The 57,671-nt window shown below is 41.9% G+C and carries 41 protein-coding genes and 1 pseudogene (2 of these 42 running past the window's edge); 17 read left to right on the top strand and 25 right to left on the bottom strand.

The features are described 5' to 3' along the window. From AAHJ11_RS03140 to AAHJ11_RS03170, 7 genes are all read left to right on the top strand, one after another. A protein-coding gene (locus AAHJ11_RS03140; protein ID WP_413579057.1) for an alpha-2-macroglobulin family protein crosses the window boundary here: on the top strand, positions 1 to 3 show its final stretch. The gene continues 5,628 nt to the left of window position 1, outside the view; 3 of the gene's 5,631 nt are visible here — the last part of the coding sequence; the start codon falls outside the window, past its left edge; its stop codon occupies positions 1 to 3. 135 nt (positions 4 to 138) lie between these two features. Next, on the top strand, positions 139 to 2,607 hold the full coding sequence (pbpC, locus tag AAHJ11_RS03145; protein WP_413579058.1) for a penicillin-binding protein 1C: 2,469 nt from the start codon (positions 139 to 141) through the stop codon (positions 2,605 to 2,607). Between the two features lie 26 nt (positions 2,608 to 2,633). Next, positions 2,634 to 3,809: an MFS transporter gene (locus tag AAHJ11_RS03150; protein ID WP_195649017.1), complete on the top strand. Its 1,176-nt coding sequence runs from the start codon at positions 2,634 to 2,636 to the stop codon at positions 3,807 to 3,809. A gap of 47 nt (positions 3,810 to 3,856) precedes the next feature. Further along, positions 3,857 to 4,291 carry a hypothetical protein gene (locus tag AAHJ11_RS03155; protein ID WP_148366087.1) on the top strand — a complete coding sequence of 145 codons (435 nt, stop codon included), beginning with the start codon at positions 3,857 to 3,859 and terminating at the stop codon, positions 4,289 to 4,291. A 156-nt stretch (positions 4,292 to 4,447) separates the two neighbouring features. Beyond that, entirely contained in the window at positions 4,448 to 5,875 is a 1,428-nt protein-coding gene (nhaC, locus tag AAHJ11_RS03160; protein ID WP_148366085.1) for a Na+/H+ antiporter NhaC, read from the top strand. Positions 5,876 to 5,942: 67 nt separating this feature from the next. Then, complete coding sequence (locus AAHJ11_RS03165) at positions 5,943 to 6,533, top strand: DUF4251 domain-containing protein (protein ID WP_148366083.1); 591 nt, start codon at positions 5,943 to 5,945, stop codon at positions 6,531 to 6,533. 89 nt (positions 6,534 to 6,622) lie between these two features. Continuing rightward, a complete protein-coding gene (locus tag AAHJ11_RS03170) occupies positions 6,623 to 7,282 on the top strand; it encodes a LuxR C-terminal-related transcriptional regulator (RefSeq protein WP_148366081.1) in 660 nt (219 codons plus the stop codon). Positions 7,283 to 7,291: 9 nt separating this feature from the next. On the opposite strand, the gene AAHJ11_RS03175 is transcribed toward AAHJ11_RS03170, so the two are convergent. The 3 genes from AAHJ11_RS03175 to mnmA form a co-directional block, all read right to left on the bottom strand. After that, positions 7,292 to 7,633, bottom strand: coding sequence for a type II toxin-antitoxin system RelE/ParE family toxin (locus tag AAHJ11_RS03175; protein WP_099146391.1), 342 nt, complete (start codon positions 7,631 to 7,633; stop codon positions 7,292 to 7,294). After that, positions 7,623 to 7,877 (bottom strand): hypothetical protein, encoded by a 255-nt coding sequence (locus tag AAHJ11_RS03180; protein ID WP_148366079.1) that lies wholly within the window; start codon positions 7,875 to 7,877, stop codon positions 7,623 to 7,625. The genes AAHJ11_RS03175 and AAHJ11_RS03180 overlap by 11 nt, the downstream gene beginning before the upstream one ends. A gap of 89 nt (positions 7,878 to 7,966) precedes the next feature. Then, entirely contained in the window at positions 7,967 to 9,034 is a 1,068-nt protein-coding gene (gene mnmA / locus AAHJ11_RS03185) for a tRNA 2-thiouridine(34) synthase MnmA (protein ID WP_217721500.1), read from the bottom strand. A gap of 180 nt (positions 9,035 to 9,214) precedes the next feature. Here mnmA and AAHJ11_RS03190 point away from each other — a divergent pair, with 180 nt between their 5' ends. Beyond that, positions 9,215 to 10,663, top strand: a complete 1,449-nt coding sequence (locus AAHJ11_RS03190) for a S41 family peptidase (protein ID WP_413579060.1) — start codon at positions 9,215 to 9,217, stop codon at positions 10,661 to 10,663. 403 nt (positions 10,664 to 11,066) lie between these two features. Here AAHJ11_RS03190 and AAHJ11_RS03195 read toward each other — a convergent pair whose 3' ends face one another. Both AAHJ11_RS03195 and AAHJ11_RS03200 read right to left on the bottom strand, forming a co-directional pair. After that, a complete protein-coding gene (locus AAHJ11_RS03195; RefSeq protein ID WP_148366073.1) occupies positions 11,067 to 11,885 on the bottom strand; it encodes an alpha/beta hydrolase in 819 nt (272 codons plus the stop codon). Positions 11,886 to 11,910: 25 nt separating this feature from the next. Beyond that, entirely contained in the window at positions 11,911 to 12,345 is a 435-nt protein-coding gene (locus AAHJ11_RS03200; protein WP_148366071.1) for a DUF2007 domain-containing protein, read from the bottom strand. Between the two features lie 179 nt (positions 12,346 to 12,524). Between AAHJ11_RS03200 and AAHJ11_RS03205 the strand changes: the two genes are divergently transcribed. From AAHJ11_RS03205 to AAHJ11_RS03220, 4 genes are all read left to right on the top strand, one after another. Continuing rightward, positions 12,525 to 14,903 (top strand): TonB-dependent receptor, encoded by a 2,379-nt coding sequence (locus AAHJ11_RS03205; RefSeq protein WP_195649016.1) that lies wholly within the window; start codon positions 12,525 to 12,527, stop codon positions 14,901 to 14,903. 31 nt (positions 14,904 to 14,934) lie between these two features. Next, positions 14,935 to 15,717, top strand: coding sequence for a M48 family metallopeptidase (locus AAHJ11_RS03210; RefSeq protein WP_148366067.1), 783 nt, complete (start codon positions 14,935 to 14,937; stop codon positions 15,715 to 15,717). A gap of 192 nt (positions 15,718 to 15,909) precedes the next feature. Further along, the gene (locus AAHJ11_RS03215) at positions 15,910 to 17,202 is read left to right on the top strand and encodes a hemolysin family protein (RefSeq protein ID WP_148366065.1); all 1,293 of its coding nucleotides are present in this window, start codon (positions 15,910 to 15,912) and stop codon (positions 17,200 to 17,202) included. Between the two features lie 54 nt (positions 17,203 to 17,256). Next, positions 17,257 to 17,733, top strand: coding sequence for a copper resistance protein NlpE N-terminal domain-containing protein (locus AAHJ11_RS03220; RefSeq protein WP_167511813.1), 477 nt, complete (start codon positions 17,257 to 17,259; stop codon positions 17,731 to 17,733). An 88-nt stretch (positions 17,734 to 17,821) separates the two neighbouring features. Here the strand turns inward: AAHJ11_RS03220 and AAHJ11_RS03225 are convergent, their stop codons facing one another. From AAHJ11_RS03225 to AAHJ11_RS03275, 11 genes and pseudogenes are all read right to left on the bottom strand, one after another. Beyond that, complete coding sequence (locus tag AAHJ11_RS03225; protein WP_148366064.1) at positions 17,822 to 18,379, bottom strand: TlpA family protein disulfide reductase; 558 nt, start codon at positions 18,377 to 18,379, stop codon at positions 17,822 to 17,824. 64 nt (positions 18,380 to 18,443) lie between these two features. Continuing rightward, on the bottom strand, positions 18,444 to 19,664 hold the full coding sequence (locus AAHJ11_RS03230; RefSeq protein WP_148366062.1) for a glycoside hydrolase family 88 protein: 1,221 nt from the start codon (positions 19,662 to 19,664) through the stop codon (positions 18,444 to 18,446). Between the two features lie 89 nt (positions 19,665 to 19,753). After that, positions 19,754 to 21,403, bottom strand: a complete 1,650-nt coding sequence (locus AAHJ11_RS03235) for a glycoside hydrolase 43 family protein (protein WP_320974285.1) — start codon at positions 21,401 to 21,403, stop codon at positions 19,754 to 19,756. Positions 21,404 to 21,622: 219 nt separating this feature from the next. Beyond that, positions 21,623 to 23,017, bottom strand: coding sequence for an alginate lyase family protein (locus AAHJ11_RS03240; RefSeq protein ID WP_298045587.1), 1,395 nt, complete (start codon positions 23,015 to 23,017; stop codon positions 21,623 to 21,625). Positions 23,018 to 23,051: 34 nt separating this feature from the next. Then, entirely contained in the window at positions 23,052 to 24,605 is a 1,554-nt protein-coding gene (locus AAHJ11_RS03245; protein WP_320974286.1) for an Ig-like domain-containing protein, read from the bottom strand. A gap of 37 nt (positions 24,606 to 24,642) precedes the next feature. Further along, positions 24,643 to 26,367, bottom strand: a complete 1,725-nt coding sequence (locus AAHJ11_RS03250; protein ID WP_148366054.1) for a RagB/SusD family nutrient uptake outer membrane protein — start codon at positions 26,365 to 26,367, stop codon at positions 24,643 to 24,645. A gap of 12 nt (positions 26,368 to 26,379) precedes the next feature. Next, positions 26,380 to 29,667: a SusC/RagA family TonB-linked outer membrane protein gene (locus AAHJ11_RS03255; protein WP_148366052.1), complete on the bottom strand. Its 3,288-nt coding sequence runs from the start codon at positions 29,665 to 29,667 to the stop codon at positions 26,380 to 26,382. Positions 29,668 to 29,736: 69 nt separating this feature from the next. Next, on the bottom strand, positions 29,737 to 30,252 hold the full coding sequence (locus tag AAHJ11_RS03260; RefSeq protein WP_148366051.1) for an RNA polymerase sigma-70 factor: 516 nt from the start codon (positions 30,250 to 30,252) through the stop codon (positions 29,737 to 29,739). Between the two features lie 700 nt (positions 30,253 to 30,952). Next, positions 30,953 to 33,685, bottom strand: coding sequence for a two-component regulator propeller domain-containing protein (locus AAHJ11_RS03265; RefSeq protein WP_298045584.1), 2,733 nt, complete (start codon positions 33,683 to 33,685; stop codon positions 30,953 to 30,955). A 139-nt stretch (positions 33,686 to 33,824) separates the two neighbouring features. Beyond that, positions 33,825 to 34,715, bottom strand: a pseudogene (locus AAHJ11_RS03270) (alpha/beta fold hydrolase); the annotation flags it as partial. A gap of 139 nt (positions 34,716 to 34,854) precedes the next feature. Further along, entirely contained in the window at positions 34,855 to 36,786 is a 1,932-nt protein-coding gene (locus tag AAHJ11_RS03275) for a glycoside hydrolase family 127 protein (RefSeq protein WP_413579062.1), read from the bottom strand. A 164-nt stretch (positions 36,787 to 36,950) separates the two neighbouring features. Here AAHJ11_RS03275 and AAHJ11_RS03280 point away from each other — a divergent pair, with 164 nt between their 5' ends. Then, positions 36,951 to 37,733: a HipA family kinase gene (locus AAHJ11_RS03280; RefSeq protein WP_195358738.1), complete on the top strand. Its 783-nt coding sequence runs from the start codon at positions 36,951 to 36,953 to the stop codon at positions 37,731 to 37,733. Then, entirely contained in the window at positions 37,711 to 38,094 is a 384-nt protein-coding gene (locus AAHJ11_RS03285) for a DUF3037 domain-containing protein (RefSeq protein WP_195649006.1), read from the top strand. Before AAHJ11_RS03280 ends, AAHJ11_RS03285 begins: the two co-directional genes overlap by 23 nt. A gap of 25 nt (positions 38,095 to 38,119) precedes the next feature. Here the strand turns inward: AAHJ11_RS03285 and AAHJ11_RS03290 are convergent, their stop codons facing one another. After that, positions 38,120 to 39,736 carry a hypothetical protein gene (locus tag AAHJ11_RS03290; RefSeq protein ID WP_320979032.1) on the bottom strand — a complete coding sequence of 539 codons (1,617 nt, stop codon included), beginning with the start codon at positions 39,734 to 39,736 and terminating at the stop codon, positions 38,120 to 38,122. Between the two features lie 232 nt (positions 39,737 to 39,968). Between AAHJ11_RS03290 and AAHJ11_RS03295 the strand changes: the two genes are divergently transcribed. Then, the gene (locus tag AAHJ11_RS03295; protein WP_148366040.1) at positions 39,969 to 40,811 is read left to right on the top strand and encodes an aldo/keto reductase; all 843 of its coding nucleotides are present in this window, start codon (positions 39,969 to 39,971) and stop codon (positions 40,809 to 40,811) included. 323 nt (positions 40,812 to 41,134) lie between these two features. On the opposite strand, the gene AAHJ11_RS03300 is transcribed toward AAHJ11_RS03295, so the two are convergent. Both AAHJ11_RS03300 and AAHJ11_RS03305 read right to left on the bottom strand, forming a co-directional pair. Beyond that, complete coding sequence (locus tag AAHJ11_RS03300) at positions 41,135 to 43,090, bottom strand: glycoside hydrolase family 97 protein (protein WP_148366038.1); 1,956 nt, start codon at positions 43,088 to 43,090, stop codon at positions 41,135 to 41,137. A 71-nt stretch (positions 43,091 to 43,161) separates the two neighbouring features. Continuing rightward, the gene (locus tag AAHJ11_RS03305) at positions 43,162 to 44,043 is read right to left on the bottom strand and encodes an AraC family transcriptional regulator (RefSeq protein ID WP_148366036.1); all 882 of its coding nucleotides are present in this window, start codon (positions 44,041 to 44,043) and stop codon (positions 43,162 to 43,164) included. Positions 44,044 to 44,163: 120 nt separating this feature from the next. Here AAHJ11_RS03305 and AAHJ11_RS03310 point away from each other — a divergent pair, with 120 nt between their 5' ends. Continuing rightward, positions 44,164 to 44,979, top strand: a complete 816-nt coding sequence (locus AAHJ11_RS03310; protein WP_148366034.1) for an SDR family oxidoreductase — start codon at positions 44,164 to 44,166, stop codon at positions 44,977 to 44,979. Positions 44,980 to 45,009: 30 nt separating this feature from the next. Further along, positions 45,010 to 46,197, top strand: a complete 1,188-nt coding sequence (uxuA, locus tag AAHJ11_RS03315) for a mannonate dehydratase (RefSeq protein WP_148366032.1) — start codon at positions 45,010 to 45,012, stop codon at positions 46,195 to 46,197. A gap of 386 nt (positions 46,198 to 46,583) precedes the next feature. Here the strand turns inward: uxuA and AAHJ11_RS03320 are convergent, their stop codons facing one another. The 6 genes in view from AAHJ11_RS03320 to AAHJ11_RS03345 are tightly spaced (at most 58 nt apart) and all read right to left on the bottom strand, a layout consistent with a single transcriptional unit that may run on beyond the window. Further along, positions 46,584 to 47,990 (bottom strand): glycosyl hydrolase family 28 protein, encoded by a 1,407-nt coding sequence (locus AAHJ11_RS03320; RefSeq protein ID WP_195649000.1) that lies wholly within the window; start codon positions 47,988 to 47,990, stop codon positions 46,584 to 46,586. 14 nt (positions 47,991 to 48,004) lie between these two features. After that, positions 48,005 to 49,303 carry an alginate lyase family protein gene (locus AAHJ11_RS03325; protein ID WP_320974290.1) on the bottom strand — a complete coding sequence of 433 codons (1,299 nt, stop codon included), beginning with the start codon at positions 49,301 to 49,303 and terminating at the stop codon, positions 48,005 to 48,007. Between the two features lie 58 nt (positions 49,304 to 49,361). Next, a complete protein-coding gene (locus AAHJ11_RS03330) occupies positions 49,362 to 51,401 on the bottom strand; it encodes an IPT/TIG domain-containing protein (protein WP_413579064.1) in 2,040 nt (679 codons plus the stop codon). 49 nt (positions 51,402 to 51,450) lie between these two features. Then, entirely contained in the window at positions 51,451 to 52,644 is a 1,194-nt protein-coding gene (locus AAHJ11_RS03335) for a DUF5013 domain-containing protein (protein ID WP_413579065.1), read from the bottom strand. Positions 52,645 to 52,680: 36 nt separating this feature from the next. Further along, the gene (locus AAHJ11_RS03340; RefSeq protein WP_258980040.1) at positions 52,681 to 54,477 is read right to left on the bottom strand and encodes a RagB/SusD family nutrient uptake outer membrane protein; all 1,797 of its coding nucleotides are present in this window, start codon (positions 54,475 to 54,477) and stop codon (positions 52,681 to 52,683) included. A 33-nt stretch (positions 54,478 to 54,510) separates the two neighbouring features. Beyond that, a protein-coding gene (locus AAHJ11_RS03345; RefSeq protein ID WP_148366020.1) for a SusC/RagA family TonB-linked outer membrane protein crosses the window boundary here: on the bottom strand, positions 54,511 to 57,671 show its 3' portion. Its footprint extends 88 nt past the window's final position; only the last 3,161 of its 3,249 coding nucleotides appear in the window; the start codon falls outside the window, past its right edge — the gene reads right to left on this strand; it ends in the stop codon at positions 54,511 to 54,513.

Raw genomic sequence — 57,671 nt, forward strand, 5'->3', positions numbered from 1 at the left:
TAAATTTTAGGCACGGATTACACGGATTACGCGGTTTTGGTTAACGAGTAGAACCGTGAAATCCGTGTAATCCGTGCCTAATTATTTCTTCCCTAATCATGTTTCAAAAAGATATGTCTCTTAGCTTTTAACATTTAAATGAACCCGATATATAAATTCTTCAAACGATTATCTGTCACTAAGAAAGTAATGACAATAAGCATTACCCTTTTGACGATAGGATACATCTTTTGCCTTCCCCGGCAACTATTTCATGTACCCTACTCCACCGTTGTGACTGATCGAAACGAAGAATTACTGGGAGCACGTATCGCTTCGGATGGTCAATGGCGGTTTCCTCCCCGAAAGACAACACCTGATAAAATCAAGCAATGCCTTATTACCTTTGAAGATAAACACTTTTACCACCATTGGGGAGTTAATCCGTTATCTACCGGAAGGGCACTCTATCAGAATTTAAAGAATAAACGTGTTGTAAGCGGAGGTAGTACCCTTACCATGCAAACCATCCGTCTCGCCCGAAACAAACCCAGAACTATCGGAGAGAAAGTCATTGAAATGATCTGGGCTACCCGTTTGGAGTTCCGGACTTCCAAAGAGGAAATCTTATCCATGTATGTCTCTCATGCACCATTCGGAGGAAATGTGGTAGGACTGGATGCTGCTGCCTGGCGTTACTTCGGTCATTCTGCCGAAGATTTATCATGGGCGGAATCAGCCATGCTGGCTGTCCTGCCCAATGCCCCCGCCATGATTCATCTATCCAAAGGACGAAAAACACTTCTTTCCAAACGCAACCGTCTATTGAAACAACTTTTTGAAGAAGAGATTATTGATGCGTCCACCTATGAACTGGCTATTAGCGAACCGTTACCCGACGAACCACATCCTCTTCCTCAAACAGCCCCACATCTGGTTACCCGCTTCTATCAGGAAAGAAACGGATTATATACCCGCTCAACCATTGATAAAGGAATACAAACCCATATAGAGAGTTTGGCGGAACGGTGGAGCAATGAATTTAATCGAAGTGATATCCGTAACCTGGCTATCCTAATTATAGACATTCCCGCCAATCAAGTGGTAGCATACTGCGGAAATGTACATTTCGACCGCAAACAAGGGGGGAATCAAGTAGACGTGATTCAAGCTCCCAGAAGTACAGGTAGTATTTTAAAACCCTTTCTCTATAGTGCCATGCTACAGGAAGGAAGTCTATTACCGCAAATGCTGTTACCGGACGTACCCGTCAACATCAACGGCTTTACTCCACAAAACTTCAGCATGCAGTTTGAAGGAGCCGTCCCCGCTTCCGAAGCTCTTGCCCGCTCATTGAATATCCCGGCTGTCACCATGTTACAAAGGTATGGAGTACCCAAATTTCATCACATGCTGCAACAAATGGGGTTCAAGACTATCAACCGTTCAGCCTCCCATTATGGATTATCACTCATTTTAGGAGGTGCTGAAGCTACTTTATGGGATGTAACGAATGCCTATGCACAAATGGGACGAAGCCTCTCCAACAATCATTCCAACAATCTTCCCCAAGAAAAGGAAGTACAGATACTACTGGGAACAGAAGAAAAGACTGTTTCGGAAAGAGATGGTTCAAGAAAAGTTACTTCAGGAAAGACGATTTCAAGAAAGACAACTTCGGAAAAGGCTATATCAGAAAGAACAATAGCAGAAGGAGCTATTTCTGAAGAGGTTATTCCAGAAGGAGTTATTTCAGAAGAAGTTATTTCGGCAGGAGCAGCCTGGCTCACCCTTTCCGCCTTAACAGAAGTCAACCGGCCTGAAGAGATTGACTGGAAATCAATTCCTTCCATGCAGACTATCGCATGGAAGACCGGAACCAGTTACGGATTCCGTGACGCCTGGGCCGTTGGCGTGACTCCCCGCTATGCAGTAGGCGTATGGGTAGGAAATGCAACCGGAGAGGGAAAACCCGGATTGGTCGGTGCACAAACGGCCGGTCCCGTATTATTCGATATATTCAATTATCTCCCATCTTCACCCTGGTTCGAACGTCCCACAGGAGTTTTCGTTGATGCAGAAATATGCCGTCAATCCGGTCATCTGAAAGGACGTTTCTGTGAAGAAACCGACACCGTACTGATCCTTCCCGTCGGATTACGGACAGAGGCTTGTCCTTACCATCATCTCGTCACACTATCCGCCGACGAAAGCCACCGCATCTATGAAAACTGTGCAAATACGGAACCTACCATTCAGCAATCATGGTTTGCCCTGCCACCCGTATGGGAATGGTACTATAAACAGCATCATCCGGAATATAAACCGCTGCCACCTTTCAAAGCCGGCTGTGGAGAAGATTCTTTCCAACCCATGCAGTTCATCTACCCTCCGATGAACGCCCACATCAAGCTGCCCAAGCAACTGGACGGCAGCAAAGGCTTTATCACAGTGGAACTGGCACACAGCAATCCCAATGCCACTATCTTCTGGCATCTCGACGACACCTATCAGACACAGACACAGGATTTCCACAAAATTTCACTGCGACCTGCTCCCGGCAAACATTCCCTGACGGCAGTAGACGGAGAAGGTAACACAGTTTCCACCACTTTCTTCATCGAATAAACATCTTATTTTATTATCTTTGCCGCATGAAACAGCCATTAAAAGAAAACGGTGGACTACCGGCATCTATCCTCTGGACACTTGCTATTGTGGCCGGTGTCTCGGTAGCCAACATCTATTATATCCAACCCCTATTAAATATGATACGCCATGAACTTGGCATATCAGAGTTCAGAACTAACCTGATTGCCATGGTCACGCAAATAGGCTATGCGGCAGGATTATTGTTCATCACCCCTCTGGGAGATTTATATCAACGTAAGAAAATCATCCTGGTCAACTTCACCGTTCTGATATTCTCCCTATTGACCATCGCCCTGACGCACAATTTCCATTTGATACTTATTGCTTCATTCCTCACGGGAGTTTGTTCGATGATTCCACAAATATTCATTCCGATAGCCGCCCAGTTCTCCCGTCCGGAAAATAAAGGCAGGAATGTAGGAATTGTCTTATCTGGATTACTGACCGGTATTCTGGCTTCACGGGTTATCAGCGGATTTATCGGTGAACTGATTGGCTGGCGGGAAATGTATCACATCGCTGCAGGCATGATGCTTATCTGTGCCATTGTTGTGCTAAAAGTCCTTCCCGACATTCAGACCAACTTTCAGGGAAAATATAGCGGCCTGATGAAATCCCTGTTAGCCTTAGTGAAAGAATATCCGCAACTACGGATTTATTCCATCCGGGCGGCATTGAACTTCGGCTCCCTCCTCGCCATGTGGTCTTGTCTGGCTTTTAAAATGGGACAAGCTCCGTTCTTTGCCAACAGCGACGTCATTGGTATGCTGGGACTTTGCGGAGTGGCGGGGGCATTGACTGCCTCTTTTGTTGGAAAATATGTAAAACAAGTCGGTGTACGCCGCTTCAACTTTATCGGCTGCGGATTGATTCTCTTTGCCTGGTTACTGTTCTTCATCGGTGAAAACACCTTTATTGGTATCATTGCCGGAATCATCATCATTGACATAGGGATGCAATGTATCCAACTTAGCAACCAGACAAGTATCTTCGAACTGGACCCGCGCGCTTCGAACCGCATCAATACAGTTTTCATGACTACTTACTTTATTGGCGGTTCGATGGGAACATTTCTGGCGGGCAGCTTCTGGCAACTGTATGGTTGGCACGGAGTGATCGGTACCGGAGTCGTTTTAACAGGGATTTCTTTATTAATTACGACTTTCTACAAGAAGTAAATCAACAAAACAGACGGTCAAACCGTTTATTACAATAAAATAAGCCAATGAAATACGGAGTTAACAGACAAATCTTACTTATCACAGCCGGTGTCGTCTGGATTATAGCCGGTGCCAATATTCTGCGAATAGGAATTGTAACATGGTTAAACACCTCCCAAGATTGGATGTTCAAAATAGGAGAAGCTACCGTCGTTTTCTTGTTATTCTTCGTTCTGGTGTTCAGAAGACTTTATTATAAACATACCCAGCGAATCGAACAAAAGAAAGAACACAGAAATTGCCCGTTTTCATTTTTCGATGTGAAAAGCTGGATTACAATGATCTTCATGATTTCTCTGGGAATTACCATACGTAGCTTCCACCTTCTGCCCGAAACGTTCATTTCCGTTTTCTATACCGGATTATCCATTGCCCTCATCCTGACGGGAGGGCTTTTCATCCGCTACTGGTGGATAAGACGTAAGACTTTCGCCAATTGAGCCGGGCTTATACATATTCCGATCAAATACAAACTTATAATAATTTTTATTGCCTGACGTTTTGAAGCAAAAGATTTCATCCTTTTTTGTTGTATCTTTGCGCGGCTATAAACAAAACAGTAGCCGGAAAATAAATAAAAGGTTATAAGAATCAACATGAAGAAAGCTCCCTCGCCCCTCGTATCATTGATACCGATCATTGTACTGGTGTTATTATTGTTTGCCACTATCCGCACATTTGGCAGCGATGCCCTAAGCGGCGGAAGCCAAGTGTCACTGCTCACCACTACAGCTATTTGTATCCTTATCGGCATGGTGTTTTATAAAATTCCCTGGAAAGATTACGAGCTTGCCATAACCAACAATATTGCCGGAGTGGCGACAGCTATTATTATTCTATTAATCATCGGTGCGTTGAGTGGGATCTGGATGATTAGTGGAGTAGTGCCGACGCTAATCTACTACGGGATGCAAATTATCCATCCCAGTTTCTTCCTGGCATCTACCTGCATCATCTGCGCATTGATTTCCGTTATGACCGGGAGCTCATGGACTACCATTGCTACCATCGGTATCGCTCTGATGGGTATCGGAAAGGCGCAAGGTTTTGAAGACGGCTGGATTGCCGGAGCCATTATTTCGGGGGCATACTTCGGAGATAAAATATCTCCTTTATCCGAAACCACCATTCTGGCTTCTTCCATCACAGACACTCCCCTGTTCCGTCACATCCGTTACATGATGATTACTACGGTTCCATCTCTTGTCATTACACTGATTATTTTCACCGTAGCGGGATTCTCTCATGATGCCAACAATACACAGCACATCGCAGAAGTGGCAGCAGCTCTGAATGAAAAGTTTCATATCACTCCGTGGCTGTTGATAGTTCCCGTAGTAACCGGCATATTGATAGCGCGGAAAGTGCCGTCTATCGTTACGCTGTTCCTGTCCACCCTGTTGGCAGCTGTTTTTGCTTTGATCTTTCAGCCTGATTTAGTGGAGGAAATTTCAGGAGTCGCCGCTTCCGGATTCAATTCATTGTTCAAAGGACTAATGATGACTATCTACGGAGAGACAAATTTGCACACGGATAATGCCGTTCTGACAGATTTAATTGCCACACGTGGCATGTCAGGAATGCTGAATACGATTTGGCTGATACTATGTGCCATGTGTTTCGGCGGAGCAATGACAGCAAGCGGCATGGTGGGAAGTATCACTTCTATCTTTGTGCGCTTTATGAAGAAAACAGTCAGCGTGGTCAGTGCGACGGTCTGTTCCGGGCTGTTTCTTAATCTGACCACTGCCGATCAATATATCAGTATTATTCTGACGGGAAATATGTTTCGCGATATTTATGCCAAGAAAGGATATGAAAGTTGTTTACTAAGCCGCACGACGGAAGATGCAGTAACCGTTACATCCGTATTGATCCCGTGGAACAGCTGTGGAATGACCCAAGCCACTATCTTGAGTGTACCCACACTTGTGTATCTCCCTTATTGTTTTTTCAACATTATCAGCCCCTTAATGAGTATCACTGTGGCAGCCATCGGATATAAAATTGCACGACGCTCGTGAACAATCTGGCATACACATTGTTTTTGCAATAAACGAACAACGTATTAAACCTAAACAAAAAAAAGTTATGAAAAAGTTTATTGCATTATTAGCATTAGTATTAGTGAGTGCAAGCACAATGATGTATGCACAAGAAAGTAACGCAGCAGCACGCCGCGCAGAAAGAAAAGCAGAAAGAGATGCAGAGAGAGCAAAACTCCGTGCCGAAGAAGAGGTGCAGGACATGGCAGCCTATCAACAAGCTGTGCAGGCTTTGAAGAACAAGCAATTTGTACTGGAAGCCAATCAGGTTATTTTCCGTAACGGTATGAGTGCATTCGTTACTTCAAACACCAACTTCGTCTTGATGAACGGCAACAGAGCTACCGTACAGACTGCCTTCAATACTCCTTACCCGGGTCCTAACGGAATCGGTGGTGTGACAGTGGATGGTAATTCTTCGGATATGAAGATGAATATCGACAAAAAAGGAAATGTGAACTGCTCATTCAGTGTTCAGGGTATCGGCATCTCCGCTCAAGTATTTATTAATATGAGCAGCGGAAACAATACTGCTTCGGTTAGTATCAGCCCGAACTTCAACAACAATAACCTGACGTTGAACGGAAATATCGTTCCGCTTGACCAGTCAAATATCTTCAAAGGACGTTCCTGGTAATCCGGATCTTAAGAATCTTATCATAACTCCGCTGCAAATCGCGCAAAATGCGTACATTTGTAGCGGAGTTTTTTTATTCAGCATGGCTTATGAGAGAATTTATCATTGCAGACAATCAGGATATCAGTAAGGCGGGAATGATGTTCCTGTTGAGTAAACAAAAGGAGGTGTCCCTCCTTTTAGAAGCTGACAACAAGGCTGAACTGATTCAGCAGCTACGATTGTATCCGCAAGCAGTGATTATACTGGACTATACCTTGTTCAATTTTGCCGGGGCAGATGAATTGATTGTCTTGCAGGAAAGATTCAAGGAAGCCGACTGGATTCTATTCTCCGATGAACTGAGTCTGAACTTTCTCCGTCAGGTATTATTCAGCAGCATGGCTTTCGGGGTAGTGATGAAAGATAACTCAAAAGAAGAAATCATGACCGCCATTCAATGCGCCACCCGCAAACAACGGTATATTTGCAATCATGTCAGCAATCTGCTGCTTTCGGGAGCTTCTTCCCCGCTGGTAGCGTCAAACATGGACGACCATCTGCTGACGCAAACAGAAAAGAATATCCTAAAAGAAATCGCATTAGGAAAAACGACGAAAGAGATTGCTGCAGAGAAAAATCTTAGTTTCCATACGATCAACAGCCATCGTAAGAATATCTTTCGTAAATTGGGAGTGAATAATGTGCACGAGGCTACTAAATATGCGATGAGGGCAGGGATTGTGGATTTAGCCGAATACTATATCTGATTATACGCTTTACTTCAAGCCATTTTGTTTCAAAAGTTGTTCTATTTCCTTGTCTGATATAGAAGCCCTGTCTGCTTTATCATAAATATAGAGAAGATTCAAAATTGCATCTTGCTGGGAAACAACCAAAGTGAAAGTGATAACTCTTGCACCTCCGCTTTTTCCTTTCCCTTTCGCAGTAATTTTCATGCGGACTTTGCGCAAGCCATGACCTAAATCGGTACCTAATTGCGGATTCTGTTCCAACTCATCAATCAATGAAGCAAAATCTTCTTTAAAAGATGAATAATGTTTTGCCAATCGTTTAGCTTCCCGCTGAAACGTTGGCTTAACTATTATTTCATAGTTCATTCAAAAACTCCCTTGCACTCTTTAATTCCAACTTGCCATCCATAGAAAGTTTTACCTCTTTCAGTCCTGCATCAATCCCTGCAAGAATCTCCTCTTTTGTGATTTCTTCCATTTCTTTTTCTGCTTCCATTTTCTTAAGTCGTTTCAAATAGTTCTTCACCCGATTGAGCATCTCTTTGTCATTCAAACTCAGGAGTTCCTCCACCAAGTCCATTTTCAGACTTTTCAATTCCATCGTTGTCATAAGCAATCCTCCTTTATTTATTATTCTACGAAACAAAAGTAGTGAAAATTATCCTGATTATCGAATCCTCACCTTTCAAAATAAACTATTTAACAGATGATTTCTCCGCTTCCCACGCAAACTTTCGCCTCTTCATCATAAATCACCCCAAACTGTCCCGGAGCAATGCCTTGCAGCTTTTCAGAGGACAAAATGTGGAATTGCGTCTCCCCTTCCTGTATCAGTTTTCCTTTGGTAAAGTCGGGAGTGTGACGAATCTTGAAAGTGATGTCTATCTCCTTCTCCTGTCCTTTCCAGGGATTATCAGTAATGAAATGGAAATCATGCATCCGGAATTCATTGCCATACTGTGTTTCCACACCATAACCGCGGGACACATAGATTGTATTTTCTTCCATATCCTTCTTGACTACAAACCAGGGACCACCACTCAATCCAAGCCCTTTGCGCTGGCCGATTGTGTGAAACCAATAGCCGCGATGTGTACCCAATTTCTTTCCGGTTTCCCATTCAATAATCGCCCCTTCCTTTTCTCCTAAAAACCGACGGACAAAATCATTGTAGTTTATCTTCCCGAGAAAACAGATGCCCTGACTATCTTTCCTTCTGGCACTCGGCAATCCGGCTTTATTGGCAATCTCACGCACTTCCTGTTTCATCAACCCTCCAATGGGAAACATGAGTTTGGAAACTTGCAGGTAATCAATCTGTGCGAGAAAGTCCGTCTGGTCTTTCACAGGGTCTTTCGCTGTGCCCAGCCAAGTTTTACCGTTACGTTGCAAGGTGGTGGCATAATGACCGGTTGCCGTAAAGTCGAAGTCTTTCCCGACACGCTGTTCAAAGCAGCCGAATTTGATAAGCTTATTACACATCACATCCGGATTCGGTGTCAGTCCCTGCCGGATTTTATCAATGGCATAGGCCGCTACATTCTCCCAATACTCCTGATGCAAATCCACTACCTCCAAAGACAGACCGTACTTACGTGCCGTAGCAGTAGATAATTCAATATCTTCCTCTGCCGAACAGTCCATATATTCCGCTCCGTCCATGCCTATCTTAATATAAAAAAGAGTGGGCTTATATCCTTGCTCACAAAGGAGATGCACAACAACTGAACTGTCGACACCTCCTGATAATAATGCAGCTATATCCATGAATAATGATTCGTCTATTAATAACGTTCTATATGTAAGCTAATACCTATTAAAAATTTCTATGCTACAAAGATAAGGCAAGAATCTCTAACAGCCAATCACATATTGAAGGCATTTTTATACCATAAATGTGGTAGATAAGCAAAGTATTTCCTACATTTGCACAGTAAAAAGCTTTTTATGATGACGAAATTAAGAAAGATAATCCTCATACCTGCCCTGAGCATCGTATTTATCAGTGGCTTTTTCTCCTGTGGTGTCGACCGCTGGCCGGAGTATGCCCACCAGACCGCACTGGATACATGGATGTACGACATCATGCAGCAGAACTATCTGTGGTATCAAGATCTACCTTCCTACAATGATGTGAATCTGTTTCTGGATCCTGCCTCATTCTTGTCTAAAGTGAAATCGAAAAGCGACAGTTATTCGTTTGTGGATTCTGTGATGGAAACTCCCCTGCCTACCTATGGATTTGATTATTCACTGGTTCGAAGTGCGGATATTGATACAGCTTATAATGCATTAATTACTTACGTCATTCCCGGTTCACCGGCAGAAGCGGCCGGATTGGTGCGCGGTGACTGGATTATGAAAGTCGATACTTCTTACATCAGCAAAAAATACGAGACTCAATTACTGCAAGGAACCAAAGCCCGGGATTTAGTGATGGGAGTATGGAAAGAAGTTCCTGTTGAGCCTGAAGAAGGGGAAGTAGACGAAGAAGAAACAACTGTATATAAGGTCGTTCCGAATGATAAAATACTAAAACTACCTGCTGCAAGAGTCGTTGAAGACAATCCGGTACATAAAACAGAAATACTTACGGTAAAAGAAAACAATAGCGACCTCAAGGTCGGCTATCTCATGTACAACAGCTTCACCGCCGGGACAAAAGCTGATCCGGAAAAATACAATGACGAACTGCGTCAAATCTCGCAAGAATTCAAGACAGCAGGCGTGAAGTATGTCATACTTGACTTGCGCTACAATGCCGGAGGTTCATTAGATTGTGTGCAGTTATTAGGCACAATCTTAACATCAAATGCACGGTTAAACGAGCCAATGGCCTATCTGGAATACAACGACAAGAACAGAGATAAAGATGCTACCATCAACTTTGATCCTACCATATTAGGAAGCGGTACTAATTTAAACCTGCCCGGTCTGTTTGTTATCACCAGTGGAACTACAGCCGGAGCACCGGAAATGTTAATAGGGAGTCTCTTCTTGAAAGACAGCTATCCCGTTGTAAGCATAGGTAGTGCCACTAAAGGGCAAAATGTAGCAACAGAGCAGTTTGTCAACGAGGAATTCCTGTGGTCGGTGAATCCAGTGGTTTGTACAGTTTATAATTCTAAGCATGATGAAAACGGTTCCTTCGTACCTAACGCAGATCTTAAAATCAGTGAGACAACCATTGATGGAATTACCAATTACAGTGAATTCCTGCCATTCGGTGATCCCAATGAAAGACTTCTGAAAGTAGCCATCGGAGTTATAGAAGGCACTTATCCCCCGAAAAAAGAAGAAGATACAACTACAAAAGCACAATTCAAGATAGAGAAAAGTGTTATTAGTCCCGCAAGTAGGCGGTTTATCGGAGGCGGCGGTCTAAAGATTAAATAGAAGCAAAACAAGAATCAAATAGACTGAAGAGAGTGTATCAAAACGCAGATTTACGCATCATTAACAAAAGAGTCCCATTATTCCACCTTTTTCCGAACAGGCTGTCTGATTCTACTGAATAAAGCATCGGTTTACATCTAACAAAGCATCGGTTTATACTTAACAGAACGTATGATTTACCCTGATAAAACAGCTGATTTCCTGTCCCCCGGCAGCTAAAACCTCTTCATACACCGACTTACAACCGCTACAAGCCGGGGTGAGATTCTCCGTCACCGCAGCATACAACAAAAAAGGAGAAAGCTTTCGCCTCCTCCTTCTATCGTAGTTTAACCTCAATCTATTTTATGATTCTGTATCCAAAGATACGACATTGAAAAGCCAAAGTCAAGCATTCCCGGATTTATTTCTTGAAAAACTTATCGAAGAACAGAATCTGGTAATCAATGGAATTATTCCAGTACTTTCCCGTATGCCCACCCGGACGAGTGACAAAGTCGTGATTAATCTTTCGTGCCAACAGACGGTTGTGCAAATCCTTGTTCACGTTCAGGAAGAAGTCCGCTTCACCACAGTCGATGATAATTGCCAAATCCCCGTTTTCTATTTTATCAATCTGATTGATGACCGTATATTCATCCCATACCTTCTTGTTAGCGGCAAATTCTCCCAACTGCTTCGCCATCTCCCAGTTCTGCGGAAACGGGCGAATATCCATCCCGCCACTGGTAGTTCCGGCAGCACCAAATACATCTTTATGACGGATCGCATTCCACATCGCTCCATGTCCACCCATACTTAATCCGGTGATGGCACGCCCTTTCCTGTCGGCAATCGTCTTGTAATGTCCGTCGATATACTTCACCAATTCCGATGAAATAAAAGTTTCATAACGATAAGACGGATTAAGCGGACTATCCCAGTACCAGCTATTCTTTCCGTCCGGACAAACGAATATGATTCCTTTTTCGTCCGCAATTTGAGGAAGATCCGGTTTAATACCCATCCATGTTTTAGCGTTTCCACCGTAACCGTGCAACAAATAAATGGCGGGGCAAGCAACCGCTTTCTTCCCCAGCGCAGCATCCGGCGTTACCACCACCACTTGCACTTCCTTATTCATAGAAGGACTTTTAACTAATAAGGTATCTACTTTGGCAGCAAAAGAGGGAGCCACCAGAACTAAAAGAAGAACAATTAATAGAAGTTTTTTCTTTTTCATTATGTGTTATTATAGTTAGATATAGTTATTCCTCTGTCACTGCGGAAGGATCAAATTTAGAAACCGGCATTTCGAAGGTTTTATGACACTGCTTACAAGTGTAATTCCAGTGGTTGTCTCCCGGAGGAATAACCATCAATGCCGAAAGTATGGCAGCCCCCATCGCACGCCATCGCTTTCCTTTTCTCAAAACCAACCGGATATCCGATGAACCGCAGTACGGGCAAAGCGTCAACTCCTCCGGCCAACTATCATTATCCCTCAACACTTGAACAGCCCTATCATAGTCTTCATCTGCCACCAATATATCCACCCCCGCGATGCTGCTCACACAGCTTTTATACAAAGTAGAGAAATTCTCATTGTGCAGAATAGACTCAATACCTTCGTTCTCCAATGCCCCTTGAAGGATATGCGCCTTCATCGCATCATTACAAGTTATCAATTTTACAGTCTTCATCAGGAATCTGTTTTAATTTCCCACAAAAATAAGATATAAAAATGAAATGTGAAACAAAATCCGGCTAACTTTATCAAGAAGTAAAACGAGCCAGATAAGAAGTGATTCTATTTTTATTCACGGAAGGTATCATTCTTTAATGCTTTTTTTGTACTTTCGCAGCAATAATTTGCAATCACATGAAAAAACTGTTGACACTGCTACTATTTTCCAACCTTCTGTTTTCCCTGCTACAGGCACAACCTGTACACCAAATTAAGGGAACGGTTATTGAAAAAAACAGCCGTCAACCATTAGAGTTCATTAACGTAATGGTTCTCGGGCTGAACAAAGGTGGCGTCACCAATGCGGAAGGCCATTTCACTATCGAACAAGTGCCTCCCGGCATCTACCGCCTGCAAGCGACAGCCATCGGCTACAAGAGTGTCACTACTCCCGAATATATTTTATCGACCAAAGATCTGAACATCTCAATAGAGATGGAAGAGAACCTGACCGAACTGGCAGGAGTAACCGTCACCGCTTCTCCTTTCCGGCGTGATCTGGAAAGTCCCGTCAGTCTTCGCATTATCGGATTGCAGGAAATAGAAAAGAGTCCGGGAGCCAACCGGGACATTTCACGCATCGTACAATCTTATCCGGGAGTTGCCTTCTCACCAATAGGTTACCGCAACGACCTGATCGTGCGCGGTGGTTCTCCTTCAGAAAACCGTTTCTATCTGGACGGAGTGGAAATTCCCAATATCAATCATTTCAGTACACAAGGAGCATCGGGCGGTCCCGTAGGAATCCTCAATGCCGACCTGATACGTGAAGTCAATTTCTACACCGGTGCTTTTCCCACTGATAGAGGAAATGCACTTAGTTCCGTTCTTGATTTCAAGTTGCGCGACGGAGATATGGAGCATAACTCAATAAAGGCTACCCTCGGAGCATCCGAAGTCTCGCTCGCCTCCAACGGACATATCGGGAAAAAGACCTCTTATCTGGTATCCGTGCGCCAATCCTATCTGCAGTTCCTGTTTGACATGCTCGACCTCCCTTTCCTGCCGACTTTCACTGATGCGCAGTTCAAATTGAAAACCCGGTTTAACGAACAGAACGAGTTGACAGTGTTGGGACTCGGAGGAATCGACAATATGCGGTTGAACACGAAAGCGGATAGCGAAGACAATGAATACATCCTTAGTTACCTGCCGAAAATCAAGCAGGAGACATTTACATTAGGGGCCGTTTATCGTCATTATGCAGGCGCACATGTGCAGTCGGTGGTAGTCAGTCACAGCTATCTGAACAATCGCAACACCAAATACCGCCAGAATGATGAAAGCATTCCGGAGAATTTGATGCTCCGTCTCCGCTCTACCGAACAGGAAACAAAATTCCGCTTCGAAAACACTTCCTCTCTCCGAAACTGGAAGGTCAACCTCGGAGTGAATCTGGATTATAGCCAATATACCAATACCACCTTTCAAAAGGCATATACCAATCAGGCACAAACGTTTGATTACCATACCTATTTGGGAATGATGCGCTGGGGACTTTTCGGCACTATCAGCTACTCTTCAATGGATGAACGCTTCACAGCTTCTCTGGGATTGAGAGCGGATGCCAACAATTATTCATCGGCGATGAAATCACTCTCCGACCAGCTTTCACCGCGCATATCGCTTTCCTATCAGCTTGCCGATCACTGGTTTCTAAGTGGAAATGCAGGACTTTATTACCAGTTGCCTCCTTACACGGCTCTCGGTTTTAAGGATAATAACGGAACGTATGTCAACAAATACAATCTCCGCTATATGAAAGTCAGCCAGGAAAGCTTGGGCATCAGTTGGCGCAAAGGAGATACTTTCGAAGTGTCCGTGGAAGGATTCTACAAAGATTATGATAAAATCCCACTCTCCGTTGTAGATGGCATCCCTCTTACTTGCAAAGGGAATGACTATGGGGTAATTGGCAATGAATTGCTGACCTCTACCGCCCAGGGACGCTCGTATGGTGCGGAGATTCTGGCGAAATGGCTGATCGCCAAGAAACTGAATCTGGCTTCTTCCTTTACCTTATTTAAAAGCGAATACCGCAACGACAAAGAGAGTGAATACATTGCATCTGCATGGGACAACCGATATATCTTCAACTTACGGGGAACCTACAATCTACCGTGCCAATGGAGCATCGGAATGAAAGTCAGTTGCATCGGCGGTGCTCCTTATACGCCTTATGATGAAGATAAATCATCCTTGGTATCTGCCTGGGATGCACAAGGCAAAGCCTATTACGACTATTCGAGATACAATAAGGAACGGCTTCCGGCCTTTGCACAGGTAGACCTCCGTATCGACAAGACATTTTATCTGAAACATTGTATGCTGGGATTCTATCTTGACTTGCAAAATATCACGGCAAGCAAATTGAAACAGCAGGACGTACTGATGAGTACGGGCATCATTGAGAATCCGGAAGCTCCCGCCGATAGCCAACACTATAAAATGAAACGCATCAAACAATCGAGCGGAACATTACTCCCTACATTAGGAATAACATTTGAATATTAACTATACATAAAACATCAAACTAGAAAAAAGTATGAAAAGAGAAATTGCTATGATTGCCTTCGTATTGTTAGGCATGGGTATGACAGCTTCTGCACAATTCGGCAAGAAGATTAATCTGGGAAAAGCGTTACAAGCCGGTAAAGACGTAGTATCAGCCGTTACTTTATCCGATGCGGACATTGCTAACATGAGCAAGGAATATATGGTATGGATGGATGCTCATAATCCTTTAACTAAACCTGATTCCGAATACGGCAAACGTCTGGAGAGACTGACCGGACATATCAAAGAAGTGGACGGACTGAAACTTAACTTCGGTGTATACGAAGTGATAGACGTAAACGCCTTTGCCTGCGGTGACGGTAGTGTACGTATTTGTGCCGGTCTGATGGATGTTATGACAGATGAAGAAGTAATGGCTGTGGTAGGACATGAAATCGGTCACGTTATTCACACAGACTCAAAAGATGCCATGAAGAATGCTTATCTCCGTTCAGCTGTAAAGAATGCAGCAGGCGCCACCAACGATAAAGTAGCCAAGTTGACTGATTCTGAACTGGGAGCCATGGCGGAAGCTTTGGCAGGCGCGCAATACTCGCAGAAACAGGAAAGTGAAGCAGATGATTACGGTGTAGAGTTCTGTGTAAAGAATGGTATCGATCCGTATGCGATGGCTAACTCACTGACCAAACTGTCCGAACTGTCAAAAGATGCTCCACAGGCTTCTTATCTGCAGAAGATGTTCTCGTCACACCCGGATACAATGAAACGTATCGAGCGTGCCAAAGCAAAAGCAGCAACCTACGCTAAATAACAAGTAAGAAAACTCTTCAAATACGGATGACGCGGAAAACACGGATCTATCATTTTATTAGATCTGTGTTATCCGCGTCATTTGCATCTAAAAAGACAACACGATTATTAAATATTCATTAATCTGTCACACATATTTGCATCGTGTCTTGATTTCTTGTAATTTCGACCCTATAACCATTTTAATCCATTTATGGAATTTCTTATCATACTTCTCTTACTTGTACTGAATGGCATTTTTGCCATGTATGAAATTGCGCTGGTATCATCCAGCAAAGCACGTCTTGAAACACTTGTCGCCAAAGGCAACAAATCAGCCCGCGGAGTTTTGAAACAATTGGAAGAACCGGAAAAGTTCTTATCTACCATTCAGATTGGTATCACTCTGATCGGTATCGTATCCGGTGCCTATGGTGGTGTGGCTATTGCCGACGACCTTGTTCCTTTCTTTTCCCTTATCCCGGGAGCGGAAACCTATGCACGCAATCTGGCAATGGTTACTACCGTAGCAATCATTACCTATCTTTCTCTGATTATCGGAGAGCTAGTACCCAAATCTATCGCTCTTAGTAATCCGGAGCGTTATGCGATATTATTCAGTCCTATCATGATCCTGCTGACAAAGGTTTCCTACCCTTTCGTATGGTTGCTAAGTGTCTCTACCCGGCTACTGAATAAACTGATCGGTCTGAAAAGCGAAGAACGCCCCATGACACAAGAAGAAATCAAAATGATTCTCCATCAAAGTTCGGAACAGGGTGTGATTGACAAAGAGGAAACAGAAATGATACGTGACGTGTTCCGCTTCTCCGACAAACGGGCTAACGAACTGATGACGCATCGCAGAGATCTCATTATCCTTCACCCTGATGATACGCAGGAAAAGGTGATGAAGACGATCGAAGAAGAACATTACAGTAAATATCTGTTGGTGGACGAACGGAAAGACGAAATTCTCGGTGTTGTTTCCGTAAAGGATATTATCCTGATGGTAGGCAGTAAAAAGCTGTTTAACTTACGCGAAATAGCCCGTCCTCCCCTCTTTATTCCGGAAAGTTTGTATGCAAATAAAGTTTTAGAGCTATTTAAGAAGAACAAAAACAAGTTCGGAGTTGTTGTTAACGAGTATGGCAGCACAGAGGGTATCATCACCCTGCACGACCTGACTGAAAGTATCTTCGGAGACATCCTTGAAGAGGATGAAACGGAAGAAGAAGAAATCGTTACCAGGCAGGATGGTTCGATGCTGGTGGAAGCTTCGATGAATATCGACGACTTCATGGAGGAAATGGGTATTTTATCCTATGAAGATCTGGAATCGGAAGACTTCACCACTCTGGGGGGATTAGCCATGTTCCTGATTGGCCGTATCCCGAAAGCGGGAGACATCTTCACCTACAAGAATTTACAATTCGAAGTAGTGGATATGGACCGCGGACGAGTAGACAAACTGCTTGTCATCAAACGGGACGAGGAACAGGAATAGAATAGCAAAAACGAGCAATAGCTCACTATTTATATTAACTTAAAGCACTTAACGATGAAAAAAGTAATTATGTTAGCAGCAGTCGTAGCTGCTTTGGCATCATGCCAATCAAAAGCAAACAAAGCCGCAGAGGCTCAAGCAGACAGTCTAGCTCTTGCTATGACTCCGATTACCGAATTGACTGAAGTTTATGAAGGTACTCTTCCTGCTGCCGACGGTCCGGGTATTGATTATGTACTGACCCTGAACGCTGCAACTGACGGTATGGACACTGTGTATACATTGGATATGACTTACCTCGACGCTGAAGGTCAAGGACAAAACAAGACTTTCACTTCAAAAGGAAAACAAGAAACTGTACACAAGGTAGTGAACAAAAAACCTGTGACTGCTGTTAAGTTAACTCCGAAGGATGGCGAAGCTCCGATGTATTTCGTGATTGTGAATGACACCACTCTTCGTCTGGTGAACGATAGCTTGCAAGAAGCTGTCAGTGATCTGAATTATGACATCATCAAGGTAAAACAATAAAATAAACCTAACCCTAACCAGTAAAAAAGCTCTGCACAGAACGAAGGTTCTGTGCAGAGCTTTTCGTTTTTGGGAGTCTTTCCTCATATTATTCCAAGTATTGTTTCAACTGATTCTTCAATTCCTCCGGATTGCTTGGTCTTTGTGCCTTATATTCTACAATAGCTCCCTCCCTATTAACAATAATAAACTGAGGAACTGAAAGCCCGGCGAAATTACCTTTCTCATCATAAGTGACAAACAACTTCTCCACTTCAACAGAAAATTCGTTATTCTCAACACTATTCTCTGGTCGATGATAGGTGACAAAATACCCATTTAATAATCTTTCATCCAATCTTTTCAGACAGGCATTCCAATCCTTGGGTTCATCTATTGAAATAAAAAGTCTCACAATATCATTCTTTTTGAAAAAATCATCTGTTTTTTCATATTCTTTGAGTTCTGCCAGACAGGGTTTACACCAAGATGCCATTACATCAATATATACAATTTTTCCTTTAAAATGCCGAAGCAATAACTCAAACGAACTAGGATAATTCAAGCATTTGATATTAGACTGCACTGATTGCTCCTGTGCAGTAATGATTAATGATATCAAACAAAAAAAGAATAAAACTCCATTTGTTTTAATGCACTGTTTCATACAACATAGATTTATTGTTAAATAACTGTGATAAAGATAGTGTTTTATTCGATATAAATCTTCTTTATTTAATTACATTCTTTCCTTCTTGCAGACGTTTCAACCGAAGCAATGCTTCAATGTAGTAATAGTCTGCATAAATAATAGAAGCATCTATCTCGGAATGAGCAGGCCAGTGTCCTACACTATGCAACAGGAAAGAGGGGTTACTTTTTCCACTCTGATAATTATCAGAACTTAGACTCGTCAGCATTTCCACCGCAGCATCCCTGTAACGTTTGCCCGTACCATTCGGAAGATAAGTAGATAATTCGAGCAAAGAGGAAGCCACCACTGCCGCAGCCGAGGCGTCCCGTGGGGCATTCGGAATAGAGGGGTCATCGAAATCCCAATAAGGGACTTTGTCTTCGGGCAGACGTTCGAGATAAACATCTGTCACCTTCTGCGCGAAATCAAGATACTTCGGGTCTTTCGTTTCACGATAGACTACGGTATATCCATAGATTGCCCATGCTTGTCCGCGTGCCCACATGGTGCTGTCGGCATATCCCTGATGAGTGACTCCTTTAATCAGGTTCCCTGTAATGGTATCATATACTGCTACATGGTAAGAAGTATAATCAGGACGGAAATGACATTTCATTGTTTTGTCGGCATGAGAAACGGCAATATCATACAAATAAGGATTGCCACCATTCTTCGCCGCCCAGAACAACATTTCAAGGTTAATCATATTATCCATGATTGTGTTGTGAGGCCAGTTGCGCGGTTCCACTTCACGAGGCCATGAAAGCATTGTTCCCACTACCGGATTAAACAGAGCAGACAAAGAATCGGCAGTATCCAGAATCACTTTCTTATAAGCTGGATTCTTTGTCAAACGATAACCATTTCCATAACTGCAAAACACGAGGAATCCCAAGTCATGGTCATAGGCGGGAATTTGAGAAAGAAACTCCAATGAGTTCGTGAATTTCTTAGCTTCTTCCAGAATATGTTTATCCTGTGTATATTCGTAATCATACCAGAGCACCCCCGGCCAGAAACCGGCACACCATTCTTCTTTCGTTGCTTTACGGCAGTTCCAGTGATGTTCGTCAGCCATGATATTACGCGGCATCATCGTATAGTCAATTCCGGAATCTGTTTTCAGTTCCGTAAGTGTACGCTGTGCTTGTGCCGCACAGTAGTCCAATGCCTTATTCACATCCAATGTACCGGATGGCTTGTGAGTACACGTACAAAAACCTAACATCACAGCCAGACCTACTACAATCTTTTTCATCTTCGTTTAATATATTCGCGTTAATTCTTATTCTTTATTTCTCTTTGTCGATTACTTAGTCATTCATCAGTTACTTAATCATACACCACTTATTCAGTCATCCGGAACCAGTCTATATCTGCCCATCCGCGATTACCGTCATTCGGAGTTACGCAGAATACTCCAACTTTGGCTCCAATCCATTTGCCTTGTCGGGCTGTGAAAGGCTCTCCCACTGTCGTATATTTCTTTCCGTCCAGACTATAAGCGAATGTACAAACGGCTCCTTTACGAACCTTTACTTGTAAGTAAACTGTTTGCCACTCATTATCTGCTACTCCCGGCATCTTCAGATGTTCCACTGGAAGGTTTGCCAATTCTTTTATCTGTTCGGGATTTTGCTGTTCCGCATCCTTGCAGACTGCTTGTTGCAGAATAAACTGATCTCCTGCCTTACGAATGGAAAGATAACTATAATCCCATCCCATCACAATGATTCCGGTTTGTTCACCGTCCTGCTTGGCAGTAAATGTCAACTTGGTCGTAGCCGTAAACTCTTCAGCCGGAAACTTCTGCATCAACAAGTTAGGAACTTCCCAGAAGTTCACAAATTCTTTTGAGAGGCTGCCTGCATAAAGACGGATATATCCTAAGTCAGTAGTGAACCCGTAAGTGTCTTTTTTATTAGCGTGCCATTGCCACTGTAGTCCCAAATGCCGGGTATTGAATTCATCACTTTCCGGTGGAGTAGCTACCGGATATGTCTTTCCCACATTCGGTTTCTTATAAGTAGTCACAGGTTCACCGCAGCCATCTTTATCCTTGTCTACTCCGATTACGGGCCAATCATTTACCCAAGTCATCGGATTCAGATGAATCACACGTCCGTAAGCTCCTTTATCTTGAAAATGAATGAACCATGATTCTCCAGTGTTCGTATCTACCCAGCCGCCTTGATGAGGACCGTTGATATTTGTCTTTCCTTGTGCCATGACAATCTTCGATTCGTAGGGGCCGTAGATATTCTTTGAACGAAGAACCAACTGCCAACCGGTAGCTACCCCGCCTGCCGGAGCAAAAATGTAATAGTATCCATTGCGTTTATAAAGTTTCGGGCCTTCCACCGTATGGTTCTTTCCATCATTTCCGTCAAATACCATCACCGGATCAGAAATAGCTTCCGTACCTTCGGCATTCAACTCGCAGATCACGGCAATACTATTTACTCCACTACGACTGGCAGCATATGCATATACAAGATACACCTTACCATCTTCATCCCAAAGCGGCGTCGGGTCAATCATTCCTTTTCCAGCCTTTACCCGTACGGGGGTACTCCATTTTCCCTTCGGGTCTTTTGTCTTTATCATGTAGATTCCGTAATCCGGGTCACCCCAGTAGATATAAAATTCCCCGTTATGGAAACGGATAGAAGGCGCCCATACTCCCTTACCGTGCTGTGCCTTATCGAAAAATTCTTCCGGCTCCTGCACCGGTAGTGCATAATTCACCAACGACCAGTTCACCAAATCGTTGGAATGAAGAACAGGAATCCCCGGAATACAATTAAAGCTGGACGCTGTCATATAGAAATCATCTCCGGCTGCACAGACATCCGGATCCGAATAGTCAGCATGAAGAACCGGGTTCTGATAAGTACCGTTTCCCTTATCAGCCACCCAGGTCTTAGAAATTTCTTGTGCACCTGCCAATGAACAGCAAGCCATCATTCCTGCTAAAAACAGAATCTTTTTACGCATACTACCTAACTAATAATTCTTTTCTAAATTCAAGTGTTATTCCTAAAAAACAGGTTCTTTCTACCTTATATAAAACTAATCTATCAGAAAACTGAATGTTATCTCTTTTTCTAAAGCAATCTATTTACTGACCTATTTGCTTATATATACGAAGGGGATTAGGTAAATACCTAATCCCCTTACAACTTTTTTCTATTTATCTAAGAAGTCATATTAACTCTATTCACGATACAACATCAACGTAGCCCAACCTAATTGGTCAAAAGCACCACTATTGGATCCATAACGATTAGCAATCTCTCCTGCCCCACCTTCAGGACGCATCTTATCTGCCAGCATTTGAGCATACTTATAACCACTAGTTAATCCTTTGATCTTTGCATAGTGGGTGTAAAAGATTTCCCATCCGGGACGAACTTCACCACGACCATCATCAGACACCATTTTATGATCTTGCCCATGATTCTTATCTTTACATGTACAATTTATACAGTACTGATACTCTTTAAAAGGTATTTTTGTAATATCAATCAACCAAATACCATCTGAATTGTCATTCTTCATTCCATCCGTTGCATTACTAAGCGCTACATACTCACCCATTTTCATAATTGCATTGTTGTTAGCTGCGAAGAAATCCAGTCGGGAAACATCTTTGTTATCCTGATAGAATGTATAAGCTATCTGGCAAAGATTAGCAGTCACAGCTGCCGACATTTGAGCATGTCCCTGATCACGTCCGCTCTCCTGATTCTGGCATATCTCTTCATTCGACAATGGATCAATATGAGTGCCCTGGATTAAATTATTTAAAGCTCCATTACCAGCTCCATTATAAAAATAGTTGACGACATAATTAACCATATCATCATCTTCAGTCAAAATACCAATAGACAGATAAGAACACATATTAACCAAATCCCAATTCGACCAGTAATGTAAAGCACAGTTACTACTACCTTGGTGGTTGTCCAGAAAATCTTTATTTTTAGAAGCGAATACTTTCACAATCCATGTTTTAAAAGTAGTTTGATCCGCTTCTGTCCAACCATCGTAAGTTTGCATAATTTCTGCTGCATTGGCAAAAGTATATCCTTGTGCACCTGCTGCCAGTTTATGATTAGCATCATTGGAAGTAACTTCTGTACAGGTCGCAGCCCACTGATTCAAGATGTTAATCACATTCTTTGCATATTGTTCAGTACCTGTCAGCTTCCATAAAAGTGCCATTTGATAAGCAGCTGCGGCATCCTTCATTGCATAACTGTAATTTTCATTACTAACACCAGTTCCGGTCACATCGCCACGAACAATCTTAGTTTGCGGCTGCGGATTGTATGAAGAAGCTGAAACATAACTCGAGTTCTTTAGATTTTCAAATTCATCTTTTACCTTTTGCGGTGCAGTCCCATCATCCAACATATTCTTCACGCGGTCAAAATCAGCCTGATTAAACATAGCACAGGGATGATTATAGGTATATTCTGCTTCTACCGGAACATATACTCCTTCCGGAAGTGTCAAATCCACTACTCCGAATTCATTCTCACGGCAAGAAGTTTGCACTGCTATCAGCAGTGCTAAACCTATCGTCTTTATTATATTTTTATTCATAAGAATCTATTTTGAACCTTGATTGTTATTCCAATTATTTTATTACTTCGTAAGTTAATCCTTCCGATTCAACATATGCTTGTACATCTTGTACAGTCTTGAATGTCTGTATCCAATAAACATTATAACTTACCGGCGTAGCAGAAGATGAGGTTATATCGGCATATTTAAATGTAAGAGTACTAAATGATGCAACAGAAGTCGTCGGTAGTATATCCGTTGATCCCCATTTCTGAGTAGATATATCATAAATAAAGACATGACTACCATCACTGCACTTATAATCATTCAGCCACTTATTATTATTTCCACCTAAATTACCAGAGAATTTAGCGCCCTCACAAGAGCCATTCGATCCATCCAGATTAATATTCCGTGCAGTCACTCCTTCAACATCCTTCAAATCATCCATACGAATTGCAAAAATAGGATAATTACCAGCATGCAACCAGGATGTTTCATAACATTTAAAGTCTCCGCGCCATTTTGTACCCGTCTTAGGAGTAATGGTAATATAGCCTTCATGCCATTCCCATGAAGCCGCTTGGTTTGGATCATAATACCATGTACAATTATCTTTATCACGGAAAAGCTCTCGTATTAAACCTTCTGCCAAATTCAATTCAATAGATGAAGTATTTCCTGTTTCCGGACAGGTAGCCGTAATAGTAACCTTGCCAAACACACCGTTCTTATTGAAAGTAACAACACCAGCTTTCACTGTAGCAATTGTTTCATCACTTGAAGTCCATTCTATCAATGACTTAGTACAATTTTCCGGCACTGTAGTAAAGTTCAATGCTACACTCTTTTCTGCAATAGCAAATTCATAGCCATTAGTTGATGAGTAATTCTGATCGATGGTAATCTCTTCCGGTTGTACAATCGAATTCACGATAATATCTTTAGTAGCTATCACATTTGCACCGTCCAAAGATGTGGCAGTGATAGTAACAGTGACAGCAGCGCCCTTGCCACTATCCAGTCCCGTAACAAGTCCGTCTTTATCCACAGTAGCTACAGTTTCATCAGAACTTGACCATTTCACTGTCTTATAAGTAGCAGAAGACGGTAAAATTGCTGCTGAAAGTTGCAATGTCTCTCCTGCATATACATTATCCGCATCAGAACTAATCGTAATGCTTTCCGCACTAACCAATGAATTAACAACCAACACTTTCAAGGCACTAGCCACATCACTACCCGAATAATAAACACTTGGAGCAACCTGAATTACAGCAATGCCCGTACCATTACCACTGACGGCATTTACCGTACCACTGGCATCCACCGTGGCCACATTTTCATTACTGGAAGTCCAATTCACCTCCTTATAAGTTACGTCATCAGGTGTTATACTATATCCCAATTCCACTTTCTCTCCTTTTACTAAAGGAAGTACCTTGACTTTCGTATCATCAATATAGATAAACTGCTGCAAATCTTCAGAAATAATCATTTCAACCGACGCAGGATAAATCGCTTTAGAAAGTGGGGATACCTCATCATTATCATCACATGAAAAAAATGTGGAAACAACTGCTGTCATAAAAAGACAACCCAGCCCATATTTTAATATCTGTTTCATACGTTTTCTCTTTTATTCATTATTACAATAACACATCTTAGTTCTTCCAACCAGGGTTCTGTTCCAACTGCGGATTCAACTGTAATTGGTCAGAAGGCAGCGGGTAAAGATAAAGTTTATCATTCCAAGTACGATCACTATAAAGAATAAGACAACCGTCAGAACTAAGTGAACGTTTATGATCTGTCCAGTTTGTTTCAAACCAAGTATCTGTCACTTGCACACCAAGCATATCTTGTGGCATTTCATCAGGAGCTGTAGCCCAACGCTTTAAGTCATCAATGCGAAAACCTTCCAATACCAGTTCTACAGTACGTTCCCGGCGTATTTCTTCACGCATTGAAAGATTGTTTGCCGAAACTAATGTACTACTCAACTTAGGCATACTTGGATTGACACGAAGACGAACCTTATTCAATGAATAATCTAATTCTGAATCTGTAATAGTACCATTCAATTCATAAACAGCTTCCGCATAATTCAACAATACTTCTGCATACCGGATAACCGGGAAATCATAAGATTCGTAATAATCTTCCACCTGGCGTTCAGTACCCCATTTACGGTTTTGATATCCACTACCCGAACGTACATTAGCAGTCAGGCTACTTGTTAAATCAGCATCCGTCCAAGTTGTGCGCCATTTACCGTCATTATTCCAGTATTGTTGTCCATGATATAGCATATTATTGCCCATGCGGTTATCCCGATTTTGGAATTCATCAGTCACACCGGCATATTGCTGGAATTTGGATGACTTACCAATAGGCAACCCATCAGAACAAAGATACATATTCGCCAATTTACGGGTTACATAGCAAGCATTTGCCACCATACCATGAGTCAGGTTCCATGCAGTTTTATCTCCATTACGATGACGTTTCACAAAGATATATTCTGTATTGTCACTCTTCGAAAGATTTGCCGGATTACATTGTGCACCATCTTCTAATGTGAACATATAGCGATAGCTCTCATTACCCAGTTTTTCATTATAGAACAACTGATATTTACCACCTTTAATTACTTCATTGGCGGCATCCTTCGCAATAGTCAGCAATTCCGTACTACGGGAAGTATTTGAGGTGGCATCTTTGCCGTTAGTGTGAAATTTCTGCCAAGTACCTTCATACAATGCTACGCGTGACAACATGGCATATGCGATATATTTATTCAATCGTCCCGCCTCCGATGATGTTTCAGGTAAGCCGCCAACTGCATCCTTCAAATCCTTAATCACCTGGTCAATCACCTCACCACGATCATTACGTTTGCCGTAAAGTTTTTCAGAATCCAAGTCCAAAGGTTCCGTAAGAATGATAGCGTCACCATAAAGCTGTACTAATTCGAAATGACTATATGCACGGAAAAATTTAGCTTCGGCTACAGGTACTATAATATCCGCCGGTACATCAAAACTTTCTGCATTCTTCAACAATAGGTTAGTATAGTAAATACGTTTATATAGTTTGGTGTAATTAGCATCTGTAGCAGGAATAGCATTTGTACCCTGGCTATATACATTCATGGATGAACCTGCCACTAAATCAGAACGGTAATCACTATGAGGTTCATCTGACACAGCACGGTCAAAATCATGAGGCCAACTATAAAACTGGTTAGCAAACAGCTGAAAGTTGGCAGCGTTGTCCCACACCAAATTATCTCCCAAATCCGACAATGGTTCCAAATCCATACAGGAAGTTGTCACTGCTACGAAAGAAAAAAGACATGCGGCTTTTATATATTGTTTTAATTTCATATCATCAATTATTTAAAAGGTTAAATTAGCTCCGATAGTAAAGTTACGAGTGAACGGATAACGTTTCACCCCCTTAGCTGCCTGAGTGGTATTATTGGTATCACGAGCAGATGCTTCAGGATCCCATCCATCTTTTATTTTGGTAGTTTCCCACAAATCAGCTCCCGTCAGATATATACGGGCCCCTGATATTACTTTTGTTTTATTCAACAACTTAGCAGGAAAAGTATAACCGATTGTTACATTCTTCAGACGAAGATAACGACCATCTTGTGCTGTCAAAGAGGATGCCTGATAATTGTAATTATTGATATTACTTTCATTGGTATATGGGGCATAGTAAGCATCCCGGTTATTTTCACTCCATGTATTGCCAAGAGAAGCAGTGCTTGTATTGGTATAATTGCTACGGAACGGCACTGTCCAATTATCAATCGGACGATAAACAAAACGATTGGCAGCTCCCTGAAAAACAACGTTGATATCAAATCCTTTATAGTCTGCCCCAAAATTGAAAGAATAAGAGATTTCAGGAGTGTCACTGCCCAGATAGATATAGTCTTTTTCATCTAATACACCGTCTCCGTTTTCGTCACAATACATATTGTCACCTACACGCAGATTCGATGGCATACCAATTCCATTATTATTATAATACTTTGTCTTGTAGGCAGCCAACTGTTCTTCATTCTGAATCTTGCCACCGTAACGCAGACCGAAAATTGAATTCAGAGGATAACCTTGTTGTGTTTGTACATATCCTGACTTTAAAACTGTTGTACCACCGTAATCCACTAATTCATTACGGGCAAAAGTAAAAGTGCCACCTATGTGATAGTTTACATCTCCAATCCTGTTACGATAGTTAAGTTGACCTTCATATCCCCATCCTTTAAACTTTCCGGCATTCGCTTTCGGAGCAGAATCTCCTAACGTTCCCGGGAAAGTGACACTAACTAACATATTATTGTTCTGCTTCATAAAAGCCTCGACAGAACCAGTCAAACTACCATTCAGAAAACCAAAATCAACACCAACATTATAATTTTTTATGCGTTCCCAACTACGTGTTGTAGAAGCCAGAGTTCCGTTCGTTTTTATATAAGAAAGTTTATTAGAACCTATATATGCGCCATCATCACCTGCTGCAACCAAATTATAAAGTTGTACTCCGTCATAGTTTCCAATGCCACTCTGATTACCGACTTCTGCATAAGAAAGACGTAGCTTCAAATCACTTAACCAATCAACCTTCTGCAAAAAAGATTCTTCTTTTATACGCCAACCCAATGAAACACCATAAAAGAGATCCCAACGGTTTTCCGGCAAGAACTTAGAAGAACCATCATAACGTCCATTCAGTTCCAGCAAGTAACGCCCATCATAATCATAATTAAAACGTCCAAAATAAGAAAGATTCGCATTTTGATATTTCTTTTCATCACCGGTCAAAGTCACATCACCCGAACCGTTTACTATTTCCATACCATTCTGAATATCTTTCACCATCACTCCAAAATAAGTATACTCCTTAAATTCATATTGTGCACCCAATGTCAAATTCAACTTATGTTTTTGCGCAAATGTTTTATTAGCTGCCAAATAACCGGAAACTGAATAAAAATCAGTTCTCGAACTTGTCTGAGTGTAAGTTGAGTTTGCTTGCGTTGGATCTGTCCGCACTTCTACATCACCCATATAATTATAAAAAGTGACTGAATTTGTTGTTTTATTACGGGATGCCGTACTCGTACTATATCCAACATTAGCATTAGCGGATAACCAATCTAAAATCTGATAATTCAATGTCTCGCTTAATGATATAGCAGAAACAGAGAGTTTATTATTACCACCATTACTAACAATAGCCGCAGGAGATCCCCATGTTCCCCATGCATACGGTTTTCCATTTAAGGACTCAAATGGAAGTCCCGGCATAGGCAAAGTAGCGGATAAAGCTGACTCAATCTGTGTCGGAGCAACCTGTTCCTGCCGATTGTACGAAATAGAAGAGTCCAGTTTCAGGTTCTTTGTAAACTTATATGTATTATTCATACGAAAGTTATAACGCTTGTTGTTATTGTCACCAAATTGCAATGTAGAACCATCATAAAGATAACTCATCGAAATACGATAAGATGATTTTTCTGAACCACCGGAAACACTTAAACTATGCTCCGTACTCCATGTATCACCAAAAAGCGTATCCAGCCAATTTACATCATCTGTGAACACAAAATCTGCAACATCCGTAAAGTTGGTCGAACCGAACGGGTTAGGACTATAGCGCATATCAAGATATGACCCTTTATATTTCTTTGCCAATTCCGCATAAGTATACCAGACATTAGACGTGTTTTTATCGTTCGTCAATGCTGTCATTACCCCATCTGCCCATTGATCAATATTCATGGCAGAAGCCATCAAACCAACAGTTTTCAAAGTAGCGCTACCGCTATATTCTACTTTCACTTTACCTTCAGCGCCTTTCTTTGTAGTTATTAAGACAACACCACCAGCAGCACGAGAACCATAGATTGCAGCGGCACCATCTTTCAAAAAGTTCATTGATTCAATATCATTAGGATTCAGCAGACGAAGCTCATTCACACTTTCATACGCTACCCCATCAATTATTATTAATGGTTCTGTACTGTTCACTGATACTGATCCGCGCAAACTTAATCCCCAGCTTTCATCACCCGGAGCAGAGGAACTACGAGTTATCATAACACCAGGCACCTGTCCTTGTAGAGCTTCCAATGGGCTAGACAGTCCTCCTTTTTCCTGAAGCATTTTAGCTCCTACAACTGCAACAGCACCTGTTAATGAAGATTTTTTCTGGGTACCATAACCCACTACTACCACTTCATCCAATACTTCAGAATCTTCTTGCAATGTAATTTTCACAGGTGCGCTACCGTTCACATTAACTTCTTTTGTTTTATAGCCAATATAAGAAATAACCAATGTTCCCGGATTGACATTACTAAGTATAAAGTTTCCGTCTATATCCGTAATTGTACCATTAGTAGTCCCCTTCATCAACACACTAGCACCGATTATCGGCTCATTATTTGCATCTAACACAGTCCCCTTTACTGTCACCGTCTGCATAACAGTTTGCGACCTATCAACTTCCGCATAGGTATTTTGGGGTATTCCTGTCAATAACGCAGAAGCAACCACCATTGAAAATAAAAATCTCTTCGGCGAACACTTTAAGATATCATTCATAAAATTAAATTTGAGGTTTAAAAATAGTATTAAATTTTTGTTCTCTAAAATAAGGGAAGGCATACAGGTGCCTCTTTGTAAATTCTGACTCCTTTTCCATAAGCACAAAGGGTTATTTATTAATGAATAAGATTATATACAGTTTCGGAAGAATTCGCGCATTTCACGACGTCCAAGGAATAGGTGGTTTTCTACCGTCCTACAACTTAGATTCAGTTCATTAGCGATTTCCGGAGAAGTTTTATTTTCAAAACGGCTTAATGTATAAATTAACCGACGTTGTTCGGGCATGGCAGCCAAACGGGTCCGTTCCATTGCCATTAAATCATCACCGATAATTTTTTCTTCGGTTTCATTGGTAGAAGTAGACATAGTATCATAGATGTAGCTGTCTATCTCCTGCTTCTTATAATAACGACGGATATAGTCGATTACAATATTGCGGGCAATAGTGAACAGAAAATATTTCACAGTGTCCGGACGGAGCATTTGTTTGTAGTCCAACAGACGTACAAATACATCTTGGGTTAGATCCTCTGCTTCGTAGCGATGAGTGATACGATAAGTAATATAGGTAAGAATCACCTGATAATATTCTTCATAAGCACGGGTGATAATGTTGTCGGAAGTGTTAGCTATTGTCTCCATAATACTATCTTTTTCGGTTTTGATCACGATGCAAATATAGAGGGGATTTCGGATATAACAGCCAGAAAATAAAGCAGATCAATCTCAACGAATCTAGTTAGACTTATTTAAATACATTCTTCTCATTATCAACAATTTACATTCGCATCAAATAGAGTATCACTTTATAAAATGAGACTCCATACACTAAAATCTACGCATTTTTGCTCCACTTACACCTGTTTGCCCTTACCTTTCTCTCCTTTTCAATCTCACCATTTCATGATCTTACCGATTCATTGTCTCATCAACGGCTTTGATGAAACATAAACATTAAGAGAAAACTTTCATTTCATTAAAGATAAACTTGCTTTGCACTTATTGCAAAGTTACATTTGATTAAGGGTAAACTATAAATGCAAGCTTCAATTATATAATTGCAAGCTTTGTTTTTATAAACGCAAGTTGCATTTATAAAAACAAAGCTTGCGTTTATAGATTACTCCCCATAAAAAACAACTTTGCAATAGGACCAAAAGAAGTTTATATAGGGAGAAGAAGAACTTATCTATTAATAGATTATGGAAAGAAATAAGCGGAAGAAAGAAAGTCACTTAGTGAATCGGGAGCCTTCACCCTCTATCCCCGACGAACAGGAAGAAGTGAAGGGGTGAAGGGAATATGGGTGCAAAATAGATTTCAGAGATAATAAGTCGAAAAGTTACTCTTCTTTGGCTGTTCCGCCTATACTACGGATGTATTCATTCGGAGTAACTCCCGTACTCTTTTTAAATGAACGGAAGAAAGAAGCACGTGAACTAAAACCACAAAGTTCTGCCAGTGCAGTCAAGGTATAGCGGGAATATTGACTATCCGCTACCATCTTTTTGAATTGGGTAACGCGGTATTCATTGATAAAGTCATAGTAAGACTGATTTAGATACTGGTTCAAAAGATACGATAATGAGTGTGAAGAAGTATCCAAAGCAGAAGCCAAGTCACCCATTTTTAAGTCGGGATTGATATATGACTTTTCTTTCTCCACATAAGCCACCAGTTTCTTATGAAGTTCTTTACATTCCTCTTCGGTCAGTCTATTCGTCTTATATTTCTCTTCAACAGCAGAAGAAGCAAGTAAACGACGCATACGTTTCCAGACATAATATCGTATAAAGGCTATAATTCCTACAATTAATAAAATGGAAAATCCCCATCCCCACCAGGGTATCATAGAGCGTACTGTCACTCGGCAGATAGCTTCCGACTGCTCATTTCCCGGAAGACGTACACGGAAAGTATAAGTTCCGGAAGAAAGTCCGTAATAGGAAACTTCGTTCTGTGCAGCCAATAGTTTCCAGTCCTTGTCCACTCCCTCCAGTCTATATTCATATAGTAAGGCAGACGGCAGACCATAGGCAAAATCAGTGAAACAGAAAGTCAAATTATTCTGGTTGTATTTCAAAGAGGAGCTGGTGAAAGGAACGCCATTAGCCAGTATATCGGTAAATACGATCGGACGAACCTTGCCACGCACTTCGTCCACACGTTTCGGATCGACATAAATCAGTCCTTTGGTGTTACCAAACCACAATAGTCCTTTTTCATCTTTATAAGCGGCTCCATTCGTAAAAGTTGGTCCCGGCACTCCATCATTGAAAGTGAAAGCATCATACTCCTCTCCCTCTTCTTTAATACGCAACAATCCATCATTGCAAGCTACCCACAGCCAGCCTTGGTTATCTTCTATAACAGACATCAGCGAATTGTCCGGAAGAGTAGAAAAGATAGAGCGATTCCGGAAACGATCCATCGTTAAAGTAGATGTAAACAAGCTCCCTTTCTCACGGATAAAATAGAGGTTGTGTTCAGCATCTTCGTAGATCGTACGCACCTTATCCCGATGAACGAATCCCTCCGGAAACACATTAGAACGTAAACTTTGAGAAGCCGGATCATAAATACACATACCGGTTTCGGTAGCAATCCATCCTTTACCCGTAGAATCAAAGCTTACTTCATACACATTGCCCTCCGGCAGTTGGGAGTTAGCACTGGTAAAGTGTTTGATCTGTTTGGTCTGTCCGTTATAACAGAAGAGTCCGTGTGAAGTCCCTATCCAAAGATTTCCTTTCGCATCCGGTTTCACACAGAATATATGTCCCTTTTGAAAAAGCTCCGTATCTCCTTGTGCAAAATATTTAAGAGATAACGTTCCCGGATCCAGTACCATCATACCGCCACCATACGTACCTATATAATATTCTCCTTGATAGAAGCTGATTGTCAGTATCAGATCCGAAGTCAAAACGGGTTTTACAAAACTCTTCACGACTCCGGAAACCTCATTTATATAAAACAAACCATCGCGTGAACCGATAACCTTCTCTTGCCCTCGGTTTACGAAAGAACGAATGGAGAGGTTTGCCGAATTGAACAAAGGCGGATAGGCATACGTACGGAAAAGTCCGTTCTGATAGAGTGAATAATCCAATCCTGCCTGAAAATGTCCCACCCAGACAGCACCTCTATCATCTACAAGTAAGGAATAAATAGAATTACTGCGAATTCCTTCCTTATCATTGACATCGTGGTAGAAGCGGCGTGTCACTTGTTGGTCTTTATGTGAGAGGAAATGGACGCCATTACCGTCAGTAGCTATATATACGGTCTCTTTTCCATCGCTGGAAATATCAGAAATGACATCACAGCCTAAAGATACCGCATGAGAGAATGTTTCCTTTTTTATATCGAAACGTACTACACCTTGGCTCATTGTACCTAGATAGAGCGTTTCTCCGATACGGGTCAAACAACGGAAATAATCTGTTTCGGGCACATTCTCTTGAAAATGCCAGGAATCAATCTTTCCGTCTTTCAGCGAATAAGAAAACAGTCCCTGCACAGTAGCCAGCCATAATACGGTTTGATCTTCATTTAAACAAATATCCATGATTCTGTTACAGGCGGCAAGCATATTCCGATCTGTCAAAACCTGTAGTAATTGACCGTCTTTATGAATAAACAAGCCTTTCTCCGTGCCAATATAAAGAATATCCTCATTAGCCAACAAAGCATTCACGGCAAAATCAATCTTTTCGGGGACAATTCTTTCCAATTGGCTGTTTGTACGGTCCAATCGCCAAAGTCCGATTCCATTTCCCACCCACAGTTGCCTGTTGGCTGTTTCTGTAACGCTGTTTACCCGTTTCTTTCTTCCTGATTCAATGCCCCGGAATTCAAAATGGCGTACTTTTACTCCATCAAAACGGTCGAGACAATTATCCGTTCCTAACCAGACAAAGCCCTCTGAATCTTTATAAATAGCATTCACCAACAGCCCGGAAAGGCCGTCGGACATCACGACATTACGGAACGTGTAATCCTGGGCTTGTAGATTGACCCCACAAACCAAATATATTATTAGAAGAATCAGATATTTAATCGTGTCTTTCACCTACAATGGGCTTTTTCATATTAAACATGTGACAAACTTACATAAAAATCTCCAAAAGGAAGTACTTCTAATAAAAAAAGTCATCCCTTCGTATTTACCATATGCACATAGACAAATACGAAGGGATTAAATTATTTACTCAATGTAATCTAAATAAAAAATCTTCTAAAGCCGCATTAAACTCTTCCGGACGCTCCATATTCATCATATGTCCGCAATCTTCGATCACTTTCAGCTTTCCATTCGGAAGATAATTCAAAATTTGAGGTTCCTTTGAGAACCGGTTACCAGACGAGTGACCTTCCACAATCAAAGCTGGTACGGCAGGGTGGTTCTTTTTCAGCATCTCAATAGCATCCAAACCAGCTACCACGCGCACTTCCTTATGTAACGGTTGCCATGCATCCCATTCGTCAATCATTTGCCATAGAGGCGCACGCATCCGTTCGCGTTGGGTTCCTCCGGATTTCATCAGTCCTTCAAACCACTCCTTCTTCATCACCTCCACTCCTTTCTCTTTCAATGCAGCAATCTCTTCCTCACGTCTCATGGCTTCTTCTTTCGTCATAGGTTCACTCGGACCTTTCGATTTTCTTATGTTTCCACTGGCTAAAAAAGCGGATAACATTCGTTCCGGAAAGTACGCCAACATATCGGCGGTAATAAAGCCACCCAAAGAAAGTCCGACAATATGCGCTTTTTGGATGTGTAAGGAATCCATCAACGTAACCAAATCTTCAGCATGCGTAAATTGATAATCTTCGGTTTGGGAAGAAGAAAGACCATATCCTCTTAAATCATAGCGAATGACATGATACTTTTTCGCAAACACCGAAAACTGTTCGTCCCACATACGATGGTCAAGCGAATGACCATGAACAAAAATAATCGGCTCACCCTGACCTGCTTCTTCATAATACAGAAAGCCATTCCCAATGTTAATACGGCCTTGTTTTACGACTAATAAATTACCTTTCATAACTGTTGGTGAAACAACCGGACTACCATAGAAGGAAGAAAAAACATCCTGGCTTTCCTGACCGGATAATCCCTTGGAGGAAACGGTAAGAAAGCAGATATTTAATAAAGCAGTAATTAATAAGCGACCGTTCATCTTATCATTCGTTTTTATGTTTCTTAATTCTTGATATACTTTATTTAAATAGACTTTATTCTGATTGCAAATCCCAATATACGACATAGCGCTGGTGATGCAAATCATATAGCGGACGAATCACATCTCCTTGTTCTGTCGTAAACTTCAAATCACTTCCTACCCGCTGCAAAGCACGTTCGGGATGCTTTTTATCCAGTTTCAAAGAAGTGCGCAGATGGGCAGGGACACGAAAATCATAGGTATAATAATCATTGTAAAGAGCAGGATTAGAGAAAGGAGCAGGCGCCTGCATACCCTCTGTTCCCCGTTCTCCCGCCAATACTAGCGGACCATATAACAGAGCTGCCTTGTCCGGATTATCCGGAGTAGATTCCAGTTTGATTTGCATCGGATAAGTAGCCGAAATTTGATCGCCATCTTTCCATTCACGGGTAATGGCGATATAAGAGCCCGGTTTCTGCTTTACAGATACTTTCTTACCGTTCACCAGCACTTTCACATCTTTGCTCCATGAAGGATAACGCAGATAAACAGTGGTGCGAACGGGATTCTCTGCCCGGAAAGTGAAACGTGTTGTTTCTTCTTGTGGAAACTCCGTTTCTTGACGGATGGTCAGTCCCTTCTCTTTCCAGATTACCTGTGAGGGGATAAACAGATTTACATATATTCCTTGATTGTTGTGATAATAGATGGCTTCTCCAAACTTTGCGTGATTCTCAAATCCACTGCCTACGCAACACCAAAAAGAGTTCTCTTTTGTGCTATATAGTTTATGAGAACCGGAAAGCAAAGGCAGGAAATAAGCCACCATACCCGTTTCGGGATCTTGTTGTCCCAAGATATGATTGTACAATGCCCTTTCGTAATAATCCGCAATAGATGAATCGCCCGTCCAGCAGAAAAGATGGCGGCAAAGTTTGAGCATATTATAGGTACAACAGGTTTCCCCGGTATAACCGGTCAGATGTTGGGATAACTTATTCGGGTCAAAGTAGTGTTCTTTATCACTGCTGCATCCCGGGGCGAAAGTATGATGGTCAATCATGGTATGCCAGAAGAATTCCGAAAGTTTCCTGCTTGTCTCGTTGCGGGTTAATTCGTAGTTGCGGGCTTCGGCTATCACTTTCGGGATAAATGTATTGGTATGCTTCGTTCCCAAGTCGTCACGAAGTTCTTTCAACGGGTCGATTACGTCATTGTGGTAGAAATATTCCGCCAGCCAACGATAACGTTCATCTCCCGTGATTGAGTACAAATTGTAGAATGACTCATTGATACCGCCAAATTCATTGCGGATCATAAGCTTACGTGTTTCTTCACTAAGAGGTTTCAGCTTATTGTATGCCCAGTCACCCATTCGGGTGGCGATAGTCAATGCTTTCTTGTTATCCGCATACAGGTATTGGTCTATCAGCCCGGAAAAAAGTTTATGCAGCGTATACCAGGGAGCCCATACGCTTTTTCCCTGGATGTTCCGGTTTATCAATTCTTCAGGCCAAGCACTCAAATATCCGTTTTTTAATGCATTCTGCACTTCTTCCAATCCATTGACCAAGCTATCACCTTTCAGCTTGAATATCTCACTACCGGTAGCTGCGTACATCAAACCAAGTGCCGAAAGCATATGTCCGGTAGTATGTCCGCGAAGTTCGCAATCCAAAGATTCCCAACCACCGAGTTTTTTCACTGTCATATAACCGCCCTCACGTCCGGCAAATACACCGGCATTGGTACGGAAGCTATGCAGCAGGCGATTCACATCTATTGAAGTCATCCAGGCAGAATCCCGAAGCATATTATCACGGAAACGACTTGGCAACAAGCGGACGTCTTTCAAATCAAAACTTTCTGCTTGAAGGGGAGCCACTGTTTCCTTTTTCAACTTTCCCTGATGTTGACCGGGATATACAGATTGAGCTGACACTATACCCGATACTGTCAATGAACCAAACAAGATTGCCGTAACTAAAATTTTCTTATTCATACTATTTCTATCTTTTACCTATAAGATACGAACAAGGTGCCTCAAACACTCAAAGCTACAAAATTATTTAATTAAGCTACAATTCTTTAATTTAAAGCCCACTTTCTTATAAAATTCATCTGAAACGTCCTATCTTTATTCCCCAAATCAAAGAAAGGAGCTACATGGATTTACGTACGGCAAATGTCACAAGATATATTCTTCCTCTGCGTGAGGGAGGTTCATTGCCTGCTTTGGCCGAAGCTGACGATGAATTTAAGTATGTAGTCAAATTCAGAGGGGCAGGACACGGAACAAAAGCGCTGATTGCCGAACTGATTGGTGGGGAGATAGCCCGTGCACTGGGGTTCAGAGTTCCCGAAATAGTTTTTCTGAATCTGGACGAGGCCTTCGGGCGGACGGAAGCGGACGAAGAGATACAGGATTTACTTCAATGGAGTCGCGGACTGAATATGGGATTGCATTTCCTTTCCGGTTCATTGACTTTTGATCCGATAGTACATCAAGTAGATGGGAAAACGGCTTCGCAAGTGGTATGGCTGGATGCCTTGCTGACTAACGTAGACCGTACCATTAAAAATACCAATATGCTGATGTGGCACAAAGAACTATGGTTGATTGATCATGGGGCTTCTCTTTATTTCCACCATTCCTGGACTAACTGGCAAAAACAGGCACTGGTTCCTTTTGTACAGATAAAAGACCATGTATTATTGCCGTTTGCCGATAAACTGGAAGAAGTAGATATCGAATTCAGACAGATATTAACTTCTGATAAAATCCGTGAGATAGTCAATGCTATTCCCGACGACTGGTTGAACTGGACGGAAGGTACAGAAACTCCACAGGATTTGAGAGAGATTTATATTCAATTCTTAGAAGAAAGGATTAAGCATTCCGAAACATTTGTAAATGAAGCGCAAAATGCAAGAAAGGCACTTATATGAATACGCAGTCATCCGTTTCGTTCCTAAAGTAGAACGGGAGGAGTTTATCAATATGGGGATTGTATTGTTTTCCAAACAAGCCAAATACCTGAAATCCCTCTATACGATAGATGAGAACAAACTAAAACTGTTTTCTTCCGAACTGGATATTAATTGCCTGAAAGAAGGGTTACAGGTCTTTGACAAGATATGCATGGGAAATAAAGAGGGAGGAGCTATAGCCAATATGGATATTCCTGACAGATTTCGTTGGCTGACCGCAGTAAAAAGTTCCTGCATACAGGTGTCCCGCCCGCATCCGGGATTCTCCGCTGATTTGGATAGGACTTTGGAAAGATTGTTCAAGGAATTGGTACTCTGACTCCTTGAACAATCTCTTTGTCAAACTAACGGGCAGTAATGTAAAAGCTTCGCTCCACTGCTTCAGCAGTCTGCACTTTAGGTTCCCCGCTACGTCCATATTGCCAAGCTACCACTGTCACCTTTACCGGAAATTTTGCACGCGGAGGAATTTTAGTCAATACCAATTTATCCCCCTTTATTTCTGCCGGTCCTTCTTTTACATAATAGTAAACCGGAAGACCGGAGTCAGCAGTTCCTTTCAAAGTTATTTCTTTCACTGAAGCCTTTACATCGGATAGTTTCGGAAAAATAATACGTTGGGGTATTCCTTCCTTATTCCGGTAAGGAATACGAATTTCTACCTGCTGAACGGCACTCCGGTAGCTATGATCCTGTTTTACGGAAGCCATCAGACAGATGCTTCCTGTGCGTTTAGGATTATCCAATCCCATCCGATAGAAACGTACAGTAAAAGTTGTATCATTCACCACTTCCACCGGACCGCAGATTCTCGACATTCGAATGGGACGTGTACTGTGTTTTTGAGAATATTCGTTCCTTAACGTATCTGTGTACACAGCTTTCAAATGGAAAGTAACTCCGTCCGCCTCGGGTTGAAAAGAAGGAGACATACGTACATGGGATTTCGGATTGAAAGTAATCAGTTTTCCTTTTTGCTCAAAGCCGATGTACTGCTCTGTCTTTCCACGCTCATTGGCGTAATATTTTTCTGTGGCATCTGCCATTTCTTTATCAAAATACCAAAACGCATGGGTCTTGTCTCCTTTATACTTATCATAGGAAGCGGCTTCGGCTGTAGGCTTTTCATTCTTTCGCCAACGGTCTGCCAGCCATCCATTCTTTGCTTCTACCGGAATTAACAGAACCGGAGTATTCGATGGAAAATGGCTTGGCAACCGGTATTGCACTGCCTTTTTCAGAAAGAGAGAAAGATAATCAATCAATTCATCGGATATATCGAAATGTCCATGTCCTGCATCTGCAAGGAATGAAAGGGGAGCATTCGGATATTCACGGCGATAATCGAAGGAAGTTATCAATCGGTCTTCCCACCATTCGTCCTCCCCCATTACCATTAATGAAGGAATACCTTCAATCGTATGGTTTCCCCAATCCAAATTTGCACTTCCGTAGCCTGTCAAATGAGTTCTGGGAGAATCACCGTGAATAGAAAGTACGGCCAATGTACGTTCGGGATTCCAAGCGGCAAAGTTCCACGGATAAGTAGCCATTGCCGAGTGTCCGATAGGGATGACCGGGGCAAACTCCAGTTCTGTATACCCGCTTATTTCAGACAGGTTCTTCATCATTGTTTCAAAGATTTGCTGGGTACCTTTTGTCACGTCCCATCGTTGGTCTATTCCGGGAGTTATCCATATCTCTGCAATCCCAAGTTTTGCCATATTTTCCCGGAATCCGGAATGTTCGAAAATTGTCTCTTCGGTCATATTATGTTGCCCGACGATGACGGCACGGACTTGTTTGCAGTTTTCCGGTATCCACAGATAAGCAGACGGGTGGGCGTTTGTTTCTTCTGAAATCAGCTCTTTTATTTCTACTGACCACTGCCAAGGAGCTGCTGCAACTCGGGTAGTCTGCATGAACAGAGATAACAAAACAACAAGAAAATATTTATTCATAATGCTTCTTTTAATTGATTTAACTTCCTATATTACGAATATGGAAAACAAAACACTCAAAAAACGACTATATATATGAAAGATTTAATGCAAAGACAGGGTTATCCGTGAAAATGGTAGCAAAAGCCGTAATTTATATAAAAACAGTTTACCTTTTACAAACTAACTTTGCATACAGGAGATAAAGATAATAAAAACATTAGAATACGATTTTAATTTAATAGGATTGATTATGGAAAAAGTAAAATTGAACAATGGCATTGAAATGCCTATTTTAGGTTATGGTGTCTATCAGGTTACGCCTGAAGAGTGTGAACGTTGCGTGTTGGATGCAATCAGTGCAGGTTATCGTTCCATTGATACGGCACAAGCCTATCATAATGAGGAGGGTGTAGGAAATGCAATCAGTAAATGTGGCATTCCGCGTGAGGAACTGTTCATCACTACAAAAGTATGGATTTCAAATGCCGGTTACGAAAAGGCCAAAGCTTCTATCGAAGAATCACTGCGTAAATTAAAAAGTGATTACATCGACCTGTTACTTATCCATCAGCCATTCGGTGATTATTACGGAACCTACCGGGCTATGGAAGAAGCATACAAAGCCGGTAAAGTTCGTGCTATCGGTGTCAGCAACTTCTATCCCGACCGCTTTGTTGACTTGGCGGAATTCTGCGAAATCACTCCTGCCGTCAACCAAGTGGAGACACATGTTTTCAACCAACAGATAAAGTTACAGGAAGTCATGAAAGAATATGGCACTAAAATTATGTCATGGGGGCCGTTTGCCGAAGGACGGAACGACTTCTTTACCAACCCGACTCTCCAGGAAATCGGTAAAGAATATGGCAAATCAGTGGCACAGGTCGCACTACGTTATCTGATTCAACGCGATATTATCGTGATTCCTAAATCGACTCATAAAGAACGTATGATTGAGAATTTCAATGTTTTCGATTTTTCTTTAACACCAGATGCTATGGCGGCTATCGCTGCACTTGATACAGCTAAGACACTTTTCTTCTCTCATAATGACCCGGAGATGGTGAAGTGGTTGATTAATTATAGTAAATAAGGAAATGAAATCCCCTTTACTCCTTTTGCTACTTTCATTACATGAAAGACAAGGTTAAAGGGGATGGTCTCATTAATTGCGCTCATTATAAAATACTACGAATCAGCTATTGAAAATAAACTATCATTCATTTCCGCACGGTTATGAGTGAAATTATAAATAAGGAATTAGGCACGGATTACACGGATTTCACGGTTTTAGCGTAGTGAGTGCGCAAAGCTACCGTGTAATCCGCGTAATCCGTGCCTAAATTTTATGACCTGTTTAATTCAAAACCGTACGGTTTTACTCTAATTCAACTACTGATTTACATAAAAAACAATTTATTTTTCCAATAGAGTGAAATGCAATGCGGCCCCGCCACTTGCTTTTAGCTTCAAAACAAGTTTATCTCCGGCTTTTATCTTCTTATGAGTAGTACGTACTTTCGTTCGTGTATTCAGCTTGTCATCATCTTCATAGAGATGAAGCATATACTTCTTTCCCGGTTCCAGAAAATCCGTAGTCAATGTAATTGTGCGGGCTTCCGTATTTGTCATTGCTCCTACAAACCAGTCATTCCCCGAACGACGTGCCTGAATGATATATTCACCAATTTCTCCATCTAACGCACGGCTGTCATCCCATACACTCGGAATGGCTTTCCAAAATTCCAGTTCTTCTTCTCCTTGGTAGAATTCCGGTCTGTCATACCAAAACATAAATTGCAAAGGACTGTAATACACTGCTGCCATAGCCAACTGATGTGCTTTCGTATTCTTCACCCGGTTATTGAAATAGCAAAGCGTATAATCTCCTGCACCTGCCAGATAGCGGGTGAAAGGAAGAGTCGTATTGTGTGTGGCATCCGGCATTTCTTCATTACCACGAATACCCTCCTGCGTCATCAGGTTAGGATAAGTACGACTGAATCCTGTCGGACGATATTCGTCATGAATATCTACCATCAGACCGTATTCTCCACATTTACGGACTGCATCATGCAGCCAAGTACTCCAACGCTGATTACCAATCTGTACAAAACCGAACTTGATACCTTTCAATCCCCATTTCTTATACAAAGGCAACAGGGTATCCAACTGCTGCACTAATGCACGCTGATTGACATACACCATAAGTCCGATTCCTTTCGATCCGGCATATTTACATAAAGCAGGTATATCAAGGTCTTTATCAGGAGAGACAGTAGTAGCATCCGAACTCATTTTCATTTCCGGTCCGTACCAGCCGGCATCCATATGCACATACTGAATGCCCCGCTCTGCTGCAAAGTCGATGGCAGCTTTTACTCTTTCCTGTTTCAGGTCTCCCGAACGGAATACTTTTCCCGGTCTAATCCAAGAAGTATCAGCCAGTTTGCATGCCGGATTCAGATTCAAGACAATATCATTATTATTAATTAAATCGACCGGACGTTCGCCAACCATGATTACACGCCACGGAGTACTGTAAGGAGAAATAATATCGACGCTACTATACAAACTTGTCTCCAAAGTGGAAGGTTTATCTGTCGATAAACGGAATTTACCACGGGCATAATCCACCATTTCCGCTTCCAGCAGAGCTACGGATAATCCGTCAGGCAGTTTCAAAGTCAAAGGACGCTCACTCTCCTCTTTGCCCCATCCTTCCAACGGACGAAGTATGCAAGGTCCTTGTGCCCAACGCTCGTAATATGCCATCGTTCCTTCAGGCATTGTGAAGCTGGTCTGCTCACCGATGATATGCAAGAAAAGTCCGTTTGTCGTTTCCGGAAAATGATAGCGGAAAGCAACTCCTTCATTATAGGCACGAACGATAACGTTCATAAAGTAATTCTTACGCTTATCATAGCCACCGTCTCGGTTGCCATCCCCTTCTCCCTTCTTGAATTTCAAAGTCATCTCATTGTAGCAGTCACGTACTTCCGCACGTTCGCCATATACAGGCTTCCATGTTGCATCCGCCTTTCGTTGTTCAGTCCCTGTCAATTTCAGATTTTCACACCAAAAATGACAAGTATCGTTCGGAACGCCCAACGCCGACTCAAACAGTTGATTCTCAATCAGAACTCCTAATTTACTTTCTTCAATCACCGGACGGTTCTTATAAGTCAAGGTATAATACATTTGTGCATTATCCTCTCCCACCGCACGCTGATAGAAGGTAAAGCGGTAAGCTCCATCAGGAGACATCAGTTCCTGGCGGGTTTCTGTCATCACATCTTGCGCTTTTACCAATGCCGGTATCACCAACAACAAAAGCAAAATTCTTTTCTTCATTCTTCTATTTACGTTCATGTTTATTCATCTTTCCTATTATATACGAACGAGAAAGATATTATACTCAAATGTTTATTTCCTGAAAAAGCTTATTCCATCTGCTCTCTATATAAAGTCGGTGTCATTCCTGTCACCCTTTTAAAGATGCGGTTAAAATGTACAGGTGATTCAAATCCGCAAGTAGCACTAATTTGAGATATATTCATCATACTACTATTCAATAGTTTACAAGCATATCCGATACGCATATCAAGTACATACTCTTTGAATGTCTTTCCTGTGTTTTCTTTAAAGTATCGGCAGAAAGCAGCAGGGTTCATCGCTGTGTAAGAAGCAATTTCATCCAGACCGATAGACTCGGTATAATGTTTATTCAAATAAGCAATCACCTTTTCCATTCTTTCATTACGCATGATGGAAGGAGATGGGGTATAATGGGAAGTAGTCAGATATTTCCTGTGATTATTGGTAGCCATCATCTGTAAAAGTGAAAGCAACAGGATGATTTGCTCCGCTCCCCTGGCAGAAGGTATCTGTTTTAATAGCTTGATAATTTTCCCTGAGTGGACAACAGTGAATTTAATCCCCCTGCAAGCATCTTCCAATAAATTCCTGATAGGAATAAACTGGGAGTATTGAGAAATAGAATAATGCATAAAATCTTTCTCAAACTGAATATTCACTCCTTTTACTTTCAGTTTGGATTTTTCTCCATTATCGGATTCTTCTCCGTCATCCGGTGGGCTTTGCATACTATGAGGCAGCTCGGAACCGAAAAGAATCAAATCACCTTTTGAATAAGAGATAATGCTGTCACCTACCAGGCAATCCCCCTCTCCCTCCTCTACATAGATAATTTCATACTCATTATGAAAATGCCACGGATACGTAAAACGCGGATATTCATAAAAGCGGGCACGGACGGGATTGGAAGTCGTAATAGTCAACTTCTCATTCATTATCTTCTTCATAAATCTCCTTTCTAAACTACCTTTGCAAAGATAGGTAAATATCTTGCAAAAATACGCATCATAGCATGTATAAAAACCCGCTATTTTTGCATCAATTCATAAAAACATTTGATAGAAACCATGAACGAATTATTTAGTATTGCCGGTAAAGTTGCTGTTATTACCGGAGCAGGTGGTGTACTGGGTGGAAATATTGCCCAACACTTTGTACAGCAGGGAGCAAAAGTAGTCGCTATTGACATTCGTCAGGAGCAACTAGACAACCGTGTGGCTGAACTTAAGCAATACGGTGACGATGTAATCGGTATCATCGGTAATGTACTTGACATCGCCAGCTTGGAGAAAGTAGCCGAAGAAATCGTAGCCAAATGGGGACAGATCGATATTCTATTGAACATTGCCGGTGGCAATATGCCGGGAGCTACTCTTGAACCGGATCAGCACTTTTATGATATGGATATCTCTTGCTGGGAAAAAGTGACTAATCTGAATATGAACGGGACAGTCTACCCATCTATGATATTCGGTAAAGTAATGGCAAAACAAGGCAAAGGATGTATCATTAATGTATCCTCAATGGCAGCATACAGTGCTATCACCCGTGTACCGGGATATTCGGCTGCGAAAACTGCCGTAGCCAATTTCACTCAATGGCTGGCAAGCGAAATGGCACTTAAATACGGTGATGGCATCCGTGTAAACGCCATTGCACCGGGCTTCTTTATCGGCGACCAAAACCGTCGTGTGCTCATCAACACGGACGGTTCACTGACAGATAGAAGCAAGAAAGTATTGGCTAAAACTCCTATGAAACGTTTTGGTGATATTAAAGAATTGAATGGCGCCGTGCATTTCTTGTGTAGTGAAGCCGCTAGCTTCGTAACCGGAGCCATGCTACCTATCGATGGTGGTTTCAGTGCATTCAGCGGAGTATAAATAATCGCTCCTTAATAAAGAAAAGAAACTATGATGGAAAAAACTTGGAGATGGTTCGGCAAGAAAGACAAGATTACCTTGCCGATGCTCCGACAAATAGGGGTAGAAGGGATTGTCACTGCCCTGCATGATGTACCGAATGGTGAAATATGGACAGTAGAAGCTATTAACGATTTGAAATCATACATCGAATCGTATGGGTTACGCTGGTCGGTAGTGGAAAGCCTTCCTGTTTGTGAAGCAATCAAATACGCAGGAGCGGAACGTGAACAGTTAATTGATAACTACAAAACAAGCCTTGCCAATTTGGGTAAATGCGGCATAAAAACAGTTTGTTACAACTTCATGCCCGTTATCGACTGGATACGTACAGACTTGCAATACCCTTGGCCGGACGGTACCAGTTCCCTGTATTATGACCGCATCCGTTTTGCTTATTTCGATATCCGAATCCTAGAACGTGAAGGAGCTGAAAAAGATTACACTGAAGAAGAACTTCAGAAAGTTGCCGAGTTAGATAAGGTTATCACAGAAGCAGAAAAAGACGCTTTGATTGATACCATTATCGTCAAGACACAAGGTTTTGTCAACGGCAATATCAAAGAAGGAGATAAAAATCCGGTTGCCATCTTCAAGCGGCTACTCGCTTTGTACAAAGATATAGACCGCGATACTTTGCGTGAAAATATGCGTTATTTCTTATCTGCAATCATGCCTGTATGCGAAGAATATGAAGTTAATATGTGCGTACATCCGGATGATCCTCCATTTCAGGTATTAGGTTTGCCACGTATCGTTACCAATGAAAGTGATATTGAATGGTTCCTGAATGCCATAAATAATCCTCATAATGGATTAACTTTCTGTGCAGGCTCTTTGAGTGCAGGCGAGCATAACGATACACGTGAGTTGGCTAAGAAATTTGCAAAAAGGACTCATTTCGTACACCTGCGCAGCACGGCTGCCATGCAAAGTGGAAACTTCATTGAAAGCTCCCATCTTACGGGAAGAGGACATCTGATTGACCTTATCCGTATCTTCGAGAAGGAAAATCCGGGATTACCGATGCGTGTAGACCACGGACGAATGATGCTGGGAGATGAAGATAAAGGCTACAATCCGGGATATTCTTTCCACGGACGTATGCTGGCTCTTGCACAAGTAGAAGGAATGATGGCTGTGGTGGATGATGAGAAAGAACGGCAGATTATATTATAATCTTGCAGTACTGATACAGTACAGAGCTTCGTCAGAGCAATAACCTAGTTATTTGTTTCAAGGCGGGAAATATTTTGTTTCACGGTGTGAAACAAAGTGTTTCGTTACTTGAAACTGATGGTTTCCCGCCTTGAAACTTTAGTTCCAAAGGCTCGAAACTCCAGTTCCAAAAGCGGAAAACTATAGTTTCTAAAGTTGGAAAATTCAGTCTCAAAGACAAGAAACGACCATTCCTCCGGGCCTTTAGTTATGATCATATGTGAGGGTAAATTTTACCCTCACACTACCCTCACCTTTACCCTCACCCACGAAAGTTCGATGGATAAAGGGATTGAGAGCCGGGTGAGAGTGTGAGGGTAAAATCAACACAATCTTTTATTTGTTAGCTACTTTATCCGTATCTTCCCTACAAAATCTTTTTTATCTATATTCAGTTCTTCCAAAGAGGTGATCCGTTTGCCGTTCAACACGATGTTTTCAAACAAAATATTCTCAACCTTCCTATTCTTATCATAACCTTCCATCAAAGAAGGATTGATATATTTCCCGATACATGAAATATTACGGAACGTTATGTTTCTGACACCTCTGCCGGGCCCTGTGTTATATTTTTGGTTATACATCACCCGAAGATGAAACAACTGTCCTTCCTGAATATGCTCCACACGAATATCCTCAAAAGTAATGTTTTGTGCCAGATTGTGATCTCCTACGTTGATAGTCATGCAGCCTTGATAATCACGATCGTCCTCATCATGTTCCAAGATATCGATATTCTTGAACAATATATCTTCTAAAACTTCATCTCCTGTTTTCGTATTTCCATGTGTACCGATATTGATGGGGTGAGCAATATCCGCCCATAGTGTAGAATTAAGTACACGGATATTACGAGAATCTCCATAATAATTCCAACGATGCGTATAGATGGCTATACAGTCGTCTGAATTACGAAGAAAAACATCATCAATCACTACATCCGAGCAGGACATAAAATCCAATCCGTCACTCCAGCCCTGATAACTGAATGATTTCAGGTTTTTGATAGTGATTCCTTGCGATTGCCCACCGGAAACAGTGTAGTGACGGGAGTTGACGACTGTAATTCCATCAATCAGTACATTCTTGGAGTATGCCACCGATATTCCCTGCTGCGGTTCAAGCAACATACCGTGTCCGAGAATCTTTACATTCTCTACGCTGTCGCAAGTCAGGCAACCTTTCAGCACCGCTCCACCTTCCAGATAGACAGTCGTGTTGGAAGGAATACGGAAGCATTTGCCTGCCACATCAGTGGGTTCGTGTATACCGGACTCAAAATACATCACATTCGGATCATTCTTATCAGGCACATTCTCAATGATCGGATTGGCAAACACATGCAGATTATTCAAACGGTCACCGTTGAACTCTACAGAGAGCTTTTGCGGTTTATCCAATGTGAACAGCAGAAAATTTCCGTCTATCTCCGGCTGAATGCCTTTGGATAACGGACGCACTACTGCTGAACGGAGTTCTCCGTTATTCTTTTGCACCAGCACTTCCACTTTACCGGAAAAATCAAACTGTACCATGGTTGCATCCGACTTGGTATCCATATCCACCTTTACATTATATTCATAAAGATCTACCCAATCTTTTTCACCCACTTGACGTACCTTTACTGTGTAGTCATCGTTGTGACGGGCATAGTAGATACCTTGTGGCACCGGATAGATGACAATTTCTGCCTGTATAACTCCTGAAGTCATTACAAGTAAAAATGTAAACGCTATTCGTATCAGTCTATTCATTTTAAGTTGTTCATTTATTTTGCATACATCAATGTACCAAGTCCAAGTACATCATATCCGCCGGAATTAGCATCATAATAACCGCCGCCTCCTTCTATTCCTACATATTCGGTAGCAATCTTAGTGTATTTGAGATTATCATCCGAGATGTTTTTTACCCCTTTGTAATGATAGTAAGGCAACGCCCATATCGCACGTTTGATCCATTTACCGTCACCAAGTGCTGTTTGCTCTTCCGGAATCGGATATCCCCATTGACTCTGTTTTTGCCATATATAAGTAGTATATGGTACAGTCTCATTGGTGTAATTACAACAAGCGGCATATTCGCAAGCCCGCATGAACAGATTGTCATCATAGGCAAAGAAATCGTCTCCCTGACTCCATGCCAACTGGCAAATAATTCCCATCAATCCGACACACATCAACGTGTGCCCTTGGTCACGTCCACTCTCCTGCCATTGAGCAAAGTTATAGTCTGGTGCATAATCGTGATAGATAGCACGACGTAAACGTCCGTTTGTATCACCAGTCTGCAAATGGTCGATACCTTCGTTATAAATATCACGACGATCGGTAACGATGCCGATAGCCATTTTAGCCGCTATATTACAAAGACACCAGTTAGCCCAATAATGTAACGCATTCGTATCGTGATGGCGTTTCAGGAAATCGTCATTAGCAGGATAGAACACTTTAAGTAACCAATTCTGGAAAGCTGCGAAGTCCGCACGGTCCCATCCTCCATAGTCCCTCAATAATTCACCGGCAATAGCAAATTCATAACCATAAAGTCCTGCGGCAAGTGATAAATTCGTATTACCCGTTACACCGACGCAAGTCTGTACCCACTTATTCAGATTCTCCACCGCTTTTGCCGCATATTCATCATCTTGTTCAATCTTCCAACGAAGCGCTTGCTGATATGCGATAGTAGCCCCTCTGGCTGCATTCATATAATTTTCATCACCGGAAATTCCACGTTTAATCCATTCCGTAGGATAAGTATCTGCCGTCTTCTGCGAAAACTGACTTTCTACTAATAATTGATAAGCACTTACCCAAGGCTCTTCTCCGGCAGCTTTTTTATCCCGGATACGCTGGAAATCTGCCTCCGTATGCAACCCTTCATGCAGCATGGGTTCTGTTGACGGTTTAAGTTCAACCTGTTCCAAATTTACGTTATTATCAGGAAGGGGAATTTTATTCAAATCAGTTTCCACATTGACACCCGGAAGGTCAATGCCGTCACCACATCCTGCCAAAAACAGGGTAGCAAATACTGCGGTTATATAATATATCTTTTTCATCATACTTTTGGTTTAATGGTACACCGCATCTACCATTGATTACGGTGTACCCAATTATAGTTTATTGCTCTACTAACTCTAATTTGAAATTATCTATCTTAGCCCGCCCTTGTTTTACTGTAATCGTACAAACAAAACCAATGACCACATCGGTAGGCTCTTCCACAAGAATATCAACGACTACATCAGCCGTACCGGAAATAGAAGCATTTGCCAGACTCTTACTTGGTATATCACTAGTATTTGCCATCTCATTGCCTTTACAAACCGCAACATAACCGGTAAAACCTCTGCCGTCATATTCATAAACGTGTGCCGTCAACTTATATTTTCCTTTTTGAAGATGAGATGTCTGATATACCTTACCATCATTTTTAGGATTGTCAAATCCCCAATCTGTTTGTAAAGCCAAACCGGCGTCACTTCCATCACCATATTTCGTTTTAAATGCCAAATCAACAGCAGCACCTCCTTCACCGGCAGTCAAGTTAGAGTTCTGAACTATCCAATAAGCGGCTTTTGCCCACTCTCCTTTTTTATGGAATCCATTATCTCCACCTTCTTTTACATAGTCAAAAGGCTGTTTATAATTCATAAGTACATATTGAGAAATATCTCCATCCGCCGGCAGAGGTTGTAATATATCACTCTCTACGGGCTGTGTAATGCCTTCAAACACCATTGTTACTTTTCCACCATTGAAACCTTGCGGAACTGTTACTGTTATAGCAGTCGTAGTAATCTCTTTAACCGCAACAGGTACGGATATTCCCTCAAAAGTAACTGTAACAGAATTCTTATCCGTTCCAAAACCTTTTCCTGTAAATGTTATTTCCTGTCCGGCTTTTACTAATGTACCATAAGGATAAATATACGGTGTTTCAACGGAAGTGATTTCCGGAGTTTCCCAAACCTCAAATGTGCCCGATTCGCCCATCTCTATTTCCCTACCCTGAATGATCAGTTTAATCTTCACCGGAGCTTCAGATGAAACTCCTTTTGGAACATTCACTACAATATTACCTTTATCATTCAGTGTCACTTTATCACAAACTGTTTCTCCGAAAAAGACCTGAATATTTTCAGCTTTCGTACCAAAGTTCTGACCAATGATCGTTACTTCCGCATTAATATATCCGGCTTTCGTTGAAATGCCTGTTACTGTCGGCATCGGTAATACCGTATATTTCAACTGTGTCCCAATAGTTTCAAACGGAGTGATGACAGTAATTGTATAATCTCCGGCTTCCAACGAAACAGGTACAGTGAGTGGAATACTCTTATCTGTCAAATTATCAGTATCTATTGCAGCTTCTACAGGTTCTCCGCCAGCTTTAGAGAAAGTGACTTTCAAAGGCTCCAACCCCTCAACAGACCTATCCAGCAATTCTTGCACAAGATTGGTTCCTGTTATTACAAATTTACTGCCTGCAAAACCAGATGGAACCGGTTCGCCTTCCTTAGGAATATCAAGCGTTGCATGCTTCAACACTGTGAAAGGATAAGATGCTAAATCAATCGTTTGTTCTGCCATAACAAGTGTCATGACTCCACTGCCAGCTGTCTCGGGAACTTTGGCTGTAAATTCGGTATCAGTAGGCGTACCCACAATCTCCGCCTTTTCTGTGGAAGTTCCAAAAGTCAAAGTGTATAATGCTTTAGAAGAAACAAATTCTTGTCCTTCGAAAACAATACTGGCACCCGGAAAACCATAGGAAGGTTTCACTACACTAACACCCGGCTTACCAAGTACACGATAAACAAGATCAGTCTCTACACGTTGTCCGAAGACTTCAACGGTTATCTTTCCGTTTGTTGCAGATTCCGGCACTTTCGCAAGAATTGCATCGTCGACACAGGAGACTACTGCTGCCTCCTGGGAACCGATAAAAACTTTCACATCTTCTGTTCTGATACCAAAATCACTGCCACTAACGGTAAACTCATTCCCAACATATCCTTCTACAGGATCTATCTTTGTTACAGTTGCCACAGGATCAGTGTAACTCATTGGAACAATTTCTTCGTTATCCTCGTCACAAGCAGCCAATGCGAAAAGCGAGAGGAAAACGGGAAACAGATAGTTATATATTTTCTTCATAATCTTAATTATATTATCACGATGAATTACTCTTTTTTCTTTTTCCACATCATTCAAGAATCAATTTCAATTCTGTTACCTTAAAGTATGAATTGCCTTTGGCCAGAGAAGTAAGGAATCCAATGACAACATCCGTTGTCTCCGCCACTTCAAACGAAGGTGTCACCAACGTACCCGAATCATCATTTGTACCAGCTTTATCATAGACCACACAAACTCCATCTAATTGCTCAATATCAGCCACATCCGGTATATCACTCTCACTATTTCCTTTAGCTATTAATGCAGAAATAAAATTCCCCGCATCATTTACTACCAACGAATAGGCATAAGTAACTTCCAATCTATACTTACCAGGACGGAGCGTAGCAACTTGCCACATTTTCCCATTCGCATAAGCTTCCTTGTCCCATCCATTCTGGAACGCTAATGTGAAGCCCTCTGCTGCTTTATACTGCATTCCGGTAACAGTAGTATTGTTTTTTGCATTGAAAGATGCCTTATTCTGATTCCATACTGCCGGAGTCCACCATTCACCGTTCTTCCAATTTTCGTCATTTGCCTTGGCAAACGGCTGCTTGTAGTTTTGGAGGTAAAGCACTGTCACATCACCCTTTGAGTTAGGATTAAACATTGCACTACCTGTCATTGTATATCCATGAATAGTTACAGTCACATTACCTGTCTTATAATCTGCAGGAGTTGTCGCAACAATAGTAGATTCATCCACCAGTTCAAATTCAGCCGGCGTTCCGTTGAAGCTGACAGAAATATCAGATGGATCCGCACCAAAGTTCTCACCTGTTATAGTAACCCTGTCTCCCGTATCAGCTACCCCCTCACCGTCTTCACTATCAGAGGTCACTGTAATGACACGTGGTATCGGCAATACTGTATAATAACCGATATTCTCCACCTTTTTATTATAAATCTGTAAAGACAGATTGCCTGTTACTGCTGTTTCCGGCACTTCCACTACCAAACGGTTATTTTTGCAATCGAGCACTTTATTTGATTGAGCTTCACCGAAGAAGACCTTCACAGCTTCTGCACGGTCACCAAAATTGGTTCCCGTAATAACTACCTGTGTAGTGACATATCCGTCCGTTGGATAAATGCTCTCCACTACCGGCACAGGATAATCATAAACTCTATACTTGGGATCTTGCTCACAACCGGAGAAAAGTGCGGAAACACAAGCAAGTATTGCCAAGTGAAATGTATATTTGAATAAAAACTTCATATAATCTATGGTATTATACGTTAAACGATTGAATGATTAATATCCCGGATTTTGTACCAGATTTGAATTCAGGTTGATTTGATTTCTTGGAATCGCCCACAAATAATCTCCCTTAGTAAATGCGCAGTCGGATGATTTGAGGAGCACTACACAAGGTAGTTTACCTTTACCTGTCTCTACTTCTTCCGTCCCTTTCGTAAAAATAGCCGGATTGAAAGCACTGGTAGCATTCCCGTTTTCGTCTATAAATGCCGTCGGATAGCTGGCATTACCTACTACCGCACCGCAACGAGACTCATTCAGATTCTCTTCCGCAATGCCCCAACGTTTCAGGTCGTCGCAACGGAAACCTTCCATATAGAGTTCCAAAGCACGTTCACGACGGATCTCATCCAGCATTACCTGATTAACTGTCTTACTCGCATTTGCCGGTACTCCTTCCTGAATTCGCTTTGCCAATGCATTTGTCAGGTTGGCAATTCCTGCACGGGCACGGACTTTATTTATTGATTTATTCAACTGGTCATCTGATATTTCACCATAACGTTCCATTACAGCCTCGGCATAGTTCAAGTATACTTCTGCCAACCGAAGTACCGGATAATTGGCCGATTCATCTTTACTTTGGCGTTGAATATCAGTAATAGCAAACTTGGAAACACCATACCCACAGTTCTCAACTGTCAGACTCGTAGCATATGAACCCACATAAGAGGTCAAACGGAAATCCCGGTTCTGAAATTCGTCCCCCGGATTCTTATATCCCTGAAATTTATCAGACATACTGACCGGAAGCCCGTCGGTGCATAAAAACATATCAATTAATTTCCGACTGGGACGCATATCCGTATAAATCACCTGATTCAAAGCAACCTGTCCTTTACGCGTTTCCTGACTATATACAGAAGCTATGATAAATTCCTTGTTCGTCGCTCTTCCTGCACCGGCAGGATTGCTAGCTTCTTCTTCAATATTAAACAGGTAACGGCTACTCATATTTCTCATCGCTGCTACATTATTATAATTCCAAAGAGAATAAACAGCATCCCCCATCACAGTTTCGGATAGTTGAAGAGATTCTTCCAGGAAAGCATTTACTTGATCGGAAGCCGGACCGGCAGAACCTTCAAAATCGGTAGAAGTGCCATTGTATTTACGCCAAGTAGCTTCATAAAGTAACACACGAGCCTTAAATGCCTGTGCAGCCTGTTTGCTGATTTTACCTTTGTCGGCAGAGGTTATATTCTGCTCCAACGGCAACCCTGCGATAGCCTCATCCAAATCGGAGAGAATCAAGTTGACAACCTCATAACGGCTATTACGTTTTCCATATAATTCCGATGAAGTCACGTCGAGAACTTTCGTAACGACAGGCACTCCGCCAAAAAACTTTAATAAGTAAAAATAGTTATAGGCACGAAAGAAATGACCTTCGGCTAATTCTTTTTTAATATCCGCCAAATTACCTGTATAGGAAGAAACTGCCCTCTCAAACATGTGATTAGTGGCACGAATATTACCATAGCAATTATCCCAACGACTATCGTCATTAGGAACTCCCATCACACCGGTTCCTACACCATACGAATATCTGAAACAAGTGGAGAGATCGGATGCTGCATCCATGTGATCGAATATACTTCCATAAGAAGATTGCCATCCTAATAATTGCCCGTAAAGCCCGTTAGCATATTCACGGAAATGCTCCGGAGTTTTGAAATAAATCACATCTGTCTTGGCATCCAGTGGTTCCAAGTCAAGGAACGTATTCACGCATGAAGAAAATCCCAGTGCGCAGGTGCAAATTAATATATAGTTCGTTATCTTTTTCATATCTTCTATTCTGTATTTAATTTTCCATAGCTACTATAAAGTGACGTTCAGACCGAACGACCAAGTACGTGCAAACGGGTATCCACTGTTATTGGAGGCCGCTCCCATTTCCGGATCGAAACCGTCTCGAATACTGGTAGCTTCCCATAAATCATTACCAGAGAAGTAAACACGTACTTTTTCCAATTTCACCTTGCGCGTCCATATCTGCGGCAATGTGTAGCCGACTATTAATGTCTTCAAACGGATATAGCGGTTATTCTGCATCATAAAGTCGTTATTCTGATAATTCCAGCGTGCAAGATTCGCATTAGTAGTCAAACGAGGGAATTCCGCATTCGGATTGCTCTCTGTCCATGTTTTTCCCAAATATGTCGGGTTCTGATTGGCGGTACGTGTTTGAAAAGGATAAGCCATCCAGTCATTACGGATAACATACTGCTTGCCGACACCTTGGAACATCGCGTTCACATCAAAACCTTTCCATGATCCTCCCAATGTGAAACCGAAAACAAAATGTGGATTGGAGTCACCGAGGTATTGCAAATCGCTATTCTCATTCCCTGCACCGGAAATCTTATAATCACCATTCAAATCCAAACGTTTGGTATCACCCGGACGCAACCGGCTTGCACTTCCTGCTCCTACACCAGTCAAATCTTCTTTACCCTCTCCATAAAGTGCATAATAGCGATCTACTTCCGCCTGATCTTTAAAGTAACCATCTGTGCGATAAAGGAAGTACGAATTCAATGGATATCCATTCACGGCCGCATTCCAACCGGCCCCATAAGAATCTGCTCCTTCCATCTCTTTCAACAGACTCTTTGTATCACCAATATTAAAGTTGGCATAGTAAGAAAAGTCTTTAATCTGGTCGCGCCATCCGATAGTAAACTCCCAACCTTTTACATTCAAATGACCACTATTCGTTTTAGGAGATTTACCTCCTAATACGCCCGGATAGGTGACATTTACCAACATACCGGTATTATCTTTTATAAAATAATCGAATGTAGCTTTCAAGCGATTATCGAAGAAGTTAAGATCGATACCGAAGTTTTTTTGTGAAACTTTCTCCCAAGTACGGTCATAAGAAATTAAACCACCGAAACCTGAAGATACCTGGTTGGCAGGTATAGTTCCAAAACCGGCCGTCCCAAGAGAGACAGTAGATACATAATCGTAATCGCCCAGCCCAACATCATTGCCTGAACTACCATAGCTTAAACGCAGCTTACCAAAAGAAAGAACAGGCTTTAGAAACTCTACAAATTGTTCTTCCGAGAACGCCCATCCCAAAGAAACGGAACCGAAGCTTTTGAAACGGTAACCGGGAGCAAACTTGGAGTTTCCGTCACGGCGCCCCATCAATTCAACCATATATTTTTCCGCATAGTTGTAATTCAAACGGGCAATATATGAATAGGTACCATTATGAGTCTTTCCTCCCCCGTTCCCCTGTGTACCTGTAGCCAGATTCAGATCGTAAATTCCGACATCCTCAAACTTCTCACGAGCGGTAACCACTTTTTTAGTCACCCATTTCTCGGCACTGATACCGAACATGGCATCTATATTATGTACTTCGGCAAATGTACGCTTATATTTCAATAGCCCTGAATAGTATTGATACCGGGAATTGTTTGCCTGTACCAGATATCCCGGCTGATGGGAATCTTTAAAATTCATCACATCTTGCGGAGTACTAAGGGTTTGTGTTGTTTCATACACCAACTTCGCCGTCTGCTCGCCGAACCAATTGTAGCACTGTACCGGAAGCGAATAACGTTCCCTGCGATATTCCTCATTCTGAAAGGAAGCAGTACCCTCGAAAGTAATTCCTTTCCAAATATCCACCAATGCTTTAAAATCAACACGAGTGGTCAGATTCTCTCTCTCGTCACGTCCGCCATCCGTTGTAGCTGCTGCCGCATTGCGGTCACCTACATTACCGAAGTTAGCATACCATTGTCCATAAGGATTCTTAGCCGGAAAGAATGGAGCATCATTCCCGTAGAGTGTACGATCGATACCATGTGTGGGCGTTTCGGTATTTGTTTTAATCATACTGGCTGAAGTCTCCAGTTTGAACCAATCGGTCAATTTGATTCCGTAGTTCAAGCGCAAGTTCAACTGTTTCTGTCCATCATAAGCAGTGGCCAGATTGGCTTGGTTATCGGCATAAGCTAAAGAAATACGGTAATCGGATTTATCCGTAGAACCTGCTACACTCAAGTTATGCTGGTAGGAATAACGACGGGCAAACAATTCATCCAGGCGATTGGCATTACCTACGAACATCGTACCCCAATCGGCCACAGTCGACTCATAAATACCTTCAATGCCTTGAGCCATCTTTTTCAGATTTTCTTCTCCCCAGCCCCACCAGTCATGCTCCGGCATTTCCTTATTGGCTTCCAGCCACATGGTGGCATATTCCTGCATACTGGGAGAGAAAGCCATAATGCCATTAGTGGTGAAACGCATATTGAAGCCATAATCTACGGTGGTCTTGCCCTTACCTTTTTTGGTAGTTACCAAGATAACACCATTGGCTGCTTTCGCACCATAAATGGAAGCTGAACCGTCTTTCAAAACACTAATATTTTCAATATCATCCGAATTTAGATTTTGGAATGACTCTGCATTCAATACAGGTACTCCATCTACAATAATCAACGGACTACCTCCATTGACAGATGTCAGACCACGAATCTGGAAATTCAAACCTTCATTACCCGGACGTGAGGAAGAACGAGTGACTACCAAACCCGGAGTAGCTCCTTGCAAAGCAGCACCGACATTGGTAATGGCACGGCTTTCCAATACCTGGCTACCTATTTGTTCTACCGCCCCTGTCAATGTCGCTTTTTTCTGTGTACCATACCCCACTACAACAACCTCATCCAATGCATTATTATCTTCCTTTAATACTACCTTAAAATCAGAGCGGTCATGAAGGTTAATGATCTGATCTACATATCCGATATAGCTAATTTTAATTTGTTTGGCATCAGCAGGAATATTCAGTGTAAACCGACCGTCAATATCGGTAATCACTCCTGCATTGCTTCCTACGACCACTACATTACAACCAATCAATGGTTCACCATTCGCATCTGTCACAAGACCTTTGATGATACGGCCTGTCTGGGCTACCATCAAACTCTCTTCTACAGAATCATTTGCAT

Source organism: Bacteroides sp. 90-K9/2, from assembly GCF_047310725.1.
GTDB classification, from domain to species: domain Bacteria; phylum Bacteroidota; class Bacteroidia; order Bacteroidales; family Bacteroidaceae; genus Bacteroides; species Bacteroides vicugnae.

Excerpts from the sequence above, each read along its gene's own strand:
- pbpC (WP_413579058.1), top strand. The coding sequence starts at position 139 with ATGAACCCGATATATAAATTCTTCAAACGATTATCTGTCACTAAGAAA.
- AAHJ11_RS03150 (WP_195649017.1), top strand. The coding sequence starts at position 2,634 with ATGAAACAGCCATTAAAAGAAAACGGTGGACTACCGGCATCTATCCTC.
- AAHJ11_RS03155 (WP_148366087.1), top strand. The coding sequence starts at position 3,857 with ATGAAATACGGAGTTAACAGACAAATCTTACTTATCACAGCCGGTGTC.
- nhaC (WP_148366085.1), top strand. The coding sequence starts at position 4,448 with ATGAAGAAAGCTCCCTCGCCCCTCGTATCATTGATACCGATCATTGTA.
- AAHJ11_RS03165 (WP_148366083.1), top strand. The coding sequence starts at position 5,943 with ATGAAAAAGTTTATTGCATTATTAGCATTAGTATTAGTGAGTGCAAGC.
- AAHJ11_RS03170 (WP_148366081.1), top strand. The coding sequence starts at position 6,623 with ATGAGAGAATTTATCATTGCAGACAATCAGGATATCAGTAAGGCGGGA.
- AAHJ11_RS03175 (WP_099146391.1), bottom strand. The coding sequence starts at position 7,633 with ATGAACTATGAAATAATAGTTAAGCCAACGTTTCAGCGGGAAGCTAAA.
- AAHJ11_RS03180 (WP_148366079.1), bottom strand. The coding sequence starts at position 7,877 with ATGACAACGATGGAATTGAAAAGTCTGAAAATGGACTTGGTGGAGGAA.
- mnmA (WP_217721500.1), bottom strand. The coding sequence starts at position 9,034 with ATGGATATAGCTGCATTATTATCAGGAGGTGTCGACAGTTCAGTTGTT.
- AAHJ11_RS03190 (WP_413579060.1), top strand. The coding sequence starts at position 9,215 with ATGATGACGAAATTAAGAAAGATAATCCTCATACCTGCCCTGAGCATC.
- AAHJ11_RS03195 (WP_148366073.1), bottom strand. The coding sequence starts at position 11,885 with ATGAAAAAGAAAAAACTTCTATTAATTGTTCTTCTTTTAGTTCTGGTG.
- AAHJ11_RS03200 (WP_148366071.1), bottom strand. The coding sequence starts at position 12,345 with ATGAAGACTGTAAAATTGATAACTTGTAATGATGCGATGAAGGCGCAT.
- AAHJ11_RS03205 (WP_195649016.1), top strand. The coding sequence starts at position 12,525 with ATGAAAAAACTGTTGACACTGCTACTATTTTCCAACCTTCTGTTTTCC.
- AAHJ11_RS03210 (WP_148366067.1), top strand. The coding sequence starts at position 14,935 with ATGAAAAGAGAAATTGCTATGATTGCCTTCGTATTGTTAGGCATGGGT.
- AAHJ11_RS03215 (WP_148366065.1), top strand. The coding sequence starts at position 15,910 with ATGGAATTTCTTATCATACTTCTCTTACTTGTACTGAATGGCATTTTT.
- AAHJ11_RS03220 (WP_167511813.1), top strand. The coding sequence starts at position 17,257 with ATGAAAAAAGTAATTATGTTAGCAGCAGTCGTAGCTGCTTTGGCATCA.
- AAHJ11_RS03225 (WP_148366064.1), bottom strand. The coding sequence starts at position 18,379 with ATGAAACAGTGCATTAAAACAAATGGAGTTTTATTCTTTTTTTGTTTG.
- AAHJ11_RS03230 (WP_148366062.1), bottom strand. The coding sequence starts at position 19,664 with ATGAAAAAGATTGTAGTAGGTCTGGCTGTGATGTTAGGTTTTTGTACG.
- AAHJ11_RS03235 (WP_320974285.1), bottom strand. The coding sequence starts at position 21,403 with ATGCGTAAAAAGATTCTGTTTTTAGCAGGAATGATGGCTTGCTGTTCA.
- AAHJ11_RS03240 (WP_298045587.1), bottom strand. The coding sequence starts at position 23,017 with ATGAATAAAAATATAATAAAGACGATAGGTTTAGCACTGCTGATAGCA.
- AAHJ11_RS03245 (WP_320974286.1), bottom strand. The coding sequence starts at position 24,605 with ATGAAACAGATATTAAAATATGGGCTGGGTTGTCTTTTTATGACAGCA.
- AAHJ11_RS03250 (WP_148366054.1), bottom strand. The coding sequence starts at position 26,367 with ATGAAATTAAAACAATATATAAAAGCCGCATGTCTTTTTTCTTTCGTA.
- AAHJ11_RS03255 (WP_148366052.1), bottom strand. The coding sequence starts at position 29,667 with ATGCCTTCCCTTATTTTAGAGAACAAAAATTTAATACTATTTTTAAAC.
- AAHJ11_RS03260 (WP_148366051.1), bottom strand. The coding sequence starts at position 30,252 with ATGGAGACAATAGCTAACACTTCCGACAACATTATCACCCGTGCTTAT.
- AAHJ11_RS03275 (WP_413579062.1), bottom strand. The coding sequence starts at position 36,786 with ATGAATAAGAAAATTTTAGTTACGGCAATCTTGTTTGGTTCATTGACA.
- AAHJ11_RS03280 (WP_195358738.1), top strand. The coding sequence starts at position 36,951 with ATGGATTTACGTACGGCAAATGTCACAAGATATATTCTTCCTCTGCGT.
- AAHJ11_RS03285 (WP_195649006.1), top strand. The coding sequence starts at position 37,711 with ATGCAAGAAAGGCACTTATATGAATACGCAGTCATCCGTTTCGTTCCT.
- AAHJ11_RS03290 (WP_320979032.1), bottom strand. The coding sequence starts at position 39,736 with ATGAATAAATATTTTCTTGTTGTTTTGTTATCTCTGTTCATGCAGACT.
- AAHJ11_RS03295 (WP_148366040.1), top strand. The coding sequence starts at position 39,969 with ATGGAAAAAGTAAAATTGAACAATGGCATTGAAATGCCTATTTTAGGT.
- AAHJ11_RS03300 (WP_148366038.1), bottom strand. The coding sequence starts at position 43,090 with ATGAACGTAAATAGAAGAATGAAGAAAAGAATTTTGCTTTTGTTGTTG.
- AAHJ11_RS03305 (WP_148366036.1), bottom strand. The coding sequence starts at position 44,043 with ATGAAGAAGATAATGAATGAGAAGTTGACTATTACGACTTCCAATCCC.
- AAHJ11_RS03310 (WP_148366034.1), top strand. The coding sequence starts at position 44,164 with ATGAACGAATTATTTAGTATTGCCGGTAAAGTTGCTGTTATTACCGGA.
- uxuA (WP_148366032.1), top strand. The coding sequence starts at position 45,010 with ATGATGGAAAAAACTTGGAGATGGTTCGGCAAGAAAGACAAGATTACC.
- AAHJ11_RS03320 (WP_195649000.1), bottom strand. The coding sequence starts at position 47,990 with ATGAATAGACTGATACGAATAGCGTTTACATTTTTACTTGTAATGACT.
- AAHJ11_RS03325 (WP_320974290.1), bottom strand. The coding sequence starts at position 49,303 with ATGATGAAAAAGATATATTATATAACCGCAGTATTTGCTACCCTGTTT.
- AAHJ11_RS03330 (WP_413579064.1), bottom strand. The coding sequence starts at position 51,401 with ATGAAGAAAATATATAACTATCTGTTTCCCGTTTTCCTCTCGCTTTTC.
- AAHJ11_RS03335 (WP_413579065.1), bottom strand. The coding sequence starts at position 52,644 with ATGAAGTTTTTATTCAAATATACATTTCACTTGGCAATACTTGCTTGT.
- AAHJ11_RS03340 (WP_258980040.1), bottom strand. The coding sequence starts at position 54,477 with ATGAAAAAGATAACGAACTATATATTAATTTGCACCTGCGCACTGGGA.